The sequence below is a fragment of the Pseudomonas sp. NPDC087342 genome, from assembly GCF_044744265.1.
Classification (GTDB): Bacteria; Pseudomonadota; Gammaproteobacteria; order Pseudomonadales; family Pseudomonadaceae; genus Aquipseudomonas; species Aquipseudomonas nunensis.
Genome location: NZ_JBIUXZ010000016.1, coordinates 55,924 through 111,450, shown reverse-complemented (window position 1 = coordinate 111,450; position 55,527 = coordinate 55,924). Strand labels below are relative to the sequence as shown.

53 protein-coding genes and 1 riboswitch (2 of these 54 cut by a window edge) are annotated in these 55,527 nt (G+C 60.7%); of the genes, 25 read left to right on the top strand and 28 right to left on the bottom strand.

The genetic code is table 11. The annotated features are described in order from the left end of the window. Nucleotides 1-1,142, top strand: the 3' portion of a protein-coding gene (locus tag ACIOYV_RS24440) for a murein transglycosylase A (RefSeq protein WP_265041376.1). Its footprint begins 37 nt before the window's first position; the window shows 1,142 of its 1,179 coding nt (coding positions 38-1,179); its start codon lies beyond the left edge, outside the window; its stop codon occupies nucleotides 1,140-1,142. Between the two features lie 128 nt (nucleotides 1,143-1,270). On the opposite strand, the gene ACIOYV_RS24435 is transcribed toward ACIOYV_RS24440, so the two are convergent. After that, complete coding sequence (locus tag ACIOYV_RS24435) at nucleotides 1,271-1,654, bottom strand: MAPEG family protein (protein ID WP_054044268.1); 384 nt, start codon at nucleotides 1,652-1,654, stop codon at nucleotides 1,271-1,273. 40 nt (nucleotides 1,655-1,694) lie between these two features. Further along, complete coding sequence (locus tag ACIOYV_RS24430) at nucleotides 1,695-2,528, bottom strand: EamA family transporter (protein WP_401327728.1); 834 nt, start codon at nucleotides 2,526-2,528, stop codon at nucleotides 1,695-1,697. A 284-nt stretch (nucleotides 2,529-2,812) separates the two neighbouring features. Between ACIOYV_RS24430 and ACIOYV_RS24425 the strand changes: the two genes are divergently transcribed. Together ACIOYV_RS24425 and ACIOYV_RS24420 are read left to right on the top strand one after the other, a co-directional pair. After that, nucleotides 2,813-3,982, top strand: a complete 1,170-nt coding sequence (locus ACIOYV_RS24425) for an MFS transporter (protein WP_054044273.1) — start codon at nucleotides 2,813-2,815, stop codon at nucleotides 3,980-3,982. Between the two features lie 155 nt (nucleotides 3,983-4,137). Next, nucleotides 4,138-5,403, top strand: coding sequence for a sodium:proton antiporter (locus ACIOYV_RS24420; protein ID WP_054616902.1), 1,266 nt, complete (start codon nucleotides 4,138-4,140; stop codon nucleotides 5,401-5,403). On the opposite strand, the gene ACIOYV_RS24415 is transcribed toward ACIOYV_RS24420, so the two are convergent. Together ACIOYV_RS24415 and ACIOYV_RS24410 are read right to left on the bottom strand one after the other, a co-directional pair. Next, nucleotides 5,404-6,285: a formate/nitrite transporter family protein gene (locus ACIOYV_RS24415; protein WP_290029358.1), complete on the bottom strand. Its 882-nt coding sequence runs from the start codon at nucleotides 6,283-6,285 to the stop codon at nucleotides 5,404-5,406. 181 nt (nucleotides 6,286-6,466) lie between these two features. Further along, nucleotides 6,467-6,871 carry an acyl-CoA thioesterase gene (locus ACIOYV_RS24410; RefSeq protein ID WP_163911024.1) on the bottom strand — a complete coding sequence of 135 codons (405 nt, stop codon included), beginning with the start codon at nucleotides 6,869-6,871 and terminating at the stop codon, nucleotides 6,467-6,469. A gap of 198 nt (nucleotides 6,872-7,069) precedes the next feature. Beyond that, a riboswitch (S-adenosyl-L-homocysteine riboswitch) is annotated at nucleotides 7,070-7,171 on the top strand. Between the two features lie 23 nt (nucleotides 7,172-7,194). Here ACIOYV_RS24410 and ahcY point away from each other — a divergent pair. The 4 genes from ahcY (at nucleotide 7,195) to ACIOYV_RS24390 (ending at nucleotide 12,747) form a co-directional block, all read left to right on the top strand. Further along, entirely contained in the window at nucleotides 7,195-8,604 is a 1,410-nt protein-coding gene (ahcY, locus tag ACIOYV_RS24405) for an adenosylhomocysteinase (protein WP_401327723.1), read from the top strand. A 181-nt stretch (nucleotides 8,605-8,785) separates the two neighbouring features. Continuing rightward, nucleotides 8,786-9,631: a methylenetetrahydrofolate reductase [NAD(P)H] gene (metF, locus tag ACIOYV_RS24400; protein WP_054044345.1), complete on the top strand. Its 846-nt coding sequence runs from the start codon at nucleotides 8,786-8,788 to the stop codon at nucleotides 9,629-9,631. Nucleotides 9,632-9,824: 193 nt separating this feature from the next. Continuing rightward, entirely contained in the window at nucleotides 9,825-10,640 is an 816-nt protein-coding gene (locus ACIOYV_RS24395) for a substrate-binding periplasmic protein (protein ID WP_401327719.1), read from the top strand. A gap of 223 nt (nucleotides 10,641-10,863) precedes the next feature. Then, nucleotides 10,864-12,747, top strand: coding sequence for a DEAD/DEAH box helicase (locus ACIOYV_RS24390; RefSeq protein WP_054044347.1), 1,884 nt, complete (start codon nucleotides 10,864-10,866; stop codon nucleotides 12,745-12,747). Between the two features lie 377 nt (nucleotides 12,748-13,124). Here ACIOYV_RS24390 and ACIOYV_RS24385 read toward each other — a convergent pair whose 3' ends face one another. From ACIOYV_RS24385 to ACIOYV_RS24375, 3 genes are all read right to left on the bottom strand, one after another. Continuing rightward, on the bottom strand, nucleotides 13,125-13,718 hold the full coding sequence (locus ACIOYV_RS24385) for a YceI family protein (protein WP_401327716.1): 594 nt from the start codon (nucleotides 13,716-13,718) through the stop codon (nucleotides 13,125-13,127). Between the two features lie 32 nt (nucleotides 13,719-13,750). Then, nucleotides 13,751-14,302, bottom strand: a complete 552-nt coding sequence (locus tag ACIOYV_RS24380) for a cytochrome b (protein ID WP_054044351.1) — start codon at nucleotides 14,300-14,302, stop codon at nucleotides 13,751-13,753. 267 nt (nucleotides 14,303-14,569) lie between these two features. Further along, on the bottom strand, nucleotides 14,570-16,345 hold the full coding sequence (locus ACIOYV_RS24375) for a flavin monoamine oxidase family protein (protein WP_401327713.1): 1,776 nt from the start codon (nucleotides 16,343-16,345) through the stop codon (nucleotides 14,570-14,572). Between the two features lie 221 nt (nucleotides 16,346-16,566). Between ACIOYV_RS24375 and ACIOYV_RS24370 the strand changes: the two genes are divergently transcribed. Both ACIOYV_RS24370 and ACIOYV_RS24365 read left to right on the top strand, forming a co-directional pair. Continuing rightward, complete coding sequence (locus tag ACIOYV_RS24370; protein WP_163911012.1) at nucleotides 16,567-17,973, top strand: adenosylmethionine--8-amino-7-oxononanoate transaminase; 1,407 nt, start codon at nucleotides 16,567-16,569, stop codon at nucleotides 17,971-17,973. A gap of 202 nt (nucleotides 17,974-18,175) precedes the next feature. After that, nucleotides 18,176-18,895, top strand: a complete 720-nt coding sequence (locus ACIOYV_RS24365) for a 16S rRNA (uracil(1498)-N(3))-methyltransferase (RefSeq protein ID WP_054044356.1) — start codon at nucleotides 18,176-18,178, stop codon at nucleotides 18,893-18,895. A gap of 131 nt (nucleotides 18,896-19,026) precedes the next feature. Here ACIOYV_RS24365 and ACIOYV_RS24360 read toward each other — a convergent pair whose 3' ends face one another. From ACIOYV_RS24360 to ACIOYV_RS24350, 3 genes are read right to left on the bottom strand one after another with little or no spacing between them, the layout of a single operon-like run. Further along, a complete protein-coding gene (locus tag ACIOYV_RS24360; protein WP_401327710.1) occupies nucleotides 19,027-19,929 on the bottom strand; it encodes a transporter substrate-binding domain-containing protein in 903 nt (300 codons plus the stop codon). Nucleotides 19,930-19,956: 27 nt separating this feature from the next. Beyond that, nucleotides 19,957-20,307: a RidA family protein gene (locus tag ACIOYV_RS24355; protein WP_401327707.1), complete on the bottom strand. Its 351-nt coding sequence runs from the start codon at nucleotides 20,305-20,307 to the stop codon at nucleotides 19,957-19,959. Nucleotides 20,308-20,326: 19 nt separating this feature from the next. Continuing rightward, nucleotides 20,327-21,568, bottom strand: coding sequence for a D-amino acid dehydrogenase (locus tag ACIOYV_RS24350; protein ID WP_401327705.1), 1,242 nt, complete (start codon nucleotides 21,566-21,568; stop codon nucleotides 20,327-20,329). Nucleotides 21,569-21,675: 107 nt separating this feature from the next. Here ACIOYV_RS24350 and ACIOYV_RS24345 point away from each other — a divergent pair, with 107 nt between their 5' ends. Beyond that, nucleotides 21,676-22,629, top strand: coding sequence for a LysR family transcriptional regulator (locus tag ACIOYV_RS24345; RefSeq protein ID WP_401327702.1), 954 nt, complete (start codon nucleotides 21,676-21,678; stop codon nucleotides 22,627-22,629). Here ACIOYV_RS24345 and ACIOYV_RS24340 read toward each other — a convergent pair. Then, nucleotides 22,617-23,234, bottom strand: a complete 618-nt coding sequence (locus tag ACIOYV_RS24340) for a hemolysin III family protein (protein WP_054044362.1) — start codon at nucleotides 23,232-23,234, stop codon at nucleotides 22,617-22,619. The genes ACIOYV_RS24345 and ACIOYV_RS24340 overlap by 13 nt on opposite strands. 138 nt (nucleotides 23,235-23,372) lie before the next feature. Between ACIOYV_RS24340 and ACIOYV_RS24335 the strand changes: the two genes are divergently transcribed. Further along, a complete protein-coding gene (locus ACIOYV_RS24335; protein ID WP_401327699.1) occupies nucleotides 23,373-24,287 on the top strand; it encodes a LysR substrate-binding domain-containing protein in 915 nt (304 codons plus the stop codon). Between the two features lie 137 nt (nucleotides 24,288-24,424). Here the strand turns inward: ACIOYV_RS24335 and madM are convergent, their stop codons facing one another. The 9 genes from madM to mdcA all read right to left on the bottom strand — a co-directional run bounded on the left by madM (nucleotide 24,425) and on the right by mdcA (nucleotide 31,638). Then, nucleotides 24,425-25,189: a malonate transporter subunit MadM gene (gene madM, locus ACIOYV_RS24330; protein ID WP_054044366.1), complete on the bottom strand. Its 765-nt coding sequence runs from the start codon at nucleotides 25,187-25,189 to the stop codon at nucleotides 24,425-24,427. Nucleotide 25,190: 1 nt separating this feature from the next. After that, nucleotides 25,191-25,607, bottom strand: coding sequence for a malonate transporter subunit MadL (gene madL / locus ACIOYV_RS24325; protein WP_054044368.1), 417 nt, complete (start codon nucleotides 25,605-25,607; stop codon nucleotides 25,191-25,193). 67 nt (nucleotides 25,608-25,674) lie between these two features. Then, entirely contained in the window at nucleotides 25,675-26,586 is a 912-nt protein-coding gene (mdcH, locus tag ACIOYV_RS24320; RefSeq protein ID WP_401327696.1) for a malonate decarboxylase subunit epsilon, read from the bottom strand. After that, entirely contained in the window at nucleotides 26,583-27,203 is a 621-nt protein-coding gene (locus tag ACIOYV_RS24315; RefSeq protein ID WP_401327693.1) for a malonate decarboxylase holo-ACP synthase, read from the bottom strand. The genes mdcH and ACIOYV_RS24315 overlap by 4 nt, the downstream gene beginning before the upstream one ends. Then, nucleotides 27,197-27,985 (bottom strand): biotin-independent malonate decarboxylase subunit gamma, encoded by a 789-nt coding sequence (mdcE, locus tag ACIOYV_RS24310; protein ID WP_401327692.1) that lies wholly within the window; start codon nucleotides 27,983-27,985, stop codon nucleotides 27,197-27,199. The genes ACIOYV_RS24315 and mdcE overlap by 7 nt, the downstream gene beginning before the upstream one ends. Beyond that, on the bottom strand, nucleotides 27,982-28,824 hold the full coding sequence (locus ACIOYV_RS24305; protein WP_401327689.1) for a biotin-independent malonate decarboxylase subunit beta: 843 nt from the start codon (nucleotides 28,822-28,824) through the stop codon (nucleotides 27,982-27,984). The genes mdcE and ACIOYV_RS24305 overlap by 4 nt, the downstream gene beginning before the upstream one ends. Further along, nucleotides 28,817-29,116, bottom strand: a complete 300-nt coding sequence (locus ACIOYV_RS24300) for a malonate decarboxylase subunit delta (protein WP_054044377.1) — start codon at nucleotides 29,114-29,116, stop codon at nucleotides 28,817-28,819. Before ACIOYV_RS24300 ends, ACIOYV_RS24305 begins: the two co-directional genes overlap by 8 nt. Beyond that, nucleotides 29,116-29,967 (bottom strand): triphosphoribosyl-dephospho-CoA synthase, encoded by an 852-nt coding sequence (locus ACIOYV_RS24295; RefSeq protein ID WP_401327686.1) that lies wholly within the window; start codon nucleotides 29,965-29,967, stop codon nucleotides 29,116-29,118. The genes ACIOYV_RS24300 and ACIOYV_RS24295 overlap by 1 nt, the downstream gene beginning before the upstream one ends. Further along, nucleotides 29,968-31,638, bottom strand: coding sequence for a malonate decarboxylase subunit alpha (mdcA, locus tag ACIOYV_RS24290; RefSeq protein WP_401327684.1), 1,671 nt, complete (start codon nucleotides 31,636-31,638; stop codon nucleotides 29,968-29,970). A 684-nt stretch (nucleotides 31,639-32,322) separates the two neighbouring features. Here mdcA and ACIOYV_RS24285 point away from each other — a divergent pair. After that, the gene (locus ACIOYV_RS24285; RefSeq protein WP_401327681.1) at nucleotides 32,323-32,694 is read left to right on the top strand and encodes a DUF6124 family protein; all 372 of its coding nucleotides are present in this window, start codon (nucleotides 32,323-32,325) and stop codon (nucleotides 32,692-32,694) included. A 137-nt stretch (nucleotides 32,695-32,831) separates the two neighbouring features. Here the strand turns inward: ACIOYV_RS24285 and ACIOYV_RS24280 are convergent, their stop codons facing one another. From ACIOYV_RS24280 to pilG, 6 genes are all read right to left on the bottom strand, one after another. Next, entirely contained in the window at nucleotides 32,832-33,290 is a 459-nt protein-coding gene (locus ACIOYV_RS24280) for a chemotaxis protein CheW (RefSeq protein WP_401327679.1), read from the bottom strand. After that, complete coding sequence (locus ACIOYV_RS24275) at nucleotides 33,283-39,177, bottom strand: Hpt domain-containing protein (RefSeq protein ID WP_401327676.1); 5,895 nt, start codon at nucleotides 39,175-39,177, stop codon at nucleotides 33,283-33,285. Before ACIOYV_RS24275 ends, ACIOYV_RS24280 begins: the two co-directional genes overlap by 8 nt. Nucleotides 39,178-39,228: 51 nt before the next feature. Beyond that, nucleotides 39,229-41,286, bottom strand: a complete 2,058-nt coding sequence (locus tag ACIOYV_RS24270) for a methyl-accepting chemotaxis protein (protein WP_054044393.1) — start codon at nucleotides 41,284-41,286, stop codon at nucleotides 39,229-39,231. A gap of 138 nt (nucleotides 41,287-41,424) precedes the next feature. Next, nucleotides 41,425-41,979: a chemotaxis protein CheW gene (locus ACIOYV_RS24265; protein WP_401327672.1), complete on the bottom strand. Its 555-nt coding sequence runs from the start codon at nucleotides 41,977-41,979 to the stop codon at nucleotides 41,425-41,427. Between the two features lie 10 nt (nucleotides 41,980-41,989). Next, nucleotides 41,990-42,355: a twitching motility response regulator PilH gene (gene pilH, locus ACIOYV_RS24260; protein WP_007897961.1), complete on the bottom strand. Its 366-nt coding sequence runs from the start codon at nucleotides 42,353-42,355 to the stop codon at nucleotides 41,990-41,992. A gap of 57 nt (nucleotides 42,356-42,412) precedes the next feature. Further along, nucleotides 42,413-42,817 carry a twitching motility response regulator PilG gene (pilG, locus tag ACIOYV_RS24255; protein WP_008152601.1) on the bottom strand — a complete coding sequence of 135 codons (405 nt, stop codon included), beginning with the start codon at nucleotides 42,815-42,817 and terminating at the stop codon, nucleotides 42,413-42,415. Nucleotides 42,818-43,042: 225 nt separating this feature from the next. On the opposite strand from pilG, the gene gshB reads away from it, so the two are divergent. The 8 genes from gshB (at nucleotide 43,043) to ACIOYV_RS24215 (ending at nucleotide 49,964) form a co-directional block, all read left to right on the top strand. Beyond that, nucleotides 43,043-44,014, top strand: coding sequence for a glutathione synthase (gene gshB, locus ACIOYV_RS24250; protein ID WP_054616923.1), 972 nt, complete (start codon nucleotides 43,043-43,045; stop codon nucleotides 44,012-44,014). A 105-nt stretch (nucleotides 44,015-44,119) separates the two neighbouring features. Next, complete coding sequence (locus ACIOYV_RS24245) at nucleotides 44,120-45,019, top strand: energy transducer TonB (RefSeq protein WP_265041393.1); 900 nt, start codon at nucleotides 44,120-44,122, stop codon at nucleotides 45,017-45,019. Between the two features lie 197 nt (nucleotides 45,020-45,216). Beyond that, the gene (locus ACIOYV_RS24240; RefSeq protein WP_265041394.1) at nucleotides 45,217-45,789 is read left to right on the top strand and encodes a YqgE/AlgH family protein; all 573 of its coding nucleotides are present in this window, start codon (nucleotides 45,217-45,219) and stop codon (nucleotides 45,787-45,789) included. Further along, nucleotides 45,789-46,226 (top strand): Holliday junction resolvase RuvX, encoded by a 438-nt coding sequence (gene ruvX / locus ACIOYV_RS24235; RefSeq protein WP_005792259.1) that lies wholly within the window; start codon nucleotides 45,789-45,791, stop codon nucleotides 46,224-46,226. Before ACIOYV_RS24240 ends, ruvX begins: the two co-directional genes overlap by 1 nt. An 81-nt stretch (nucleotides 46,227-46,307) precedes the next feature. Continuing rightward, entirely contained in the window at nucleotides 46,308-46,814 is a 507-nt protein-coding gene (gene pyrR, locus ACIOYV_RS24230; protein ID WP_054044401.1) for a bifunctional pyr operon transcriptional regulator/uracil phosphoribosyltransferase PyrR, read from the top strand. 27 nt (nucleotides 46,815-46,841) lie between these two features. Further along, a complete protein-coding gene (locus ACIOYV_RS24225) occupies nucleotides 46,842-47,846 on the top strand; it encodes an aspartate carbamoyltransferase catalytic subunit (RefSeq protein ID WP_007897943.1) in 1,005 nt (334 codons plus the stop codon). Next, a complete protein-coding gene (locus tag ACIOYV_RS24220) occupies nucleotides 47,843-49,114 on the top strand; it encodes a dihydroorotase (RefSeq protein ID WP_401327666.1) in 1,272 nt (423 codons plus the stop codon). The genes ACIOYV_RS24225 and ACIOYV_RS24220 overlap by 4 nt, the downstream gene beginning before the upstream one ends. Before the next feature lie 445 nt (nucleotides 49,115-49,559). After that, complete coding sequence (locus tag ACIOYV_RS24215; protein ID WP_401327664.1) at nucleotides 49,560-49,964, top strand: hypothetical protein; 405 nt, start codon at nucleotides 49,560-49,562, stop codon at nucleotides 49,962-49,964. A 115-nt stretch (nucleotides 49,965-50,079) separates the two neighbouring features. Here the strand turns inward: ACIOYV_RS24215 and ACIOYV_RS24210 are convergent, their stop codons facing one another. Then, entirely contained in the window at nucleotides 50,080-50,514 is a 435-nt protein-coding gene (locus ACIOYV_RS24210; protein ID WP_163910960.1) for a TM2 domain-containing protein, read from the bottom strand. 250 nt (nucleotides 50,515-50,764) lie between these two features. On the opposite strand from ACIOYV_RS24210, the gene ACIOYV_RS24205 reads away from it, so the two are divergent. Beyond that, a complete protein-coding gene (locus ACIOYV_RS24205) occupies nucleotides 50,765-51,385 on the top strand; it encodes a C40 family peptidase (RefSeq protein ID WP_163910956.1) in 621 nt (206 codons plus the stop codon). Nucleotides 51,386-51,515: 130 nt separating this feature from the next. Here the strand turns inward: ACIOYV_RS24205 and ACIOYV_RS24200 are convergent, their stop codons facing one another. Further along, nucleotides 51,516-52,550 (bottom strand): type IV pilus twitching motility protein PilT, encoded by a 1,035-nt coding sequence (locus ACIOYV_RS24200; protein WP_201190041.1) that lies wholly within the window; start codon nucleotides 52,548-52,550, stop codon nucleotides 51,516-51,518. Between the two features lie 194 nt (nucleotides 52,551-52,744). Between ACIOYV_RS24200 and ACIOYV_RS24195 the strand changes: the two genes are divergently transcribed. The 4 genes from ACIOYV_RS24195 to ACIOYV_RS24180 all read left to right on the top strand — a co-directional run. Continuing rightward, nucleotides 52,745-53,443, top strand: coding sequence for a YggS family pyridoxal phosphate-dependent enzyme (locus ACIOYV_RS24195; protein ID WP_401327659.1), 699 nt, complete (start codon nucleotides 52,745-52,747; stop codon nucleotides 53,441-53,443). Between the two features lie 35 nt (nucleotides 53,444-53,478). Continuing rightward, nucleotides 53,479-54,297 carry a pyrroline-5-carboxylate reductase gene (gene proC / locus ACIOYV_RS24190; protein ID WP_401327657.1) on the top strand — a complete coding sequence of 273 codons (819 nt, stop codon included), beginning with the start codon at nucleotides 53,479-53,481 and terminating at the stop codon, nucleotides 54,295-54,297. A 24-nt stretch (nucleotides 54,298-54,321) separates the two neighbouring features. Further along, on the top strand, nucleotides 54,322-54,909 hold the full coding sequence (locus ACIOYV_RS24185; RefSeq protein ID WP_163910944.1) for a YggT family protein: 588 nt from the start codon (nucleotides 54,322-54,324) through the stop codon (nucleotides 54,907-54,909). 197 nt (nucleotides 54,910-55,106) lie between these two features. Next, nucleotides 55,107-55,527: the 5' portion of a homoserine O-acetyltransferase gene (locus ACIOYV_RS24180; RefSeq protein WP_054044416.1), read on the top strand. It continues 719 nt past the right edge of the window; 421 of the gene's 1,140 nt are visible here — the first part of the coding sequence; the start codon lies at nucleotides 55,107-55,109; its stop codon lies off the right edge, out of view.

Sequence of the window (55,527 nt, the reverse complement as noted above, 5' to 3'; positions counted from 1 at the left end):
CCTGGACCCTTCCGATGGTGGCCGTGCTCGCGGGCTGCACCGGTGGCGAAAACAACACCCCGAAAACCCACGCCCTGGCCACTTATTCCAGCGCAACCTGGGAAGCCTTGCCGGCCGTGTCCGATAGCGACCTTGTAGCGGGCTTCGGCTCCTGGCGCAGCGCTTGCACCCGACTCAAGGCCGACCCGGTCTGGGGCTCGACCTGCGCGGCGTCGGCGAATGTGCCGCAAACCGCCGGAGAGATTCGCGGCTTCCTCAAACAGAACCTGGACGTCTACGGCCTGCGCGCCGCCAACGACAATCCCAACGGCCTGATCACCGGTTACTACGAACCGGTGTACCCCGGCAGCCTGACCCAGACTGAAGTGGCAAACATCCCGGTTTACGGCGTACCCGAGGACATGATCATTGTGTCCCTGGACAGTATTTACCCGGAACTCAAGGGCAAGCGCCTGCGCGGCCGACTTGAAGGTCGCGTGCTCAAGCCATATGACGACGCCGCCACCATTGAGAGCAAAGGGGTCAAGGCACCGGTCGTTGCATGGCTGACAGATCCGATGAACCTGCAATTCCTGCAAATCCAGGGCTCCGGGCGTATCCAGCTCGACAGTGGTCGCCAGTTGCGTATCGCTTATGCCGACCAGAACGGCCACCCGTATCGGCCGATTGGCCGCTGGCTGGTGGATCAGGGTGAGCTGAAGAAAGAAGACGTGACCATGGGCGCGATCAGCGCCTGGGCCAAGGCGAATCCGTCGCGTATTCCGCAACTGCTCGGCAGCAACCCCAGCTACGTGTTTTTCACCCAAAACCCGGACAGCAACGAAGGGCCGCGCGGCTCGCTGAACGTTCCACTCACGGCTGGCTACAGCGCGGCGGTGGATCGCAAGGTGATTCCGTTGGGCAGTCTGTTGTGGCTATCGACCACCAAACCGGACGGCAGCGCACTGGTTCGCCCGGTAGCCGCTCAGGACACGGGCGGCGCGATTGCCGGCGAAGTCCGGGCGGACCTGTTCTGGGGCACCGGCGAAGCGGCCGGGCAACTGGCCGGGGACATGAAACAGCAGGGGCAAATCTGGATGTTGTGGCCTAAGGGTGCGGCGTTGCCGACAGTTCCTCAGGTGGCTGATGCGGTGAAGCCTTGAGCCCTTTATTGGCCGTTCGATAGCTTTCGCGAGCAGGCTCGCTCCCACAAAGGAATGCATTTCCCTTGTGGGAGCGAGCCTGCTCGCGAAGAGGACCTAACTACCACCAAAAATCCCGACAGCCAGCCTCAGACCGACACAAAAAAGAAACTAGCAATCAACCCCATCCCCACAAACCACACCAGCGACCGCAAGATCGCCCAGTCCGCCAGATAACAAATGATGTACAGCAACCGACTGGTGATAAACAGCACCGCCAGCACGTTGACCGTCACCAACTGCGCCGTGCCCACCAGATGCGCCACGATCACCGCAATCGCAAACGCCGGCATCACCTCAAAACTGTTCAACTGCGCCGCATGCGCCCGTCTGGCGAAACCATTCAGCGACTCAAGAAAGTCCCGGGGATCATGGTTGTCTTGCAACCGGTACCCGCCACTGGCCTTGGCAACGGCCGTGCAGATATACGGCAGGAAAATCGCGATCAAAACGCACCACAGAGCAACCGTCATAAAGCAGTCCCTTCTTCAATTTAAAAAATTCGGGGGCCAGTCAAAACTTCATCACCAGCATGCCGATCAGCACCAACCCACAGGCTAAGAGCCGTGGCCGGCCGAAAGGTTCTTTCAAGTAGCGCATGCCGAACAACACCACCAGGATCACGCTGATCTCGCGCAGCGCCGCCGCTTCGGCAATCGAGCCCAGTTGCATGGCCCACAGCACCAAAGCGTAGCTGAACAACACACAAAACCCGACCGCCAGCCCCAGTCGCCACTGCTCACGCCAAAACAGCATGAACGCCGGACGTTTGCGTACCAACGCCAGTAACGGGAAAGGCCAGGCACTGAGCAGCGTGACCCAGACCAGGTAGTCCAGCGGATGCGACCAGCGCCGCAAGGCCTGGCCATCGATGAAGGTGTAACAGCCGATGCACAGGCCGATCAGCGCCACCACCGGCAGCATCGACCACGGCAAGCGTGCACCGCCACCGCCCTGCCAGAGCAGGCACAGCATGCCGAACGGGATCAGCAAAATGCCGAAGATCTGCTGATGCGTCAGCACTTCCCCGGCGAAGATCAGCGTCAGCGCCAGCACCACCAGTGGCGACAACCCACGCATCAGCGGATAGACCAGCCCCAAGTCACCGACCCGATAGGCCTGAATAAGCAGATAGCGATACAGCAACTCGAACGCTGCCGATGCCAGAATCCATGGCCATATTTCCATGGGCGGCAGGTTCACGAACGGCAGCATCACGGCGACAAACAACATCGCCACGCTGTCCATGCAAGCCACTACCAGCAACCGCTCGGCGCTGAATTTGATCAGGGTATTCCACGCCGCATGCAACAGCGCCGCCACCAACACCAGTGCTGTTGCAAGCACGGCCCACTCCTTTTGTTGCCCGCCGCGCCCCCGTAGGAGCGAGGCTTGCCCGCGAAGGCAATCTCAAGAACACCTTCGCGGGCAAGCCTCGCTCCGACAAGAGGCAGGCAGATAATTGATTCGCCATATGTCCGCAGCTGTTTATACTGCAAGCGACCACGCCGCACTCAGTTGCGCACAGACTAATTCCAATAATTTCTGCCCCCGCCCGTCCTCCTCGAGAACGGTCGATGGCCTGCGTATGCCTGATCAGAGCGTCAAGACTACCGACAGAGACCTTGCGCATGCCACTCGCCTTGCTTGCCCTCGCTGTTGCCGCGTTCGGCATCGGCACCACTGAATTCGTCATCATGGGCTTACTGCCCGATGTTGCCCGCGACCTCGCCGTGAGCATTCCCCACGCCGGCCTGCTGATCACCGGTTACGCCCTGGGCGTAGTGTTCGGCGCGCCGATCCTGGCGATCGGCACCGCCAACATGCCACGCAAAGCCACGCTATTGGGGATGACGTTGATGTTTATCCTCGGCAACATTCTGTGTGCACTGGCGCCGAATTACGCGACGCTGATGGCCGCCCGGGTGGTCACCGCGCTGTGCCACGGCGCGTTCTTCGGTATCGGCTCAGTGGTCGCGGCAGGTTTGGTCGCTCCAAACAAACGCGCCCAGGCGATTGCCATGATGTTCACCGGCCTGACCCTGGCAAATGTGCTCGGCGTGCCACTGGGCACCGCACTCGGGCAGTACGCCGGTTGGCGCTCGACGTTCTGGGCCGTGTCAGTGATCGGTGTGATCGCGGCCATTGCCCAGTGGGTCTGGCTGCCGAAAGACATCGCCATGGACAAGGCCAACCTGGCCAGTGAGTTCAAGGTGCTGGGCAAGGTCAATGTGTTGTTGGCCTTGGGCATGAGCGTGCTGGCGTCCACCAGTCTGTTCAGCGTGTTCACCTACATCGCGCCGATCCTGCAAGACATCACCGGCGTCAGTCCCCACGGCGTGACCCTCATGTTGCTGTTGTTCGGCGTCGGCCTGACGGCGGGCAGCATGCTTGGCGGTCGGCTGGCAGACAGTCGCTTGCTGCCTTCGCTGGTCGGCATGGCGCTGGCGGTCATGGTGGTGTTGGCGGCGTTCAGCCAGACCAGCCATTCGGTGATTCCGGCGGCAATTACGCTGGTGTTGTGGGGGATTTTTGCGTTCGCCCTGTGCCCGATCCTGCAACTGCTGATCATCGATCAGGCGCATGAAGCGCCGAACCTGGGTTCGACGTTGAACCAGAGTGCATTCAATCTCGGCAATGCCGCCGGCGCGTGGATTGGCGGGCTGGTGGTTGCCAGCGGCGCGGACCTGGCCGACTTGCCATGGACCGGCGCGCTGGTCAGTGGCCTGACGGTGCTGACGGCGCTTTTCTATATCTACCTGCAACGTCGTGGCGCGACTGCGGTCAATGTGTCCGGCTGAATAATTGCGTTGCTCCTGAGATTGCTTTCGCGGGCAAGCCTCGCTCCTACAGGACTTACACAATCCCCTGTAGGAGCGAGGCTTGCCCGCGAAGAAGCCAACTCGATCCAACTGCCTCAACCCCGATTTCTCACCCCTCATCCAAAGGACCCCGGATGCTTGAACTTGTCGCTGCGTTTATCTGCCTCACCTCCCTCCTCACCTACGTGAATTTCCGTTTCATCGGCCTGCCGCCGACCATCGGCGTGATGGTCACCGCGCTGATGTTTTCCCTGCTGCTGCAAGGCCTGAGCTTCATCGGTTACCCAGGCCTGGAAGAACGTGTGCAGCAACTGATCGGCCAGATCGACTTCGGTGATCTGCTGATGAACTGGATGCTGTCGTTCCTGCTGTTCGCCGGCGCGTTGCACGTCAACCTGAACGACCTGCGCAGTTACCGTTGGCCCATCGGTCTACTGGCGACGTTCGGTGTGTTGATCGCCACGGCGGTGATCGGCAGCCTCGCCTATTACATTTTTGCCCTGTTCGGCTGGCACGTGAGCTTCCTCTATTGCCTGCTGTTCGGCGCGCTGATTTCCCCCACCGATCCGATCGCAGTACTCGGCGTGCTGCGGACTGCCAACGCGTCCAAGCCGCTGAAAACCACGATCGTCGGCGAGTCGCTGTTCAATGACGGCACGGCGGTGGTGGTGTTCACCGTGTTGCTCGGCATCGCGCAACTGGGTGAAACCCCGACCGTCGGCGCCACGGCCATGCTGTTCGTCCACGAGGCGATTGGCGGTGTGCTGTTCGGCGGGCTTATCGGTTATCTGGTGTACCTGATGATCAAGAGCATCGAGCAGCATCAGATCGAAGTGATGCTGACCCTGGCGCTGGTGATCGGCGGTTCGGCCATGGCCTCGGAACTGCACGTATCCGCACCGATTGCGATGGTGGTCGCCGGCCTGATCATCGGCAACCTGGGGCGCAACCTGGCGATGAACGACATGACCCGAAAGTACCTGGACGGTTTCTGGGAGTTGCTCGATGACATGCTCAATGCCTTGCTGTTCGCGCTGATCGGCATGGAGCTGTTGCTGCTGCCGTTCAACTGGCTGCACGTACTGGCCGCAAGTTTGCTGGCGCTGGCCATTCTGCTGTCGCGCCTGCTGACAGTGGCCCCGGCAATCCTGCTGCTGCGGCGCTGGCGCACGGTGCCGCGCGGGACGATCCGGATTCTGACGTGGGGTGGTTTGCGCGGCGGTGTTTCGGTGGCGCTGGCCCTGGCGTTGCCGCTGGGCCCGGAACGCGATCTGATCTTGAGCATCACCTACATTGTGGTGTTGTCGTCGATCCTGTTGCAGGGTTTGAGCATCGGCAAACTGGTCAAGCACGTGACCAAGGATGAGCCTGCGCCAACGGCACAGGCTGAGCATCACTGATTACTTCTTGAGCTTGCGCGGATCGGCCTGCTGATCCGTGCCCAGCTTCGGCGGCCCGCTTTCGCTGCGGATCTGCGCATGACTGATCAGCGCAAAGATGCAGCTGCCGCCGATGATGTTGCCGGCCAGCGTCGGCCCGGCGAACACCAGCCAGAAATCCTTCCACGGCAACTCGCCGGCAAACACCAGATACGACACTTCCGCCGAACCGACCACGATGTGGGTGAAATCCCCCAGCGCCATCAGGTAGGTGATGAGGATGATGATCCACATCTTGGCGCTCTCCATGGACGGAATCATCCAGACCATGGTGGCGATCATCCAGCCGGAGATGATGCCTTTGGCGAACATCTGGCTGGCGCTGTTTTCCATGATCTTGCGTCCGATCTCGAGGAAGGCCAGGTCGGTCTTGGTATCGAAAATCGGCAGGTGCAGCATCACGTAGGCCACCAGCAACGTGCCGCACAGGTTGCCAAACAGCACGACGCCCCATAGACGGATCAAACGACCGAAATTATTCAGCGTGGGCTTGGTCATGACCGGCAGCACGGCGGTCAGGGTGTTTTCGGTGAACAGTTGCTGGCGCGCCAGGATCACCGCGAGGAAACCCGCGCAGTAGCCGAAACTGGCAATAACCTTGAAACCTTCACCGTCCGGCAGCCGGGAGTTGAGCAACCCCATGGCCATCAGCGACAGGCCCATGGTCAGGCCCGCTGCGAGGGCCGACCACCAAAGGGCGGCGACGCTGCGCTCGAGTTCCTGATCACCCTGGGTGCGGATGATTTCATGCAGCACCGCCGCACGGGGCGGCTGGTTCTTTTCGACGTCATGCTGTTCTTCAGCCGAGAGGTTCGGGGTCTTGCCGTCTTTTTGAGTGTCCATGGAGCTCCGGAACCGGTGGCGTGTCATGTACGTACGACACGCGGGGTTCGGAGCTGTTCACTGAACGCCCAACGAAACCTTCTCTGTAGGAGCGAGGCTTGCCCGCGAAGGGCCCACCTCGGTTTTGGTGGTGAGGCAAATGACGCCTTCGCGAGCAAGCTTCGCTCCTACAGGGCTCGCATTACTCGCTGGCGACTTCATCCTTGAACTGGTCTTTGACGTACAGGATCTCGGTCCGCCCGTGCGGTGCCGGCAAGCCGTCCTCACCGAGGTTGACGAAGACCATGCGCTCTACCGTGAGGATGCTTTTGCGCGTGATCTTGTTGCGCACTTCGCAGGTCAGGGTGATGGAGGTGCGGCCGAACTCGGTGGCGGTGATGCCCAGTTCGATGATGTCGCCCTGGCGCGAGGCGCTGACGAAGTTGATTTCGGAAATGTACTTGGTGACCACGCGCTGGTTGCCCAGCTGGACGATCGCATAGATCGCCGCTTCTTCGTCGATCCAGCGCAACAGGCTGCCGCCGAATAGCGTGCCGTTGGGGTTCAAGTCTTCGGGTTTTACCCATTTGCGGGTGTGGAAATTCATATTCACTCCTGAGCGTCTTGCCGAATGATGGGCGCCATCATGGCAGAGCCCGACCTAGAGCTCTATTAAGCATCCACTATGGTCTCGATTACCGTTCAGACATTGACCAACAGAAACCCTTTAGAAGATGAGATTAGCCCGCTATAATCGCCACCGTTTCAGAACGGTAACTTTTCATTGATACCGTTTTCCCGCCACCTGTCCGAGGGGCGCTGCAGCAGGTCAAACCTGTCAGGCTCGGATGGGGCGTTGCCTGGTCTCATCGACCGGACACTAAACGCACAACGGCGCCCATTCGCATACATTACGAATGGAGGCTCATCATGAGCGCTGTTATCACGCCTGCAGATTTTACCGATTACAAAGTTGCCGACATGTCCCTGGCTGCCTGGGGTCGTCGCGAAACCATCATCGCCGAATCCGAAATGCCAGCCCTGATGGGTCTGCGCCGCAAATACGCCGGTGAGCAGCCACTCAAAGGCGCCAAGATTCTCGGCTGCATCCACATGACCATTCAGACTGCCGTGCTGATCGAAACCCTGGTTGCCCTGGGTGCCGAAGTTCGCTGGTCGTCCTGCAACATTTTCTCGACTCAAGACCAGGCCGCTGCTGCCATCGCCGCTGCCGGCATCGCTGTTTACGCCTGGAAAGGCGAAACCGAAGAAGAGTACGAGTGGTGCCTTGAGCAAACCATCCTGAAAGATGGCGCGCCTTGGGATGCCAACATGATCCTCGACGACGGCGGCGACCTGACCGAGCTGCTGCACAAGAAATATCCGGCGATCCTGGACCGCGTCCACGGCGTCACCGAAGAAACCACCACTGGCGTTCACCGCCTGCTGGACATGCTGGCCAAGGGCGAACTGAAAATCCCGGCCATCAACGTCAACGACTCGGTCACCAAGAGCAAGAACGACAACAAGTACGGCTGCCGTCACAGCCTGAACGATGCCATCAAGCGCGGTACCGACCACCTGCTGTCCGGCAAGCAAGCGCTGGTCATCGGTTACGGTGACGTGGGCAAGGGCTCGGCCCAGTCCCTGCGTCAGGAAGGCATGATCGTTAAAGTCTCCGAAGTCGACCCGATCTGCGCCATGCAAGCCTGCATGGACGGTTTCGAACTGGTTTCGCCGTTCATCGACGGGATCAACACCGGCACCGAAGAAAGCATCGACAAAGCACTGCTGGGCAAGATCGACCTGATCGTGACCACCACCGGCAACGTCAATGTTTGCGACTCGAACATGCTCAAAGCCCTGAAGAAGCGCGCTGTTGTCTGCAACATCGGCCACTTCGACAACGAAATCGACACCGCTTTCATGCGCAAGAACTGGGCATGGGAAGAAGTGAAGCCACAGGTTCACAAAATCCACCGTACCGGTCCTGGCGCATTCGATGCCCAGAACGACGACTACCTGATCCTGCTGGCCGAAGGCCGTCTGGTTAACCTGGGTAACGCCACCGGTCACCCGAGCCGCATCATGGACGGTTCGTTCGCCAACCAGGTTCTGGCTCAGATCTTCCTGTTCGGCCAGAAGTACGCCGACCTGTCGCCAGCCCAGAAAGCCGAGCGCCTGACGGTTGAAGTACTGCCGAAGAAACTCGACGAAGAAGTGGCCCTGGAAATGGTCCGCGGTTTCGGCGGCGTCGTGACTCAACTGACCAAGACCCAGGCCGACTACATCGGCGTGACCGTCGAAGGTCCGTTCAAGCCGCACGCATACCGCTACTGATCGGTCCTGATGTCCGCCCTGCATTGTGGGGCGGACTCATCGCTCTGTAGGAGCGAAGCTTGCTCGCGAACTCTTCACCACGGTGTTCCTGAAACACCGCGGTGCCAGAATTCGCGAGCAAGCTTCGCTCCTACAGTAAGCGCAGCGCCTGCAAGGCTTAAGCGTTTCCAAGGATATGACCATGTCCCAAGACCGTCGCTACAGCTTCGAGTTCTTCCCTACGAAGACCGACGCTGGGCATGAAAAGCTACTCGCCACTGCCCGTCAGCTGGCAACTTACAACCCCGATTTCTTCTCCTGCACCTATGGCGCTGGCGGTTCGACCCGTGATCGCACCATCAACACCGTGTTGCAGCTCGAAAGCGAAGTCAAAGTCCCTGCCGCACCGCATCTGTCTTGCGTGGGCGACAGCAAGGACGACCTGCGTGGCCTGCTGACGCAATACAAGGCCGCCGGCATTACTCGCATCGTTGCCCTGCGCGGTGACCTGCCTTCGGGCATGGGCATGGCCAGCGGTGAACTGCGCCACGCCAACGACCTGGTTGAATTCATCCGTGAAGAAACCGGCGATCATTTCCACATCGAAGTCGCCGCCTACCCGGAAATGCATCCGCAGGCGCGCAATTTCGAAGACGATCTGAACAACTTCGTGCGCAAGGCCAACGCTGGCGCCGACAGTGCAATCACCCAGTACTTCTTCAACGCCGACAGCTACTTCTACTTCGTCGAGCGTGTACGGGCGATGGGCGTGAACATCCCGATCGTGCCGGGGATCATGCCGATCACCAACTACAGCAAACTTGCGCGCTTCTCCGATGCCTGCGGTGCGGAAATCCCGCGCTGGATCCGCAAGCAACTGGAAGCCTACGGCGACGACACCCAGAGCATTCAAGGCTTTGGTGAGCAAGTCATCACCGAGATGTGCGAACGCCTGCTGCAAGGTGGCGCGCCAGGGTTGCACTTCTACACGTTGAACCAGGCTGAACCGAGTCTGGCGGTGTGGAATAACCTGAAGCTGCCGCGGTAAAAGTCGTACAAGCAAGATCAAAAGATCGCAGCCTTCGGCAGCGCTTACATTGGGTTTGTGTAATCCCTGTAGGCGCTGGCGAAGTCTGCGATCTTTTGCTTTCAACGCCCTTTTATTGTGCGGCAACACACTGAGGTAGAGCTTCTGCGGCCAGTTTCTGGCTCTTTACGGTTTCTCGTCGTAATCTCAAGCCATGCCTTTGATCTCGCAGCTCCTGACCGTGCTTCTTTTCACTTGCCTGAGCTTTGCCGCTCGGGGCGAGAAATTGCGCATTGTCACGGAGCCGTGGGCACCTTACGTGTACGAGGAAAACGGCAAATCCCTGGGCCTGGACTACGAAACCACGGCCATCGTTTTCAAACGCCTGGGGATTGAAGTGGAATGGCAGTTCCTGCCGTGGAAGCGTTGCCTGTCGATGCTCGACACCGGCCAGGCCGACGGTGCGCTGGATATTTTCCACAGCGATGAGCGTGACGCCACCCTGCTTTACCCCAGCGAACCGCTCTCTGAAGTCGAGTTCGTGATGTTCTACGCCAACGAGCGGCCGCATCCGTTCAGCACCCTTAATGACCTGAAAGGCCTGACCATCGGCACTTCGCCAGGTTATCTGTACAGCGAGGACTTCAGCGGCTCGACGCTGTTTACCCGCGAGCCTGCGCCGACCCACGAAGCCAACTTCGGCAAACTGCTGCGCGGACGGATCGACCTGCTGATCACTGATCGCCGGGTCGGCCAACATTTGCTGGATGAGCTGAAGATCCGCGATCAGATCACCGAAAACCCCACGATCATCAGCCACCAGAGCCAATTTCTGGCGGTTCGGCGCAACGCCGGCATGGATTTGCTGGTGCAGCGCTTTGGCGCCGAACTCAAGCGTTTCAAGCGCGAGCCCGCGTATGCGGAGCTGAGCGCCCGTTATGGCGCAAGTCCCGGCCCCGATATCAAAGCTACAACCGCCACCGCCGTCCGCGAGAAAACCGTTGAGCAGCAGGAAAGCGGCGCGCAGTGATTGCTCTGTTATACTCCGGCCTTCCCGCCAGGCTCACGCCCGGACGCTCGGAATCGTTCAAGGCATCTCGACCCCGCTACAGCGCAGCTTTTCAGCCCGCGCGAGCGCTCCAGACGAGCCTTCGAAACCCAGCAGGACCGGACGGGATTGCGTTCCTCTTAAACGCCATTCGCGCCAGGCAAGACTCCCATTGGGCCAAGCCCTAACTAAAACAGGATTACTCATGTCCTTTGCTTCCCTCGGTCTCTCCGAGGCTTTAGTCCGCGCCATCGAGGCAGCGGGCTATACCGAGCCTACTCCGGTGCAACAGCGGGCCATTCCCGCCGTGTTGCAAGGTCGCGACCTGATGGTCGCGGCTCAGACAGGTACTGGTAAAACCGGCGGCTTCGCCCTTCCGATTCTGGAGCGGTTGTTCCCCAACGGTCACCCGGACAAATCCCAGCGTCACGGCCCGCGCCAACCGCGCGTACTGGTCCTGACCCCTACCCGCGAACTCGCGGCTCAAGTACACGAGAGCTTCAAGGTCTATGCCCGTGACCTGAAGTTCGTCAGCGCCTGCATTTTCGGCGGCGTCGGCATGAACCCACAGGTTCAGGCCATGTCCCGCGGTGTTGACGTGCTGGTGGCCTGCCCTGGCCGCCTGCTCGACCTCGCCGGCCAAGGCAGCGTCGATTTGTCCCACGTGGAAATCCTCGTGCTGGACGAAGCCGACCGCATGCTCGACATGGGCTTCGTCCATGACGTGAAAAAGGTCCTCGCCCGTCTGCCGAGCAAACGCCAGAACCTGCTGTTCTCGGCGACGTTCTCCAAAGACATCACCGACCTCGCCGGCAAGCTGCTGCACAACCCGGAACGCATCGAAGTCACGCCGCCGAACACCACGGTCGAGCGTATCGAACAGCGTGTGTTCCGCCTGGCCGCCAGCCACAAGCGTTCGCTGCTGGCGCACCTGATTACCGCTGGCGCCTGGGAACAGGTTCTGGTCTTCACCCGCACCAAGCACGGCGCCAACCGCCTGGCCGAGTACCTGGACAAACACGGCCTGAGCGCCGTTGCCATCCACGGTAACAAGAGCCAGAACGCTCGCACCAAAGCCCTGGCCGACTTCAAGGCCGGCGAAGTGCGCATCCTGGTTGCCACCGACATCGCCGCTCGCGGCCTCGACATCGACCAGTTGCCACACGTGGTCAACTTCGAGCTGCCGAACGTCGACGAAGACTACGTGCACCGTATCGGCCGTACTGGCCGCGCCGGCCGCTCGGGCGAGGCGATCTCGCTGGTGGCCCCGGACGAAGAAAAACTGCTGAAAAGCATCGAACGCATGACCAAGCAGAAGATTGCCGACGGCAACCTGATGGGCTTCGACTCCAGCGCTGTAGAAGCCGAGAAACCAGAAGTCCGCGAGCGTCCGGATGTGCGTAACCCGCGCAACCCACGTGGCCCGCGCGGCGACGGTCCGACCGGCACTGGCGGTGGCGGCGGTCGTAAAGACAAAGGCAAGGACAAGGGCGGCAAGGAAAAACCTGCTGCCACTGGCCGTGGCGATCGCCCGGCCCGTGAACACAAACCACGCGAAGGCACCCCGGCGCGCGAGCAACAGCGTCCGGCGCCACGCGCTGCCGCCGCTGATCGTGCTCCGGACGAGTTCCTGGATGACGATGTGGATAACTTCGGTAACCGCGTTGACTACGTGCCTCAGGCCAAACCGGCCCAGGGTCGTGGTCGTCGCCCGGGTGCTCCGGCACAAGGTGCGGCAGCTGGCGCTGGTGCAGGTGCTCCGCGCACCGGCGGCAAGCCGCAGGGTCGCCAAAGCGGTCCACGCAGCAGCGACGGCGCCACCACCGGCACCCCGCCAGCCAAGCGCAGCGGCCCACGCAACGGCGCTCCACGTGACGGTCAGGCCCGTCGCGAAGAGTCCCGCAACCGCCGCCCGGCCCGTGACGACCAGCCTCGTTCGGAACCGGCCGTGCAGAACCCGCGTGGCCCGGCACCGAAGATCATCCATAAAGAGTCGAAAACCGATCGGTTCCCGACTCCTGAGCAACTGGATCAACTGCCAGGTCGCCCGCGCGGCGAAAAACCAGCCTTGCTGACCCGCAATCGCTGAGTTTTTGAAGTAAACAAAAATGCCCCGGATCGCGAGATCCGGGGCATTTTTTTGTGCACTCCACAAACCCGTAGGAGCGAGGCTTGCCCGCGAAGGAGGCGACTCAATTTTTGTGGCGTGTCTGATGGCGCCTTCGCGGGCAAGCCTCGCTCCTACAGGAAATTGGGTCATACACAAGCCGTGTGCACTGAAGACCATGTGGGAGCGAGCTTGCTCGCGATAGCGGTCTGTCAGTTAACTGAGATTTGTCTGATACAACGCCTTCGCGAGCAAGCCCGCTCCCACAGGGGATATGCGATGGTCATGCAAATTTTGGCAGGCATAAAAAAACGCCCCGGATCGCGAGATCGGGGGCGTTTTTGTTGAAGCGGCGAAAGTTACTTCGCTTTGACACCTTCAAAGGTGATGTACAGCTCGACCGCATCGGACGATGGGCCCAGGTCTTTCTGCTTGCCGAAGTCGGAACGCTTCAGGTTGGTAGTACCTTCGAAGCCTGCACGGTAGCCGCCCCATGGATCCTTGCCTTCACCCAGGAAAGTCGCCTTGACCACGATTGGCTTGGTCACACCAGCAATGGTCAGGTCGCCGGTCACGTCAGCAGTGTCTTTGCCAGCGGCGTTTTTGCCGGTGGATTTGACGCTGGTGGAAACGAAGGTGGCTTTAGCAAACTTGCTCGCGTTCAGGAAGTCACCGCTGGCGATGTGCTTGTCACGCTCAGCGTTGTTAGTGAACACGCTGGAAGTGTTCACATTGAACTCGATCTTGCTGTCTTCAGGCTTGGCAGCGTCGAAGCTGAACTTGCCGTCGATATCCTTGAAAGTACCGGTAATGAAGCTGTAGCCCAGGTGGCTGATCTTGAAGTCGACGAAGGCGTGCTGGCCTTCTTTGTCGACGGTGTAGTCAGCAGCCATCACGTTTGCCGACAGCAGAGCAGAACCGATTGCCAGAGCGGCGAGAGTCTTTTTCAACATGCTTTCTATTCCTTTGGAGTCGAGGTTGAACTTCAAGCTTTGCGGCCGAGCATTCGCATCAGCGTCGCATCACGGTCGATAAAGTGGTGCTTCAATGCTGCCAACGCATGGAGACCGGAAAAAATTACCAGTAGCCATGCCAGATACAGATGAATCACACCGGCGGTATCTGCCTGATCCGGTAGTCCGGACACCAGCGCAGGAATCTCAAACAGGCCAAACACCGGAATACCGACACCGTCTGCGGTGGAAATCAGGTAACCGGCAATCATCACAGCGAACAGACTGATGTACAGGAACGCATGGCCGAACTTGGCGCCAAGGCGCGTCATGCGGCTATAGCTCTGCAATGCTGGCGGCGGCGGACTGATGAAACGCCACAACACCCGCAGCAGCATGATGGCGAACAGCGTCAGGCCAATACTTTTGTGCAGGTCCGGCGCGTCTTTGCGCCAGGTGCTGTAGTAATCCAGGCCAACCATCCACAGGCCCAACGCGAACAGCCCGAAGACCACCAACGCCACGCCCCAGTGCAGTAAAACGCTGACCCAACCGTAGCGAGAAGAAGAGTTACGTAGCTGCATTGCCCATATCCCGTGAGAACTGCGACCAAGACTATCGAGTTATCTATCGATTTAAAGCGGAAAATTTCGCTTTGAAATATCGAGAAATACGATCAAGAGTCTGTAATGCATCAGTTAAGGAAAGATTAAAGACCCAATGTGTGAAAAGAAAAGACGTCCAATCAAAGAACACCTCCACCAGAAGGTTTATTCGATTCTTGATAACGGCTTTCTTCAGGCATAAAAAAAGCGCGGCATCGCTGCCGCGCTTTCTATCAACTCAAAGCCTTACTGCGCTTTGGTATCGGTCGCTGCCGGGGTCGTTGCAGCGGGCTTGGCCGCTGGCTTCTTCGCCGGTTCAGCTTTCTTCGCTGCAGGTTTGGCCGGAGCCTTTTTGGCCTCGGTTTTCGCCGCAGGTTTCTTCGCCGCAGGCTTGGTCGCTTTTTTCGCTGGCTCGGCTTTGACCGGTGCCGCAGGCTTCGGTGCTTCCACTGGCGCAGGGGCCGGGGTTGGCACTGGAGCAGGTGTCGGTGCAGGCGGAGCTACTGGTTCTGGCGCCTTGACCGGTTCTGGCTTCTTGTCGTCATCCGACGAGCCACCGAACAGGTTGGTGAAGAAGTTGCCTTTCTTCGCCGCGACTGCGCCGGCCGCTGCAGCGGTGGCTGCTGGAACAACTTTCACAGGCTCAAACGACTTGCCGGCCGCCAGGTCTTCAACCTGACCGGCTGCACGCTGGCCGGTGCGCAATGCGCCTTCCAGAGTGCCTGGGTACAAGGTGTCGGTGTGTTCGCCGGCAAACGCTACGCGTTGCAGCGGACGCTCCCACAGGCGCCAGTATTTGCTGATCTGGCCCGGGCCGAAGGCCAGGTAAGCGCCACCCATCGATGGGTCGGTGCTGTAGCGGCGGATTTCATAGCCGGTGAACGAACCACGGGCCTGTGGATAAAACGCGTGCAGACGGATCAGCACCTGATCGACCATCTGCTTGTCGCCGAAGGCCTGCATCACCCGGGCGTTGTCGCCGGACAGGTTGATCACCACGTTGGCGCCGCCCTTCAGCGCCGGCTCTACCCACAACATGCCGAGGCCGGCGTTGCTGTAGATCTCGCCGGACATCCGCGCCTTGCTTTCCCATACTGGCGTCTTGAACTTCAGCATGATCTGGTCGCGCCAGCCGTAGTTGGTACCCTTGATCGCGCCCATGTGCTGGGCATCCAGCGACGGGGTCATGACGATTTTGCTCAGAGCGCGCAATGGCACCGCAACCACCACGTAGTCAGCCTGGTAGCCCACGCTGCCGACTTTGACGGTCACGCCGTCCTTGTCTTGGGTGATGGCCGATACCGGGGAGCTGGTCTTGATGGTTTTCAGCTGTTTGACGAAGGCCTGAGCCAGTACAGGGCTGCCGCCGAGCAGGCGCGAAGCGCGCAGGTCACGGTCGGAAACACCCCGGTAAACCCGGTTCTGCTGAGCAAAGTACAGCAGCGACAGGCGCGAAGGTTCGTCGTAATGGGTCCGAATCTCCTGGTTGATCAATTGGCGAGCCGTGGCTGGCAATGCCAGACGGTCGAGCCAGTTGGAGACGTTGATCTGATCCAGGGCATGCAGCGTGTTGTTCGCTGCCGGGTTTTGCGGGTCTTCGATCGAACTTGCCAGGTCATCCACGGTTTTTTCGTAGCGCTTGAGCGCTTCGGCAGTCACCGGGTCCTTGGTAGCCAGGTCAGCAGCAGTGAAATACACGCCGTCGATCAGGTAGCCCGGCGTACGCACGAATTCAGGGGCTGGCGTGGTGCCGAGCTTGAACGTCGACACGTACTTGTTCAGTACCGGCTGGGCCTTGTCGTTGCCGATCCACTCGCTGGTGGCCATGCCGGAGCGACCGCCCAGGCTTGGCTTGGCTTCCAGCAGAGTCACCTGCCAGCCTTTGTTTTGCAGCTCGTAGGCCGCGGTGAGGCCCGAAAGCCCGCCGCCGATCACGATCGCCGTTTTATCCTTGGCCAGCGCCGAAACGCTGAACAGCCCCAACATCACCAGCGCACAGGCGCGCAGCCAACCAGCAGACATTCAGCGAACTCCGGAAATACACGAGAAAAAACGGTTTTGCGAGCCAGACGACTCAAAGAACCGCGAAGAATACGTCAGCCATCAAAACGCCGCCAGCGACGTCTATCGCCCCTTACAAAGTAGCTCAATCGACACAATGGGTTGTCCCCGCGCGATGCATTGCATAGGCTTGCGCGATTGTTTGCCCGCGCCCGCCGCGGACCGCCTCGAGGAGACTGTAAATGGGCCTGAATAATCAGTGGATGCAACGGGACCTGGCCGTGTTATGGCACCCCTGCACCCAGATGAAAGACCACGAACAGCTGCCGCTGATCCCGATCAAGCGCGGTGAAGGCATCTGGCTGGAAGACTTCGAAGGCAAGCGCTACCTCGACGCTGTCAGCTCCTGGTGGGTCAACGTGTTCGGCCACGCCAACCCGCGGATCAACCAGCGCATCAAGGATCAGGTCGATCAACTGGAACACGTGATCCTCGCCGGTTTCAGCCATCAGCCGGTGATCGAGCTGTCCGAACGCCTGGTAAAGATGACCCCGGAAGGCCTGACCCGATGCTTCTACGCCGATAACGGCTCATCCTGCATCGAAGTCGCGCTGAAAATGAGCTTTCACTACTGGCTCAATCGCGGCCAGCCGAACAAGAAACGCTTCGTCACCCTGACCAACGGCTACCACGGCGAAACCATGGCGGCGATGGCAGTCGGCGACGTGCCGTTGTTCACCGAAACCTACAAAGCCCTGCTGATGGACACCATCAAGGTGCCGAGCCCGGATTGCTACCTGCGCCCCGAAGGCATGAGCTGGGAAGAACACTCGCGCAACATGTTCGCCGCCATGGAACAGACCCTCGCCGAGAACCACGACACCGTCGCTGCGGTGATTCTGGAGCCATTGATCCAGGGCGCCGGCGGCATGCGCATGTATCACCCGGTGTACCTCAAGCTGTTACGCGAAGCGTGCGACCGTTATGGAGTGCACCTGATCCACGATGAAATCGCCGTCGGCTTCGGCCGCACCGGCACGATGTTCGCCTGTGAACAGGCCGGCATCCGCCCGGACTTCCTGTGCCTGTCCAAGGCCCTGACCGGCGGCTACCTGCCATTGGCGGCAGTGCTGACCACCGATGACGTCTACAGCGCCTTCTACGACGACTACCCGACCCTGCGCGCCTTCCTGCATTCCCACAGCTACACCGGCAATCCGCTGGCGTGCGCGGCGGCATTGGCGACTTTGGATATCTTCGAAGAAGACAACGTCATCGAGAACAACAAGGCCCTGGCCCAGCGCATGGCCACCTCCACCGCGCACCTGGTCGATCACCCGAACGTCGCGGAAGTGCGCCAGACCGGCATGGTCCTGGCCATCGAGATGGTCAAGGACAAAGCGACCAAGGAAGCCTATCCGTGGCAAGAGCGGCGTGGCTTGAAAGTGTTCAAGCATGCGTTGGAGCGAGGTGCTTTACTTCGTCCGTTGGGCAGCGTGGTGTACTTCCTGCCGCCTTACGTGATTACCCCGGAGCAGATTGATTTCCTGGCGGAAGTGGCCAGCGAAGGGATTGATATTGCGACCCGCAATAGCGTCAGCGTGTCGGTGCCTGAAGATTTTCACCCCGGTTTCCGTGATCCGGGTTAACAGTCACTGAATAACCCTGTCGCGAGGGGGCTTGCCCCCGTTCGGCTGCGAAGCAGTCGTAAACCCGGCTGATGCGTTTTAACTGGAGAAACGCGGCGGCAGGTTTTGGGGCCGCTTCGCGACCCAACGGGGGCAAGCCCCCTCGCCACAAATAGTCAGCAGCCACAAAAGCGATTTCGACCCAATTTTTTAGAGACCCAAGATGAGACTGTCCCGCTTCTTTATCGACGCCCCCCTGAGCACCGGCGAGCACGAACTGCCCGAGGCCCAGGCCCATTACATCAGCCGCGTGCTGCGCATGGCCGAGGGTGATGCGGTGCAACTGTTCGACGGCTCGGGCCACGAGTTTCGCGGTTCGCTGGTGGAAGTCGGCAAGAAACGCGTGGTGGTGCAGCTCGATGAAAGCTTCATCGGGCAGGTCGAGTCGCCGTTGCAGATCCATCTCGGCCAGGGCTTGTCCCGTGGCGAGCGGATGGACTGGGCGATTCAGAAAGCCACCGAACTGGGCGTCACGGAAATCACCCCGATCTTCACCGACCGTTGCGAAGTCCGCCTCAAGGACGAACGCGCCGACAAACGCCTGATGCACTGGCGCCAAGTGGCGATCAGCGCCTGCGAGCAATGCGGGCGTTCACGGGTGCCGGTGATTCATCCGCCGCTGCTGTTGGCGGATTGGCTGAAGCAGACCGAAGCGGAATTGAAACTGGTGCTGCATCCGGTGGCGGAGCCGTTGGTGAGTCATGCCAAGCCGCAGACTTTGGCGTTCCTGATTGGTCCAGAGGGTGGGTTGTCAGATGCTGAAGTGGATCAGGCCAAAGGGGCTGGATTCCATGCCGCCCGGCTTGGGCCTCGGGTGTTGCGCACCGAGACCGCACCGGTAGTCGCGTTGGCGGTTGCCCAACAGCTTTGGGGTGATTTCTAAAACATCATCCCCTGTAGGAGCGAGGCTTGCCCGCGAAGGCGTCATCAGCGACACCACAAAAACCGAGGTGAAGCCTTCGCGGGCAAGCCTCGCTCCTACAGGATGCATTATCGATTTTGATCGTTCCGGAGCTATTGCACCGGATCACTCACCGGTTTGGCGATAATCGCTTTCAACTCGCTGGTCATCGGAAACTCCAGGTTCAGCCCTTTAGGCGGAATCGGCTGCTGGAACCAGCGGTTGTAGATGCCGTTGATTTCCCCTGAGCTGTACAGATCGGCAAGCGTCGAGTTCACCAACTCGAGAAATTGCGGGTCGCCCTTGCGCACCATGCAGCTGTAGATTTCCCGCGATTGCTCTTCGCCGACCACGACCCAGTTATGCGGATCGCGAGCCTTGGCCCGCTCGCCGTAGAGCAGCGCATCGTCCATATAAAACGCCGCCGCCCTTCCCGACTGCAACATCTGGAACGCTTCGCCGTGATCCTTGGCGCTGATCACGAACATGTCGATCTTGTGATCGACGTTGTAGCTCTTCAAAAACCGCTCATTGGTGGTGCCGGCGGTGGTCACGACATTCTTGCCGCGCAGGTCGGCGAAGCTTTTGATGCCGCTGTCCCTGGCCGTGAGCAACTGCCCCTTCACATAAATAAACCCGTAGGAAAACGCCACTTGTTGCATGCGCTCGGCCGTCACCCCGGTGGAGCCGCACTCAAGATCGACCGTACCGTTCTGCACCAACGGAATACGGGTTTGCGAGGTCACCAGGTTGTACTTCACCTGCAAGTCAGGCTGATCAAGCTTTTGCTTGATGCGCTCGACAATCTTGCTCGCCAGATCCACCGAATAGCCCATCGGCTGCCCCGAGTGATCACCCACATACGAGAACGGCACCGACGCATCGCGATAGCCCAGCGTGATGCTCTTGGCATTGGCGACCTTGTTCAGCGTGCCGGTCAGCGGCGCTTCACTGGCGTGGGCCTGACTGGCGAGCAGCAAGCCGAGGGTGCAGCCGATCAACGTGATTTTTTGCATTGTTATTCTCCGTTGTGGGTGGGGCGATTAGCGGCGGGCAGCGATCACGGTGATTTCCACCAGAACTTCTGGGCGAGCCAGTTGCGCCTGCAATGTGGTGCGGGTCGGCGCCTTGTCCGGCGACAACCAGTGTGACCAGACCTCGTTCATGGCGGCGAAATCGCGGCCAATGTCGCTCAAGTAGATGGTCGCGCTGAGCAGGTGATCCTTGTCGCTGCCCGCCTCGGCCAGCAGCGTATCGATTTTCGCCAGCACCTCGGCGGTCTGGCCGCTGACGTCGCGGCTGTCGCCGGGCACCTGCCCCGAGAGAAACACCAGTTCGCCAAAGGTCAGGGCGGCAGAGAGTCGGCTGTTGCTGTTGATTCGGTTGATGCTCATCGTTTCTTCCTTATCAAGGTCAAGTCAGGCGAGGCGCGAGGCCGTGCATTTCAATCGAAGGTGCGCGCTGCATCATCAAATCGCTGAGCAGTCGCGCGCTGCCGCAGGCCAAGGTGAAACCCAGCGCGCCATGGCCGAGGTTGAGCCAAAGGTTGCGGTACGCCGTGGCGCCAATCAGCGGCACGCCACTGGGCGTGGCCGGGCGCATGCCGGCCCATTCGATGGCAGCGTCGTAGTCGCCGGCATTAGGCAAGGTGTCCTCGGCCTGACGTTTGATTAGCGCCAGGCGCTTGGGATCGAGCGCAGGATCGAAGCCGACAATGTCGACCATCGCGGCCACGCGCAGTTGAGCACCGATGCGCGCGTAGACGATCTTGCGGTTGTAATCGGTGATGCTCAGGTCCGGCGCGCGATGTTCGGCGCGAATCGGCGCGGTCAGGCTATAGCCCTTGAGCGGATACAGCGGCAGGTTCATACCGGGCAACGCCAGCGCCGGGCTGCGATGCCCGGCCGCGATCACCAGTTGCTCGACCGGCAGCACTTGCGAACCCATTTCGATGGCCTGCACCGCGCCGCCCGTTTGGCGAATGCCGGTGACCTGTTGACCCAGCAAAAACTCGCAACGCCCCGACGCCTTGAGCCGGGCCACCAATTGCTGGCAGAACGCGTGGCAGTCGGCGACTTCTTCATCGGGGGTGTAAATCGCGCCTACGAATGGCGCCTCGGCGAGTGCCGGTTCCAGTTGGGCGCATTCGGCCCGGGACAACACCTGTTGCTGTTGCGGATCAGCCAAACCGTGGCGCGCATGCTCGAAACTCGCGGCTTCACGAAACGTCACCAGTTTGCCGTTGCGCCGCCAGTCGAAACCGCCCAGGCGAGCTTCGTCGCGCCAGCCTTGCAGCGTGGCTTGGCTCAGCAGCGCCAGGCGCAGCAAATGCGCGCTGTTGCGCTGGTTAACCGAACGCCGGCAGGCCGCCAGAAAGGAGGCCATCCAGCGCCATTGCGCCGGGTCCAGCCGTGGACGCAGCTTCAGGGGCGAGTCACCGCGCAGCATCCAGCCAATGGCTTGCAGCGGCACGCCAGCATCGGCCAATGGCGCGACGTAACGGTAGGACAACTGGCCGCCGTTGGCGAAACTGGTTTCGCTGGCCAGCGAGTCCCGGGACTCGACCAGCGTCACGTCAATGCCGTCGCGAACCAGTGCGTAAGCCGTTGTCAGCCCGATGACGCCGCCGCCGATGATGCAAACCCGCTGAGCCATGTCTGTCCTTAACCGTTGTTGAATCAGGCCTCAGGTTAGGACCAGGTGACAGTCGTTGAACAATGCATAAAGATGGCTGACCCATAAACAAAGGTTATGGACTTGCCATGCGCCTGCGCCACATCGAGATTTTCCAAGCCATTCGCCAGACCGGGTCGGTCAGTGGCGCCGCACAGTTGCTGCACGTCTCGCAGCCGGCAGTGAGCAAAGTGCTGCAACACGCCGAACAGCAATTGGGCTTTGCGTTGTTTCTGCGGGTGCGCGGTAAATTGCAGGCCACGCCCGAAGCGCTGGAGCTTGAACGCGAGGTCGATAAGGTCACCGAAAGCCTGCAAGGCGTGCGGCGCCTGGCCCAGAGCCTGCGCCGTGAGCCGGGCCACAGCCTGCGGATCGGCGCGATCCCGGCGTTGGCACTGTCGCTGCTGCCACCGGCGATCAACGAGTGGACACAACGTTACCCGGACATTGTTTGCGAACTGTCCAGTGCCCATAGCCGTGAGCTGATGCAAAACCTGTTGATGCGCGAAGTGGATGTCGCCCTGACGTTGCAGCCGCCGGATCATCCGGGGTTGAAGGCGCAAACCCTGGCCAGTGGAATGCTGGTAGCGCTGGCGCCGCTGGGCTATTGGCCCGTCGCCAGCCATGGGCAACCGTTGCCATTGATCGAGTTGGCCGGTGCGCCGCTGATTGGCCTGTCCAGCGCCGACCCGCTGGCCGCCAGGCTCGACAGCTACCTTGAAGCGGTCGATCCGCCACCCCGGGTGCGCATCGCCGTGCAGACTTATTCGTTGGCGCGAGCGATGGTGGAGTCCGGTGCCGGGTTAGCCGTCATCGACCCGTTCACCGCGCTCGGGGCTTCCCCCGCCACCACCGCGATTCGCCCCCTGGCGCCGGCGCTGCCGATCACCCTGTACGCCGTGACCCGCGCCGACGAACCGCCGCCCCACACCTTGAGCGACTTGTTGCAGATCTTCAGCCGACGGGCGCAGGCGCAGCTGGATCGCTTGATTGTGGGAGCGGGCTTGCCCGCGAATGGCCACAACGCGGTCTACAAGACATAAAACAATATCGCGACAAAGTGCAGCAAACTCCCGGCAATCACGAACAAATGCCAGATCCCATGGGCATGCCGCAGGCGATGGTCCAGGGCAAAAAAGATAATCCCCACGGTGTACAACACCCCGCCCGACGCCAGCCACGCAAAACCTGTGCTGCCCAACGCCGCCAGCAGCGGCTTGACCGCCACCAACACGATCCAGCCCATCACCGCGTAGATCACGATCGACAAAATCCGCGCTTCCGAACGCGGCTTGATCTCTTGCAGGATGCCGATCAGCGCCAGCCCCCAGACAATCCCGAACAACGTCCAGCCCCACGGCCCACGCAGGGTCACAAGGCAGAACGGCGTGTAGCTGCCGGCGATCAGCAGGTAGATCGAAAAGTGATCAACCTTCTGCATGATCTCTTTCTTGCGCCCGCGCACGCTGTGGTACACGGTCGAGGCGCTGTAGAGCACCATCAAGGTAAATCCGTAAATCGCCACGCTGACGATCTTCCACGGGCTGCCGTCCATGCTGGCAATCACCAGCATCCACACCACCCCGACCGTCGCCGCCACCGCCCCGACCAAATGCGTCCAGGCGTTCAATCTTTCCCCGTGATACATGAATCGCTTTCCTCAAAATTCGTTACAACATGGCGCAAGGCTCAACCCTTGAGACTAAAAGCGCAATGTTTCAGGACACATATCCCCGTATTCCCAACATGCGTGCACAATCGAGCCATTCGAATAAGAGTGCGGCCCATGCTGATCGACGAAGAGTTGACCCTGAAAAAACTCGAGGTGTTCCTCGCCTTCATGCGCACCGGCAATCTGGCCCGTGCCGCCGCCGAGTTGCAGACCAGTAACGTCAGCGTGCACCGCGCCATCCATTCGCTGGAAAGTGCCCTGCGCTGCCCGCTGTTCAAGCACGAAGGCCGCAACCTGACGCCGCTGGAAAGCGCCTATGTGCTGGAAGAACGGGCGCAGAAGCTGATTCAGGACGTGGTCGAAAGCGTGCGCCTGACCCGCGAAGCCGCTGGGTTCTCGGCGGAACGCTTCAAGCTTGGCTCGCTGTATTCACTGACGGTGAAGACCGTGCCGCAGCTGATCATGGGCCTGAAAATCCGCCGCAGCGAACTCAACATCGACCTGATCCTCGGCTCGAACATCGACCTGCTCTACAAGCTGAAGAACATGGAAGTCGACGCGATCCTGGTGTCCCTCGACGACAGCATCAACGACCCGGATTGCGAGCATATCCAGCTGTTCTCCGACGACATTTTCCTCGCCACCCCGGCGGATTCGAAGTTTGCCCAACGCACCGAAGTCGACCTCGCGGAAGTGCGCGACGAAACCTTCATCACCCTGACCCAGGGCTTCGCCACGCACCAGGACGGGATCCGGGTGTTCAAGCAGGCGGGGTTCGAGCCGAAAGTGGCGATGCAGGTCAACGACATCTTCACCCTGCTGAGCATGGTCAGCTCGGGGGTGGGTTATGCGTTGCTGCCGGGGAGGATTGCGGTGGTGTATGAGAACCGGGTGAAGCTGATTCCGTTGCAGGAAAAGTACCGGTTGCAGCAGCACATTGGCGTGGTGTTCCTGAAAGCCAAGGAGCGCGATCCGAATTTGCTGGCGTTGTTGGCGGAGTGTCGGATGTATGCGAATCGCCAGGCTTGAAACTGCGTCGCGACATTCGCGGGCAAGCCTCGCTCCTACAGGATCGGGGTGTGCCATGGATTGGGCCACAACACACAACCTGTAGGAGCGAGGCTTGCCCGCGAAGGCGCCAGCACATTCAACAAAGAACCAAAGCCCTACCCCACAATCCCGCGAACAATGAAGTACAACAACGAAGGCCCCAACAAACACCCAAGCCCGGTATGGAACGTCGCCGTCAACGCCCCATAAGGCACCAACCGCCGATCCGTTGCCGCCAGCCCCGCCGTCACACCGCTCACCGTCCCGGCCAACCCACCAAACACCATCGCCGAACGCGGGTTATCCAGGCCCATCCATTTCGCCGCCATCGGCGTGCCGACCATCACCAGAATCGCCTTGATCAAACCCGTGGCAATCGACAACGCCACCACATCCGAACTGGCACCAATCGCCGCCCCGGTCACCGGCCCGACGATGTACGTCACCGCGCCCGCGCCGATGGTGGTCATGCTGATCGCATCGCGATAACCGAAGGCCCAGGCAATGCTCGCGCCGACAATGAACGGCAGCACCGTGCCCAACAGCAGCGCAATCGCGCCGACCAACCCGGCCTTTTTCGCTTCGGTGGCTTGCACTTCGAACGCCGTGGCGACGATGGCGAAGTCCCGCAGCATGGCGCCGCCCATCAAGCCGATGCCAGAGAACAGCGTCAGGTCTGCCAAACCTTTTTGCCCACCAGTCATGGTGCCGCCGACCCAGGCCAGCACCAGGCCAATGACGATGGCAATCGCCGAGCCGTGAATCCGCCCGTAAGTCAGGCGTTTGGACAACACCACCGACACCCACATGATGATGCCGACGAATGCGAATGCGGTGACCAGACCATTGGCGGTCAGGCCTTTATCAATGAGTTCCCACATATCAGCGACCTCCTACTGGGGTGCCGAGCGGGGTCACTTCCGCCGGTTCATCGGGCAAGGGTTCGCCTTTGTGAGTCCGGCTGATCAGCGCAATGGTGCAGCCGCAAATCACCACCGAACCGATGGCCGCCAACACCGCCACCGGACCACCGTGCAACGCGGTCACGACGTTCTGTTGCGCGGCCATCGCCACCACCACCGGAATGTACATCGCGCCCCAGAAGCCGACGCCCATCTCGCAATCCTTGGTCATGCCGCCACGTTTTTGCATGTACAACCGCGCGCAGATCAACAGGATCATCGCGATCCCGACCCCGCCGACGTTGGACTTCACGCCCAATAACATGCCCAGCGCATCGCCCATGATCACCCCTGCCAGCGTACAGATCGCCAACAGCGCCACACCGTAAATAATCATTGTTGTAGTCCTCAAAGTGCATCGTCGAAGTTGTTGTTTTTGTGCTTCGCAAGCCTGAGTCGGTGTTCTAAAGTTGGCGGCTTCCCTCCTCACGCAACAGCGCTTGCAAGGTATCCAGCCGAGCACCGTCGAAGGCAATCACGGTGCCCTGCTCGAACACCCGGCGCGCCAGCCCGGTCAACACCGCACCGGGCGGCAGTTCGATGTGTAAACGCACGCCACGCTCATAAGCGCTTTGCACCGTGCCGCGCCAATCGACGACGCGGCACATGTTGAAAGCGAGGTCATCGCGCAGGGCTTCGATATTGACGATGGGCCGGGCGCGACTGCCGCTCAGGTAACCCATCGTCGGTGTTTTGAGTGTCACTTTGGCGAAGGCTTCGGCCAGGGTTTTGGCCGGAGCGTCCAACAAAGGACAGTGCGACGGCACGCTGACCGCCAAGCGTTTGGCCAGCCCGGCACCGCGACTTTTCGCCAACAGCGCCACGGCTTTCATCCCTTCGTCACTGCCGGCAATCACCACCTGGTTATCGGCGTTGATATTGGCCAAGTACACCGGCATATCAGCGCTGTGAACCTGCGCCAGCAAGGTTTCCACTGTGGATAAATCCAGACCGATGATCGCGGTCATGCCGTAGCCCTGTGGATAAGCTTGCTGCATGAGTTCACCGCGCAGGCTGACCAGATGCAGCGCATCGATGAAGCTCAATGCGCCAGCGACCACCGCTGCCGGATACGCGCCGATGGACAATCCCGCCACGTAATCCGCTGGTGCCTGCAATTGCCGTGAAGCCGCGACGCCAGCGATCAACAGGCAAAGCTGAACCGCCCTCGTCGTCTTCAGCGCCTCGGCGGAATCCAGCAGCAACGCGTCTTCGCCCAGGACATCACTCGCCTCGTTCAGCGTTTCCCGAGGCAAACGCTGCAGCATGCCCGGCTGCTGCGCGCCCTGGCCGGGGAACACCAGCAGGCTGCTCATGCGGCTTGCTCCTGTGGGTTCCACGGGTCGATCACCAGACAGGCTTCGCGCGCATTTTTCAGCAGCACCCGACGTGCCGGGCCGGCCCATTCGCGCAAGGCGACGGCGCCCAACGGCGTTTGCAACTGCATGTCCACTTGGCAGGCGCAGGTGTCGAAAATCTTCACCCACTCCCGAGCCTGTTCACGGTCCAGCAGTTGCGGTGTGCGCAGGATCAAGTCGAGATCGCTGCGCTCATGCAAGGCCTCAACACCGCTGGCCAATTCAAACCCGGCGCTGCCGCTGATGCCCCAGACCCAACCGCTGGCATCCAGCATCGCCCGCAGTTGCGCCAGGGCACGCAAGGCCGGCAGATCCCGATCAATCGAGACATGGCAAAGCTCTTCCGGTTTGACCCGACGCTGAATCGAATCGACCGACATCACCGTCGCATAACGCTGCTCGCGCAATGGCCCACGCACCCCGACCGCGACCTGACCCGGCACGCCCAAGGCACGCCGAACCACTACAGGCTGACCGGCACCGAGGGGCTTAATCACCCACTCGGGCGCATCCGCAGGCAACTGCGCCGGGGTCATGCCCCAGAGCAAGTCGTGCGCGAGAAACGTGTTCACCACTGCGCTCTCAGCAGTTCGCGAACCTTGCTTGATGCCGCGCGGTTGCTGGCGCCCAAGCGACTGCTCAGGTCGCGGCCCTTCTCGGCGACATCGCTGATCGCCTGATTCAGGCATTCCGTCACGCGGGTCAGATCCTGCGCCGTCGGCTGTTCAATCTGTTCCACCGACAAGGTTTCCCAAAGCAAGCCGAGGCTTGCATAGCTGTCGATGTCATACGCCATCGGCGGCACACTGGCAGCCAGGGCTTCGAGTTCTTCAACACTGCGCAAGGTCACCCGCGCCGCAGACGCCTTGCCCATCGCGTGCACCATCACGCCCGGATCACGCAGAGCGATCAGGCGATTGGCTTGATACCCGTGAGCGAGAAACGCCCCAGACATCGCCTTGCCCACCAGCAGACCAATCACCGCGTGACCGGCCAAACGTGCGCGAGCGTAACTGTCCGCCGCACCGGCCAATGCCTGATGAATCCCGAGAGCTTCTTCGCGACGGCCGTAGGCTTGGCTCGGTACATCGACGATGGCGATCAAGGCGCGCTTGTTCGGCTTATCAACGTCAGCGGCGATCACTTCATCCACGGCTTTGGCCAAACCCCAACCTTCGAGCAATCCGACCTCGCCATTGCGAGCGCGGGCGAAGCGGTTGTCGGGGTCAGTCACCACGGCAATAAACCGCACCGATTGATCGCCCAACGAGCCGTCGGCAACCTTCAAAGAAGCCGGCAAACCCTCGACCGGTTTGGCGCCAGCACTCAAAGCATTGAACCAGTTCAAACCTCTCATGCGCCCTCTCCTTGATACAGATCGCGAACCACCGACGGCTCGATTTGCGGTTCGGCATCCAGTCGTGCCAAGCGTTGCAGGAACAGCTCGGATTGTTGGCTACGTTGCTGCGCCGGCAAACCTTGCTTGAGCAATTCACTGACCTGCTGCTGAATCTGCGCCACGTCATCGGCGGCATACCGATCCACCAAACCACTGGCGAACCGTTGCTCGCCACCAGTCAGGCTCCAGATGAAAGGACGATCCCGCGAGTCGTATTCCTCAATCCCGGCTTCCTGTTCGATCACCTGCGGGCCGTTCAACCCAAGCCGCGCTTCCTGAGTCACCAGCAAATAGCTGCACAACCCGGCGGCAATCGACATCCCGCCGAAACAACCGACGCTGCCCGCCACCACGCCAACAACGGGCTGGTACTGACGCAAATCGACAATCGCTGCATGAATATCCGCAATCGCCGCCAACCCAAGGTTGGCTTCCTGCAAGCGCACGCCACCGGTTTCCAGCAGCAACACGGCGCGGGTCGGAATGCCTTTGCGGTTGTCTTCAGCCGCCAATTCCAGCGCACCGGCCATCTTCGCCCCGCCGACTTCGCCGAGGCTGCCGCCCTGAAACGAACCTTCAATCGCTGCGATCACCACCGGCAATCCGCCGATGCTGCCCTTGGCGATCACTACGCCGTCATCGGCTTGCGGCACCACGCCTTGGCGCGACAGCCATGGCGACATGATGCGTTGAAACGGATCGAGCAATTCGCGGAAGGTGCCGGCGTCGAGCAAGGCTTTCGCCCGTTGCCGTGCACCGAGTTCGACGAAGCTGTGCTTGTTGAGGAGATCAGTCATGGCCAATCTCCTCAAAGCCTTGTTCCAGCCGCAAGCGCACCACGCCCGGCGTCGCGCCGAAGTCATGGATATCAATCGCCATCGCCGGCGGTGTCTGGCCGTCGAACATCCGCGCAAACAGATGCTGCCAGCGTTGTTCGGCACCATTCACCGAGGTCTGCACCTGGATGGTCAGCTTGCCGGCCTGACCCGGTTCGATCAGCACTTCCAGATCGCCCGAGCCGACACAGCCCACCAGCGTCCGGCCCCGGGGCGGCTGCCCGGCGGGGAATTCAAAGGATAAGGTTTCCATCAGAAAGCTCCGGATTCGATGCGGTCGATGAACAGGCAAGCGGCGAGCAAATCAGCAGCGCCGCCCGGCGAGGCGTTCAACGCGATTAGTTGTTCATCCAGTTCATGCAAGCGCCGACGACCGCCGAGGCTGGCACTGCCGCCCGCATCGAGCACGGCTTGGGCGCCGAGTTGCATGGTTTGCAGGCCTTGTTCGCCGGCGCGGTAGAGCACGCAGGTGTCGGCCAGTCGGGTCATGATCGCCAGCAAGGCGTCGAGGCGAGCGTTCTGTTCGCCGTGGCCCAAAGCGCGGCTGCGCTGGAGTTGGGGCAGTGCGCGTTGCAGCACCGAAGGGAAGCCAAGTTGAGCTTCTTCACGGGCACCGCGTGCGCCGTAGCGTTGGGCGACTTGGGCGCCGTGGCTTAGAGGACGTGGTGCATAGCGGTCATCGAGCAAGGCTAAACGTGCGGCGCACAGAGTGACGGCGCTGGCCTTTGTGTTTTCAAGTGCAGCGGCAGCGACCAACAGCCCCAAGGCCCAAATCGCCCCACGATGGGTATTCACACCGCTGGTGGTGGAGAGCATCGCTTGCTCCCCTTCCCGGCCGATCCGCCCAAGGGCTTCGCGCAACGGCAATCCGACTTCGCCAAATTCTATGGCAGCTTCCGCCATTTCCTTGAACGCCGGCCACAGAGACAACGCCGAAGCGTGCATCAGCCCGAGGTGCAAATCGGTGTGGGCGCCATTGCCGCGACGGTCCACCAGCGCCGGTTTCGGCGACAGGTCTGCTTCATCGATCAGCGCGTCCACCGCCAAATCCGCCAGCCGATCGGCCAGGGTCAGTGTTTTGGGTTGCAGGTTAAGTGCGTGCATTTACCAGCTCCTGAACTTGGCGGGCGGGTTGTAGAGGCCACCGGACCACTCCACCAGATCGGCCACGCTTTTCGCCGCGAGCAGTTCGCGGGTGGCGTCGGTGCGGCGGATGCCGAGGTCTTCGGGCAAGGCGATCAAGCCTTCGCGGCGCATGCGTGCGGTGTCTTTCGGGTTGTGGCGCATGCCGATCACCGTCACGCCTGCGACCGCAGCGATCATCGCCTGGCGTTCTTCCAGCGAGCGCGCCTTGTACAAATAGGCGATGCCTTCTTCGGTCAGCAGGTGCGTGACGTCGTCGCCGTAGATCATGATCGGCGCCAGGGGCATGCCGCTTTTGCGCGCCACTTCCACCGCGTCGAGGGTTTCGACGAAGGTCGGTTTGCCGCCCTCCTGGAACGTCTCGACCATTTGCACCACGAGTTTCTTGCCGCGTTCGAGCAAGGCTTCCGGCGCATCGTCGTGGCGCATGTCGAGCCAGGCCGGCGTGCCATGGCGGCGACCGCGCGGGTCGTGGCCCATGTTCGGCGCACCACCGAAACCGGCGAGGCGTCCACGGGTTACGGTGGAGGAATGGCCATCGCCATCGACTTGCAGGGTCGCGCCGATAAACAGGTCCACCGCGTATTGCCCGGCCAATTGGCAGAACATGCGGTTGGACCGCAGGGAGCCGTCGCGCCCGGTGAAGAACACGTCGGGCCGGGCGGCGATGTAGTTTTCCATCCCCAGTTCAGTGCCGAAACAATGCACACTTTCGACCCAACCGCTTTCAATCGCCGGGATCAGGGTTGGGTGCGGATTGAGCGTCCAGTTGCGGCAGATTTTGCCTTTGAGGCCGAGGGATTCGCCGTAGGTCGGCAGGATCAATTCGATCGCGGCGGTGTTGAAACCGATGCCGTGGTTCAGCGACTGAACGTTGTGTTTTTCGTAGATCCCGCGAATCGCCATCATCGCCATCAACACGTGCACAGGCTTGATGTGGCGCGGGTCGCGGGTGAACAGCGGTTCGATGTAGAACGGCTTGTCCGCCACCACGACGAAATCGACCCAGGACGCGGGGATATCGACGCGAGGCAGGTAGGTGACGTCGTCCACCAATTGGTTGACCTGGACGATGACGATGCCATCGCTGAAGGCTGCCGGTTCGATTAGCGCTGGAGTATCTTCAGTGCTCGGGCCGGTGTAGATGTTGCCGGCGCGGTCGGCCATGAAACCGGCCGAGAGCACGACGTTGGGGATCAGATCCACCACCAGCCGCGCATAGAGTTCGATGTAAGTGTGAATCGCGCCGATTTCCAGCAGGCCGTCTTCCAGCAACTGGCTGATGCGCAGGCTCTGGGTGCCGGCGAAGGAGAAATCGAGTTTGCGAGCGATGCCGCGTTCGAACAAATCGAGGTGCTCGGAGCGACCGACGCTGGGCATGATCATATGCAAGTCATGCAGCTTGGCCGGATCGGCCTTGGCCAGGGAGCGCGAAAGGAAATCCGCCTGCTTCTGGTTATTGCCCTCCAGCACCACACGGTCGCCGGGCAGAATCAACGCCTCCAGCGCCGCGACGATGTTCTCGGTAGGCAACACCACACCGTCGGCCAGGCCTTTGACCAACTCAAGACGCCGCTGCTTCTCGCTGCGCCGCCGCGTCCATCGCGCGTCGGGGGATATTGTTGTTGTCATGACCACTCCACGGGTTCGCTGTCGTGGGGTCACCTTAGGAGGGTTGGGTGTGGGGCATCAATCAAGCAGAGTGTTGGATTGTTACGGTTAGGGTAATGGTTGGCTGTACTGACGCCTTCGCGGGCAAGCCTCGCTCCTACAGGGTTTATGCCGTACACAAATTACGCGAACACCATAACCCCGTAGGAGCGAGGCTTGCCCGCGAAGAGGCCAGAACAATCACCGCAGTTCCCGATCGTTCCCATGCTCCGCGTGGGAACGATCAGTCCCAAAAAAGGACCGATCAGTCCCTTTTTGGGACTCTTCAACCCTTCCCAGCCAAATGGGGATTTGTGTTTAAAAGTTGCGTCGCAGGAGGGGTGAGCGGCTACGTGGTCTGGCGTTGTTGCCTACAGCAATGGGGGAACCCGCTGACTGGTGGGGTTTTGCGTTGATCGTTATCGTTTGGGGGTCGCTGCCAATTCAGCGACCGGGGCTGGAAACCCCATGAGTACGGGACGCAAAAGCGTCCTTCATAACGTATGCTTGCGCACCTTTAATGTGTGCACTCCGTTATGGCGGCTGTGCGCGGAAGACCTTAGGGTCTGCCGGGTCACCGTACCCCGGGTTTCCAACCGCGTACAGCTGCCACCCATTCGATTGGAAACCAAATGGGCCAGCTTCACCCCTGTACGGAGATTCACTATGTTCAAAGCTAACCCCAATCCCCCGGAATCCGGCACCGATTCCCAAGCATCCCTCGATGCAGAAAAAATGAAAGAAGCCGCCGACCGCGCCTTCGCCCATTACTTCCCCCCGGCTGAAGAAAAACGCTCCAGCCACCGTAAGTACCACCTCTTCGCCGTCGCCCAAGGTGTCAACGACCCTGAAGCCATGCTGGCCAATGCTTCCGAAGATTTGATGTCCATCAGCGCAATTGCGGCTGGCCTGGCGGACGATGTGGAAGGTTCACGCCGTTCGGTCGTCCTGGGGATCAGCCGTTTGAGTGATGGTGTGCAGTTATTGGTGGAGCGGGTGCTGAATTACCATGAGGCGATGGCTGAGGGTAAGGTTTAGCCGTTGATTTTGTGGTGAATTGAAGGCCGCCTTCGCGGGCAAGCCTCGCTCCTACAAGGTCATGTCGTACACAAATTCTGCGAACGACATAAACCCTGTAGGAGCGAGGCTTGCCCGCGAAGAGGCCCTTCAGACGATCAGTGGGCCAGGCCTGCTGCGATGAGCAACTCTTCCAGCGCAAGCAAATCCGGCACTTTGGCCACTTGCTCCCCCACCTGCACCGCCGCTTGCTCAAGCGGACACAACGGCACGTCCACATAACTCAACTGACTATCGAGCTTGTAAGACCGAGGAATCCCCTGCACCAGCAGCGCAATAAACTTCAACTCCGGCCGCCCGCCGAGGGCATTGAGGATGACGATGCGCACGCGCTCGCCAATCACCACTTTGTTGCCACACGCCGACTCGAAACTCAGCAACGGAATCTCCCGATCCCGCCACGTCACCAATCCCAGATACCACGGCGGCGTATCAAGATCGAAGGCCGCAGGCTGATAGTCGATCAACTCCGCGACGGCGACGTTGGGCAGGATCAAGTTGCGGTCCGCCAAGGGCAGCAACAGCCCGGTGAGGTTGCTGGTGCGGTGCTCAAGCATGGGTTTTGCTCCACAGGGCGATGCTTTCGAGCAGCACCGATTCCTGGTATGGCTTGCCGAGGTAGTCGTTGACGCCGATGGCCATGGCGCGGTCGCGGTGTTTCTGGCCGGTGCGCGAGGTGATCATGATGATCGGCAGGTGCTGCAAACGCTCATCGGCGCGCACTTGGGTCGCGACTTCGAAGCCGTCCATACGCGGCATTTCGATGTCCAGCAGCATCACGTCGGGCAGGTGATCTTCGAGCAGCAGCATGGCGTCGACCCCGTCCTTGGCGGTCAGCACGTTCATGCCGTGGCGTTCGAGCAAGCGGCTGGTGACCTTGCGCACGGTCACCGAGTCGTCCACCACCAACACCAAAAGTGGCTTGTGCGGTTCGGCCTCGACATCCTGGGTCACCGGCCGTTGCGGCACGCGGGTTTGCATGGCACGGATCGGCGCCAGCAAATCCAGAATCAGCACCACCCGGCCATCGCCGAGAATCGTCGCCCCGGACAAGCCCTGCACCGCCGCAAATTGTGGGCCGAGGCTTTTGACCACGATCTCGCGGGTGCCGGCCATCGAATCCACCTGCACGGCGATGTGCCGTTCGTTGCATTGCACCAGCAACACCGGCAACGGCAGGCTCTGGCCCAGCAGTTTCGGGCGGGTGCTGGTTTTCAGCAGTTCGCCGAGGTAGCACAGTTCATAGTGCTGACCGGCGTATTTGTAGGTCGGCGGATCGAGGCGGTAATGGCCTTCGAGTTCGTTGGGCAGCACGCGGACGATGCCGTCGATGGTGTTCAGCGGGATCGCGTATTGATCCTCACCGCACTGCACCATCAACGCACGATTGACCGACACGGTGAACGGCAAACGAATGCGGAAATGCACGCCCTGCCCCGGCACAGAATCGATAAACATGCTGCCGCCGAGTTGCCGCACTTCTTCATGCACCACGTCCATGCCGACGCCGCGCCCGGAAATCTGGGTGATTTTCTCGGCGGTGGAGAACCCCGGTTGCAGGATGAATTGCAGCACGTCGCGGTCGCTGATGTCGCTGTCCGGCGCCAGCATGCCGCGCTTGATTGCCTTGCGCCGCACCGCGTCCAGCGGCACACCGGCGCCGTCATCGCGGATGTCGAAAATGATGTCGCCGCCCTCGCGCGCGAGGTCCAGCGTGATACGACCCTGAGCCGGTTTCCCTGCCGCGATCCGCACTTCAGCGGATTCCAAACCGTGGTCCACAGCGTTGCGCAGCATGTGTTCCAGCGGCGCGGCCATGCGTTCCAGCACGTTGCGATCCATCTCGCCTTCGGCGTTGCCAACAACGAATTCCACGTCCTTGCCCAACTCGCTGGAGACCTGACGGACGATGCGTTTCAAGCGCGGCAGCATCCGTTCGAACGGCACCATGCGCGTGCGCATCAGGCCTTCCTGCAATTCGGTGTTGATGCGGCCCTGCTGTTGCAGCAGGTTTTCCGCGTCCTGATTGGTCCGGTCGAGGGTTTCCTTGAGGTCGAGCAGGTCGGAGGCGGATTCGAACAGCGCCCGGGACAGTTGCTGCAATTGCGAGTGGCGGTCCATTTCCAGCGGATCGAATTCTTCGTAGCCCAGGCGTTCGGCTTCGACTTGCTGACGGCTGAGAATGCGGCCCTGGGTCTCGGTGTCGAGGCGCCGCAGTTGATCGCGCATCCGCTCGATGGTGGTTTCCATCTCGCTCAGTGCCACGCGGGCGTCGTTGACCTGCTGTTCGATGCGGCCACGGAAGATCGAGGTTTCCCCGGCAAGGTTGACCAGATCGTCGAGCAACTCGGCCGAAACCTTGACCATGTCGGCGCCAGCATCAGGTGCCGGCACTTCAATTTTGGCAGCCACCGGCGCGACGACCGGGGCTTCGGGAACGACCGGATGGCTGAAATTCTTGATCGCATCAATCAGCCGATCCGCCGGCGGGCAAGGCTGGCCGGCGCGGGTGGCGTCGAGCATCTGCGCCAAGCGGTCGTGGCTGCTTTGCAACAACGTGAACAGCGCCGCCGTCGGTTGCAGCACGCCCGCCGACAGGCCTTCGTAGAGGAATTCCAGCTCATGAGCCAGATCGCCGATCGGGGCGATTTCCACCATTCGTGCACCGCCCTTCAGCGTGTGCAAATCCCGCAACAGGGTTTCGACTTCCTGACGGTTCGACGGCTCGGCCTGCCAGCGCACCAGCGCCGCGCCAGAGTTTTCGATGATGTCGAAACCTTCTTCGAGGAAGATTTCCAACAGTTCCGGGTCATGCCCCGGTGAATCATGTTCGTGGGCCGGTTCGACGGTTTCAGCGGTGACGGTGTTGCCCTGGCGGAACTCGCGAATCGCCGCGATCAGCTCGTCCGGATCACCCAGCGCTTTCTGGTTTTGCAGTTGCTCAAGCAGCACCGCCAAGCGGTCGTGACTGGTTTGCAGCAGCCGCGCCAGGGTTTCGCTGTGGCTATAGCGACGATCCACCAGACCTTCGTAAAGGTTTTCCAATTCATGAGCGAGGTCACCGACCGCCTCGACCTCGGCCATCCGCGCGCCGCCCTTGAGGGTGTGCAAATCCCGCTGCAAGGACGACAGCGGCGCGGCGTTGTCCGGGTCGCTCAACCAGCGCTGCAACGCCTGGCCGGCGCTTTCGAGGATGTCCACGGCTTCTTCGAGGAAGATCGAAACGATTTCGTCGTCGTGTTCAATCTGCGTCGCGGTGTGCGAAAGCTCAGCGGTGGCGCTACCGAGTTCGCGAATGCTCAGGGTGCGGCTGCCATCGCTGCGAATCAGGCCCATGGCCGACGGGTCGAGGCTGGTATCGAGCAACCCGCGCAAGGCCCGCACGCGTTCCGGTTGCGGGCTGACTTCCTGGCCGGCGGCCAGTTCGTCGAGCATGTTGATCAGCGCTTCGTGGGCACTTTGCGCTTCATGGAAAAAGGCGTCGCTGACCGCCAGGCTGCTCTCTTCCACCGCGCCATACAGGTCGAGCAAGGCTTCGCAGAGTTCATCTACCGGGTGCAGATCGGCGAGGTGCGCGCCTTCGCCGAGGGTGGTCAGTTCGTCGAGCAACGCGCTGAGTTCCTGGCGCTCGCCGGGGTGCTGCTGCCAACGCTGCAACAGGCTTTCGGCGTCGAGCAGGATGTCCATGCCCTGGGCCAGAAAGTTGTTGATCAGTTGCGGATCGCGCTTGACCCGTAACGCCCGGTTCGGCGCAGTGAGGATGGCTTGAAGGCGTTCGTCCAGCAGCGCGTGGGTGCGTTCGATCAGCGAGCGCGCGTCGGGAATCTCCGCCAGCGGATCAGTCTTGAGCTGACGCAAACCGAGGCGAAACAGCCCTTCGGCTTCCAGCAGCAATTCGACTTCATCCAGATCGAGGGCGATCAGGTGCGCCTTGTACTCGCGGGCCAGTTGATCCAGCGGCGCGGCCAGTTCGGCAATCGGCAATACGCCGGCCATCGACGCGCTGCCCTTGAGGGTGTGCAAGGCGCGCTGCAATTCGTCGCTGGCCTGCAGCGGCACGTGTTCGGCGGCTTGATCAAGGAAGCGATTGAGGCTGGCGAGGTGGGTTTCGGCCTCGTTGCGGAAGATCTCCAGCAACAACGGATCGAGGGCCGCGACGTCTTGCGTATCCTCGTCGAACAGCGATTCATCACCCTTGGCCAAGGCATGCGCCCGGGCGGCCAAGCGGTCCACGTCGTCGCGCTGGCGCTGGGCATTGGCGGCGAATTCGCTGATGAGTTCCGGCAACAGATTGAGTGCATCGGTCAGCAGTTGTTGCACCGCGAGCCCAGGTTTAACGCTGTGTTCCAGCACCCGGTTGAGCAGGTTTTCCATGGCCCAGGCGAGTTCGCCCAGCACTAATGCGCGAACCATCCGGCCGCTGCCTTTCAAGGTGTGAAAGGCGCGGCGCAGTTCGCTCAAGGCAGCGGCGTCGTCAGTGTTGGCCGACCAGCGCGGCAGGTATTCGTGCAGCACTTCCAAGACTTCGTCGGTTTCTTCGAGGAAGACTTCCCGCAGTTCATCGTCCACCGGTTCTTCGCCGAACGGCGGCGGCAACAGGCTGCCCGGCGTGTTCAGCGCGGGCGGGTTGACGGCGGACACCGGGCTGGCCAATACAGCCGCCAGGGATTGCACGGTTTCGGGATCGTCCAGTTCCTGAAGGTCCTGCATGACCTGGGCTTCATTGGGGCTGAGCACGTCTTCGAGCACCGGCACGAGTTTTTCGCTGGGGAAAAAACCGAGTGAGGCGAGGCTGTTTTCAGCGACGTCGAGCAGCTGTTCGTCCGCCTCTTGCGGGTCGTCGTTCAGGCGTTCCAGGTAATACTCGATGCTGGTGATGACGTCGGCCAGGTTGTCGAGTTGCTGCCAGCCGGGATGGTCAGTGTCCACCAGCAGGTGTTCGCGGATAAAGCCGTTGCAGGCTTCGATCAGGCTCGCGGCACGGGTCAGCGGAATCATCGCCAATGCGCCGCGCACTTGGGTCAGCAATGCTGGCAACGGTTGCAGTTGCTGGCGATCCCAATCGGCGTCGATGTAGTCGACGATCATGTCCTTGGCTTGTTGCAGGCAGATCCGAGCTTCGCGGATGACGATCTGGTGAATCTGGGTCAGGTCGGTGGTCGGCAGGCGGCTTTCTTCCTGGCTCTCAGGTTCCACGGTGCCGACCATTCCGGCCAGCGTGGCTTCGACGTAGAGCAAGGCGCCGGCCACGTCCATCAGGATTGCGTCGTTGGGTTCGCGCTGGCCCTGGGCGAGGCTTAGCACCACCGCCAGTTGATCGATGATCACCTTGCGCGGCTGGCCGAAACCGAGCACCGCCAACGTGTCGGCGATTTGCCGCAGGGGCGCGAGCAGGCTTTCGAGGTCCGAGGTGTGCTGGCGGTCGCTGCGCACGAACAGGTCCAGGCGTTCCTTGACCCGCACCAGTTCTTCGCACAGCGCGGCGAGCACCGAGCGCATGGCATCGCGGTCGGGGCCGGCGAGGCGTGCGCGTTCTTCGTCGACCATCGCGCTGTCGGGCAGCGCATCGTCCAGTCCGTAGCGATCTTTCATGGTCAGCATCTGCCCGGTGGGATGTTCGGCTTTGGCAATGTAGAACAACAAGCTTTTCAGCAGCTCGGGCGGCGGCGCCTGATTGACGCCGGCCATGCCCTGTTCCAGCAAGCGTTTGAGTTCCTTGTCGGCGTCCTTGAACAGGCTGCGCAGCGCCGGGCTGTTGGCTATCGCGCCTTTTTGCAGGCCTTCGACCAACGCCGAAGCGACCTGCCACAACGGGCTCAGCGGCGCGTTACCGCACAACGCTTCAAGCCTCGCGAAGACTTTGGTCAGGTAATCCAGATTGGTTTCGCCATCCTGCTCGCGAAGCAAACCGACCAAGGCCATCTGCAACATTTGCCGCAACTTGCGCAGCACATTGGGCAAGTCTGCCGGTTCGAGCCGCGCCAGTTCTGCGTCGTCCAGGGGCGACAACTCCGGCAATTGCGGGCTGAACAGACTGGTTTCCGACAACAGGCTTTCACCGCGCGCACTGCGCAGATCATTGATCAGCGGCAGCACCACCAGCGGCAAGTCGCGGCGCGCGCCTTGCACCCGGTCGAGGTAGATCGGCAGTTGCCCCAGCGCCTGTCTTAACAGATGAATGGCTTCATCGCGATGACTGACGCGGTTTTGTTGCAGGGCAGCGGTCAGTTGCTCCATTTCCTCGGCGAGCAGGGCCGCGCCGTAGAACTCGACCATCTGCAAACTGCCGTGAACCTGATGGATGCACGTCAGGCACTCGCCCAGCGCGTGCGTCGCCTGCGGGTCATCCAGCAGTTGTTCCAACGCTTGATGAGCCTGCTTCAGCGTTTCGGCAATCTCGCCTTTGACCCATTCGAGGGCCACATAGTCGTGCCGATCACCCATAACCACTCCGCTCTCTATTCCTACAACAGCAATTCATACGCCCGCAGGCGTTCACGCATTGTCCGTGGCCTGCTTGGGCTCGGTCGGCAAGGTGAAACCCGAAACCGAGCGCCGCAACTGGCTGGCCATTTTCGCCAGGTTGCCGATGCTTTCGGCGGTCGCCGTCGAGCCGGACGACGTCTGCGTGGTGATCTGCTGGATCACGTTCATGGTCAGGGAAATCTGCCCGGCCGACGACGTCTGTTGCTGCGCCGCGTTGGAAATGCTCTGGATCAGCGCCGCGAGGGTCTTCGACACGCCTTCGATTTCTTCCAGGGCCACACCGGCATCCTGCGCCAGCCGCGCGCCGCGCACCACTTCGGTGGTGGTCTGCTCCATGGAGATCACCGCTTCATTGGTATCAGTCTGGATCGCCCGGACCAGGGTTTCAATTTGTCGGGTCGCGGCGGACGAACGCTCGGCCAGCCGCTGCACTTCGTCGGCCACCACGGCAAACCCGCGCCCGGCGTCACCGGCCATGGACGCCTGGATTGCCGCGTTGAGCGCGAGGATGTTGGTCTGGTCGGCAATGTCGTCGATCAGGCTGACGATGTCGCCGATTTCCTGGGAAGACTCGCCCAAACGCTTGATGCGCTTGGCGGTGTCCTGGATCTGCTCGCGAATGTTGTCCATGCCGTGGATGGTGTTGTGCACAACCTCGTTGCCCTTGTTGGCGATTTCCACCGAACGCTCGGCCACCGCAGAGGATTCGGCGGCGTTGGCCGAAACCTGATCGATGGACTGCGCCATGTCGTTGATTGCCGTCGAGGCTTCGCTGATCTGTTGAGCCTGATGTTCCGAGGCCTGGGCCAGATGCATCGCAGTGGCTTGGGTTTCCTGCACGGCGGCGGCAACTTGCCCGGCAGTGAGGTTGATGGTCGCCACCAGATCGCGCAGTTGATCGACGGAATAGTTGATCGAGTCGGCGATGGTGCCGGTGAAGTCTTCGGTCACCGACGCGGTCACGGTCAGGTCGCCGTCGGCGAGGTCTTCGATCTCATCCAGCAAACGCATGATCGCGTTCTGGTTGCGCTCGTTCTTCTCGGCGGTTTCCTGGAGCTGACGGTTGGTTTCGCGCACCATCACCAGACCGATCAGGATGATCGACATCAGCGCCAGCAAGCCCAGCACGTAGCCGCCGATGGTGTCGGTGTTGCGCCCGCCGGCCAGGTTTTCGAAACCGGTGGCCAGGTGCGAGGCTTCATCGAGCAGGGTTTGCGACAGGGTGAAGATGCTGGTCGCCGACTCGCGGACCTTGAACAGTTCGGGCGAGGTTTCGAGGATTTCATCCACCGAGCCGGAGACAAATTCGAACAGTTCGGAGATTTCGGTCAAACGGGCGCGGGCGTCCTTGTCTTCGACCTGGCTGACTTTCAGCGCGGGATTGCCCTGGAGCATGCCGGTTAACACTTGGCCGAAACGTGCGGCATCGCGGCCGAAGGCGTCGGCGGCTTGCTGGGAGTTTTCGTCGCCGGACAACACGGTGTTCACCGCGCCGAGAATACGTTCCGCCAGCAACGACTGACGCTGGGCCATCGCCACTTGGGCCGCCGGAGCGCCACGTTGAAGGAGGATTTCGACGACTTTTTCGTACTCGACCTGCAACTGCGGCACGGTTTCGGCCAGGGTTGCTGCGACCTGATGCAGGGACAGCACGGTTTGTTCGCTGGAGAGAATGGCGTCGGTGTTTTTCAGCAGGCGTTCCCAGTCCAGCTGCACGGCGCGCATTTCCGGGCGCACGGTGGACGGCGCGGGCGGCAGGCCGGTGCTCGGGTCGCCCTTCTTCAGGTAACCCCAGCGCTGGGCAAAGTCGTTGCGCGCATCGCTCAACAGCTTGAACGCGGCAGCCTTGCCGGCGGCGGCTTCGGTGGCGTTCTTGGCGATACGCTGGGACAACACGCGCAGCTCACCGGCGTGGCCGATGTACTGTTTGTCGTAGGTGGCCTGAGTATTGAGGTAAGCGAAGTTGGCGAACAGCAGCATGATGAAGATGATCAGCGCGATAAACAGCACGATGATCTGCGAACGGCTGCGCGACCCTTCTGGCTTGCCTGTTTTTGCTTTTGTCATCGGTCCTCGCCTGTCCTGCCCAATTCAACCTATCCCCTGTAGGAGCGAGGCTTGCCCGCGAAGGCGTCGTGTCAGTCGACATTAATGTTGAATGAATAACCGCTTTCGCGGGCAAGCCTCGCTCCTACAGGATTGGGATTACACCGCGACATGCATGAAGTCCTGGGACTGCGCCAACGCAAACGGGCTGAACACTTGCCAGCTCTGCTCGCGCTGGAACCGGCCCTGGACGAACGCGCCAATCGCGCCATTCAACTCGTTCGACGGCACCGCTTCCAGGCTGTCCTGGGCAAAGTGCTGCAAACCGTAGACTTCATCGACCATCAACCCGGCAAACACGTCTTTGTATTCCACCACCAGCACCCGCCGCTGCTTGCGCCCCCCCGACAACTCATGCCCAAGCTCTTTTTCCGAAAAGAAGGCACAAATATCCATGATCGGCAGCAGCCGTCCGCGCAAATTGGCCACGCCCTTGACCCAGGGTTTGACGCCGGGCAGTTGGGTGCAGCGCGGTTCATGCAGGACTTCGCTGACTTCGCCCATCGGCGCGACGTACCAGTGCTCGCCCAGGCGAAAACCGATGCCGCTCCAGCTGTCCTGGCGTGTTGGCTGGGACGGCAAGTCCGCCGCCAGCACGCGACAACGCTGGTCGATCTGCAGCAGCAGTTCGAAAGCCGTCAGCGACTCGGTCATGGCCGGGGGATCAACCGGCCAACACGTTGTTCAGGGTTTTGATCAGGGTGTCTTCGTCGACCGGTTTGGTCAGGTAGTCCTTGGCGCCCTGGCGCGTGCCCCAGACCTTGTCGGTTTCCTGATCCTTGGTGGTGATGATGATCACCGGGATGTGCCCGGTTTCCGGGTCTTTGGTCAACTGGCGGGTGGCCTGGAAACCGTTGAGGCCGGGCATGACGATGTCCATCAGCACGGCGTCGGGTTTTTCCTGGCGGGCCAGGGCCACGCCGTCGGCGCCGTTTTCGGCTTTCAACACTTCATGACCGTGCTTTTCCAGCATGCCGGTCAGTTTGTACATTTCAGTCGGCGAATCATCGACGATCAGAATACGTGCCATGGTCTTCCCCATTCTTGTCAACGCCGGGCCCGCTGGCCGAGCGTCACTGTGCGTGTCCTACTGCGGCAAAACGGCGGCGAAGCCCGGAACATGGGCCTGGATCGCGTTCAGCAGTTCTTCCTTGCTGAAAGGCTTGGTCAAAAACTGGTCGGAGCCGACGATGCGCCCCTTGGCCTTGTCGAACAGCCCGTCCTTGGACGACAGCATAATCACTGGCGTGGACTTGAACGCACTGTTGTTCTTGATTAAAGCGCAGGTCTGATAACCATCCAGACGCGGCATCATGATGTCGACAAAGATAATGCCCGGGTGATTGTCGGCAATCTTGGCCAGCGCATCGAAACCATCGATGGCCGTGATGACTTCACAGCCTACGTTTTTCAACAGCGTTTCGGCGGTGCGGCGGATCGTCTTCGAATCATCGATCACCATGACCTTCAAGGCGCTGGAATGCTGTTCCATAAATGCTCTACCGTCGCCTTTGAGAAACAATTTGTCCGTTTGACGGCTCGAAACCCTTGATACTGAAGGGCCAGCGCGACATGGCGACCTTTTTAGCACAGTCTCAATAACCAATCTATCGGCCGACCCGCGCAGAGGTTTTTCCTTGACCGGGAACACACTCAGCGCCACTCTGACGCCACTTTTTCGTGTCCATTCGGACCACCCCATTTCGAGGAAAAACCCATGAGCGTTCGCGTCGGGATTGTCATGGACCCTATCGCCAGCATTTCCTATAAAAAGGATAGCTCGCTGGCCATGCTGCTGGCTGCGCAGAAGCGCGGCTGGGAACTGTTCTATATGGAACAGAAGGATTTGTACCAGGGCGAAGGTGAAGCACGGGCGCGGATGCGGCCGCTGAAAGTCTTCGCCAACCCTGAGAAGTGGTTCGAACTGGAAGCCGAGACCGACGCGCTGCTGAGCGATCTGGACGTGATCCTGATGCGCAAGGATCCGCCGTTCGACATGGAATTCGTCTACTCCACTTACTTGCTGGAGCAAGCCGAGCGCGCCGGCGTACTGGTGGTCAACAAGCCGCAGAGCCTGCGCGACTGCAACGAAAAACTGTTCGCTACGCTGTTCCCGCAGTGCACGCCGCCGACCGTGGTCAGCCGCCGCGCCGACGTGTTGCGTGAATTCGCCGCCAAGCACGGCGATGTGATCCTCAAGCCGCTGGATGGCATGGGCGGCACGTCGATCTTCCGTCACCGCGCGGGCGATCCGAACCTGTCGGTGATTCTGGAAACCCTGACCGCGCTGGGCACCCAGCAGATCATGGGCCAGGCCTACTTGCCGGCGATCAAGGATGGCGACAAGCGCATCCTGATGATCGACGGCGAACCAGTGGATTACTGCCTGGCGCGGATTCCGGCGGCTGGCGAAACCCGTGGCAACCTCGCCGCCGGTGGTCGTGGCGAAGCGCGTCCGCTGAGCGACAAGGATCGCTGGATCGCCGCACAAGTCGGCCCGACCCTGCGTGAGAAAGGCCTGCTGTTCGTTGGCCTGGACGTAATCGGCGAGCACCTGACCGAAATCAACGTCACCAGCCCGACTTGCATTCGCGAGATTGATAACGCGTTTGGCACCGACATTGGTGGCCTTTTGATGGATGCCATAGAGAAGAAGCTGCAAGCTGCAAGCCTCAAGCCGCAAGCTTGAAGCGCGCGACAGACAGCTTGTCGCTTGCTGCTTGAAGCCTGAAGCTAAAAACCAACATTGCGTTATCATGCCGAGCCCGGAAAAACGTGATGTTGGTTTTTTGTTATGACGCTCCCGTCCGATCTGCCCGCTGAACTCGCCCATACTGGCGTGCGCCCGGCCGATCGCCTCGGTTTTACCCTGTTTCTCGCGGCGTTGATTCACCTGGCCTTGCTGTTGGGCGTCGGCTTTTCGATGGTCGAGCCCAAGCAGATCAGCAAAACCCTGGAAATCACCCTCGCCACTTTCAAAAGCGAAACCAAGCCCAAAAAAGCCGATTTTCTTGCTCAAGAGAATCAGGAAGGCAGCGGCACCCTGGATAAAAAGGCGATCCCCAAGACCACCGAGGTCGCGCCGTTCCAGGACAACAAGGTGCAGAAAGTCACCCCGCCGCCGGCCGCCAAGCCTGAAGTGCAGGAAGCCGCGCCCAAGGCCGCCGTGACCACCGTCGCGCCGAAGCCGAAAAAAGCCGCCGCCAAAAACGAAGAACCCAAGACCCCGCCCAAGCCCGCCGTGGCCGCGCCGACGTTCGACAGCTCGCAACTGTCCAGCGACATCGCCAGCCTGGAAGCGGAACTGGCCAACGAACAACAGCTGTACGCCAAGCGCCCGCGGATTCACCGTTTGAGTGCGGCTTCGACCATGCGCGACAAGGGCGCCTGGTATAAGGACGAATGGCGCAAGAAGGTCGAGCGCATCGGCAACCTCAATTACCCCGACGAAGCACGGCGCAAGCAGATCTACGGCAATTTGCGTTTGATGGTCTCGATCAACCGCGACGGTTCGCTGTATGAAGTGCTGGTGCTGGAGTCCTCCGGGCAACCGTTGCTGGATCAGGCAGCCCAGCGGATTGTGCGGCTGGCGGCACCGTTTTCGCCGTTTACCGGGGATTTGTCGGACATCGACCGCCTGGAAATCATCCGCACCTGGAAATTCGCTCGCGGCGACAAGCTCTCCAGTAACTGATCGATGGATTTGTGGTGTTCGGGCCGACGCCTTCGCGGGCAAGCCTCGCTCCTACAAAGTAATCACCGTCCCTGTAGGAGCGAGGCTTGCCCGCGAAGAGGCCCTCAAGCAAACCCGAATCAAAAAGACACTCACGCAAGCATTTCCTGTGCATCCCCAGCTTGTCAGTTCGCCCCTCCAACGCCACACTAGCGCTCATGAAGAACGTCAGCCCCAGCTACCTCAAGCATCACTTCCTGATCGCCATGCCGCACATGGCCGACCCGAACTTTGCGCACACCTTGACCTACATCGTCGAGCACACGGCCAATGGCGCCATGGGGCTGGTGGTCAACCGTCCGCAAGACCTGAACCTGGCCGATATCCTCGAACAATTGCGTCCTGACATCGAGCCCCCGGTGCTCTGCCAGCACGTGCCGATCTTTATCGGCGGCCCGGTGCAGACTGATCGCGGCTTTGTCCTGCACCCGTCGGGGAAAACCTTCCAGGCGACCGTTGATCTGGAAGGCGAGCTGTCCTTATCGACTTCCCAAGACGTGCTGTTCGCCATCGCTGACGGCGTCGGCCCGGCGAAAAGCGTGATCACCCTCGGTTACGCAGGCTGGGAAGCCGGGCAACTGGAGGCCGAACTGGCCGACAACGCCTGGCTGACCTGCCCGTACGACGCCGACATCCTGTTCAACACCAGCAGCGAGTCGCGCCTCGAAGCGGCGGCCCGGCACCTGGGGATCAACCTCAGCCTGCTGACCAGCCAGGCGGGCCACGCCTGATGGCCCTGCGACTGATTCTGGGTTTTGACTACGGCACCAAACAGATCGGCGTAGCGGTCGGCCAGGTGATTACCGGTCAGGCCCGCGAGCTGTGCACCTTGAAGGCACAAAACGGTATTCCCGACTGGAATCAGGTCGAAGCCCTGATCAAGGAATGGAAACCCGACGCCGTGGTGGTTGGCCTGCCGCTGAACATGGACGGCACGCCCAGCGACATGTGCCTGCGGGCCGAGAAGTTCGCCCGCCGCCTCAACGGCCGCTACAACCTGCCCTTCTATACCCACGACGAACGCCTGACCACTTTTGAGGCCAAAGGCGAGCGGCGTGATCGTGGCGGGCAAAAAGGCAGTTACCGCGACAACCCGGTCGATGCCATCGCCGCCGCCCTGCTGTTGCAAGGCTGGCTCGACGAAAACACCGCATTGTTCGAATCCTGAAGAGTCGTCACCACGCCTCTCTATAGCGACAACCCGAGCCAAACCCCGCACGCACCGGCTCGGGCCCAAGAAGGAGCAACCATGAGCCTGCCCAATCCCGCCGAACTGATCAGCCAGATGGCGATCCGTCTCAAGGCACACCTGGAACACCGTGGCATCAGCGAACCGCGCTACATCGGTATCCGTACCGGCGGCGTCTGGGTCGCCCAGGCGTTGCTCGATGAACTGGGCAGCGACTCGCCGCTCGGCACCCTCGATGTCTCCTTCTACCGCGACGATTTCAGCCAGAACGGCCTGCACCCGCAAGTGCGCCCGTCGGCCCTGCCGTTCGAGATCGAAGGCCAGGACCTGGTGCTGATCGACGACGTGCTTATGAGTGGCCGGACCATCCGCGCCGCCATGAACGAATTGTTCGACTACGGCCGCCCGGCCAGTGTGACGCTGGTGTGCCTGCTGGACCTGGACGCCGGCGAGCTGCCGATCCGTCCGAACGTGGTCGGCGCGACGCTGGAGCTGGCCGCCCACGAACGGGTGAAGCTGTCCGGCCCCTCGCCGCTCGTACTCGAACTGCAAGACCTCGCCCTTTAATTCGCCCTATTGAGAGTCCCCCTCGCGATGACGCCTCTAGAAACCAAGCGCCCGCTGCAGCTCAATGATCAGGGCCAGCTGCGCCACTTCCTCTCGCTCGACGGTTTGCGCCGCGAGTTGCTGACGGAAATCCTCGACACCGCTGACTCGTTTCTCGAAGTCGGCGCCCGGGCGGTGAAGAAAGTCCCGTTGCTGCGCGGCAAGACCGTGTGCAACGTGTTCTTCGAGAACTCCACCCGCACTCGCACCACCTTCGAACTGGCGGCCCAGCGCCTGTCGGCGGACGTGATCACCCTGAACGTGTCGACGTCCTCGGCGAGCAAGGGCGAAACCCTGCTCGACACGTTGCGCAACCTGGAAGCCATGGCCGCCGACATGTTCGTCGTGCGCCACGGTGATTCCGGTGCGGCACACTTCATCGCCGAACACGTGTGCCCGCAAGTGGCGATCATCAACGGCGGCGACGGCCGTCACGCGCACCCGACCCAAGGCATGCTCGACATGCTGACGATTCGTCGGCACAAGGGCGGCTTCGAAAACCTCTCGGTGGCCATCGTCGGCGACATCCTGCATTCGCGGGTCGCGCGCTCGAACATGCTCGCGCTGAAAACCCTCGGCTGCCCGGACATCCGCGTGATCGCGCCGAAAACCCTGCTGCCGATCGGCATCGAGCAATACGGCGTGAAGGTTTACACCGACATGACCGAAGGCCTGAAAGACGTCGACGTAGTGATCATGCTGCGCCTGCAGCGTGAACGCATGACCGGCGGCCTGCTGCCGAGCGAAGGCGAGTTCTACCGCCTCTTCGGCCTGACCACCGCGCGCCTGGCCGGGGCCAAGCCGGATTGCATCGTCATGCACCCGGGGCCGATCAACCGTGGGGTGGAGATTGAGTCGGCGGTGGCCGACGGCCCGCACTCGGTGATCCTCAATCAGGTCACCTACGGTATTGCGATTCGTATGGCCGTGTTGTCCATGGCCATGAGCGGGCAGACTGCCCAGCGCCAATTCGAGCAGGAGAACGCCCAGTGAAGCTCAGCATTCTCGGCGCCCGCGTCATCGATCCAACCTCGGGTCTGGATCAAGTTACCGATATTCATGTTGAAGCCTGCAAGATTGTCGCCTTCGGTGCCGCTCCAGCCGGTTTTGTTCCGGTCGAGACCATTGATGCCAAAGGTCTGGTCGCCGCGCCCGGCCTGGTTGACCTGAACGTCGCCCTGCGCGAACCGGGTTACAGCCGCAAAGGTTCGATTGCCAGCGAAACTCGCGCCGCTGCCGCCGGTGGCGTCACCAGCCTGTGCTGCCCGCCGAAAACCAAACCGGTGCTGGACACCTCGGCCGTGGCCGAACTGATCCTCGACCGCGCCCGCGAGGCCGGTAACACCAAAGTCTTCCCGATTGGCGCCCTGAGCAAAGGCCTGGACGGCGAGCAGCTTGCAGAGCTCGTTGCCCTGCGCGATGCCGGCTGCGTAGCGTTCGGCAATGGTCTGGAGAGCTTCCGCAACACCCGCACCCTGTGCCGGGCGCTGGAATACGCGGCGACCTTCGACCTGACGGTGATTTTCAACTCACAGGACCATGACCTCGCCGAAGGTGGCCTGGCCCATGAAGGCCCGACCGCGAGTTTCCTTGGCTTGCCAGGCATCCCGGAAACCGCCGAAACCGTGGCCCTGGCCCGGGACCTGCTGCTGGTCGAGCAAAGCGGCGTGCGTGCGCACTTCAGCCAACTCACCAGCGCTCGCGGAGTGGCCCTGATCGCCCAGGCCCAAGCCCGTGGATTGCCGGTGACTGCCGATGTGGCGCTGTATCAGCTGATCCTGACCGATGAAGCCCTGATCGACTTCAGCAGCCTCTACCACGTCCAGCCGCCGCTGCGCACCCGCGCCGACCGCGATGGCTTGCGTGCAGCGGTGAAGTCCGGTGTGGTTTCGGCCATTTCCAGCCATCACCAACCCCACGAACGGGACGCCAAACTGGCACCGTTCGGCGCGACTGAACCGGGGATCAGCAGCGTTGAACTGCTGCTGCCACTGGCGATGACGCTGGTTGAGGATGGTCTACTCGATCTGCCGACCCTGCTGTCGCGCCTGAGCGCCGGCCCTGCCGAGGCTTTACGCCTGCCGGCGGGCAAGTTGGCGGTGGGTGGCGCGGCGGATATCGTGCTGTTCGACCCAGCGGCCTCGACCGTAGCCGGGGAAACCTGGCTATCCAAAGGCGAAAACTGCCCGTTCATTGGCCACAGCTTGCCGAGTGTGGTGCGGTATACGTTGGTGGATGGGCGGATTAGCCACCAGGCTTAAGACCGCGTCGCCTGTATTCACGAGCAAGCCCACTCCCACAAGGACTGTATTAATCCTGTGGGAGCGGGCTTGCTCGCGAAGGCTTACTCGAAGGCGCCTTGGTCCTTAGGTCATTCAGCGTTCTCATTACCAACTAGCTCTCATCTACGGGCTGACATCCTCGCGTCACATCGTCATCAACTCATCCGTAACAAGAACATCCCTTCAAGCCGTAAAGAAAACAGCCACTTATCAGTACGAAAGTTCTGACGTCTCACAATCCAAATGAAAAGAGCCTCATAACAATAAGAAACACCCTACAAGTTATCAGATGAAAATATTCAGCCGACCATCTAGCATTCAAACAACCCAAGGAGAACCACACAACCAACTCTCTATATACAGAGACGCAATACAAAGGAGCAGCACATGAAAAATGGACTTACATTGCCAGGCAGCCCTGAAAATGAAAAAGCTCAGTAACCAAATGCATTACGCCTATCCAGTGCTTCTCTTGATCACCTCCGCCATAGGCATATTCACCGTAGTGAATAACCTTACCGCGGGGTTATACGGAATTGGCAAGGACTCGATCGGTCTGCCAATAGGTGCGATGTTTATTATTTGCATAACGCTATTGGCCATGCATTTACTGCAGGTTTTCAGTAGTAAAAAAGCCAAAGTCCATTTTCCGGGAAAGATTCTGCTTACTGCATTATCACTGATCGCTGCGATACTATCGTCGGCAATTCTCGCCGGCTGTATAACTTACTGGTTCATTCCTGACCATATCATTATTGCAATCTCTTATAGTTTCACTGCGCTCGCATTTGGTGCATTTCAAATCCAACTATTAAAAACAGCCAAATAGTTTTGGCGGATGGACTGGTCAACAGACTTAAGTCCGTGCCACCTGCATTCGCGAGCAGGCTCGCTCCCACAAGTACCGCATCAATCCTGTGGGAGCGGGCTTGCTCGCGAAGGGCTTAACGCGAAGCTGCCCGGTTACTGATGGTGTTCACTACGGACACCTGGGTATTGAGCGTCCAGAAGTCAAACAACACCCCCAGGAAGAACACTCCGCCCGTCACCAGGTACAGCAAGCCGCTGAGCCATTTCCCCTGATACATCCGGTGTACGCCGAATACCCCTAGGAACGTCAGCAGAATCCACGCCACGCTGTATTCGATCGGCCCGGCCTCAAAGCGCAGGTCGGCCTCACGGTCCATGGACGGGATCAGGAACAGGTCGATCAGCCAGCCGATGCCCAGCAAACCGAAAGTGAAGAACCAGATCGTCCCGGTCACCGGCTTGCCGTAATAGAAGCGGTGAGCCCCGGTAAAACCGAAAATCCACAGCAGGTAACCGATCAGTTTGCTGTGGGTGTCTTGATAGGCCACGGGGTGTTGATAGGTGTTCATGAGGGTCCTCGATTCACACGATAGATAAATATTGTTGAATTCTTTGTGACTTTTTTACAGGCGTCCGACGTATGGCAAATGCTACCTTCACTCCCGCCAAAGCCTTGTAGTACAAGCACTCTGTCCGACAATTGCGTCAACTCGCTGCTTATTTGGTTCCGTTGACCCCAAGGTCCAATCGACCAACGGCCTCGGAAGGGTCAAAAAAGCTGTTATAAAGTTGCGCGCTAACCCATATGAGCCTTGCCTAATGCGTCCATTTTTCAAGACATGGCTAACCATTTGCCTTTTGATGCCACTGGCCGCCCACGCCACCAATCGTGAGCAACGTCTTCCTAACGTTAATGGTTACACCCCGAAATCCCATGTTTCTGCTCCTTCGAGCAAAAACAAGCAAACCGCGAAACGCTCCACCACGCTGGCCACCGCCAACGCCAAGCTGGTGCCGCCGATGGCGACCAAGCAAAGCAGCAACGTGTTGAGTCGTGCAGTCAACGTCCTCGGTACTCCATACCGTTGGGGCGGCAGCAGCCCAAGTAAAGGGTTCGATTGCAGTGGCCTGGTGAAATACGCGTTTAACGACGCGACTTTCGATCTGCCACGCACCTCGAACGCTATGGCCAGCGGTCATGGCCAGAAAGTCGATCGCGCGGATCTGAAGCCGGGCGATCTGATTTTCTTCAACATCAAGAGCCGTCGGGTCAATCACGTTGCCATTTACCTGGGTAACGATCGCTTCATCCACGCGCCACGCCGTGGCAAAGCGGTGTCCATCGATACGCTGAAGAAGCCGTATTGGGAAAGCCACTATGTGGTGGCCAAGCGGGTTCTGCCGAAAGAACCGAACCAGATGCGCGTCGTTCAGCGCTGATTAACGGCTTTCATCGTTCTTGAGACCCCCTTCGCGGGCAAGCCTCGCTCCTACAGGTCATGCGCCATTTTCGCGGCACATAACCATCCTGTAGGAGCGAGGCTTGCCCGCGAAGGCGTTTCTGGGCCAATCAAAAGTTATCCGGTGACCGCGCCTTCTCCCGCGCATGCTCGCGGCTGATCAAGCCCTTGGTCACCAATTCCTTCAAGCACATATCCAGCGTCTGCATCCCCAGATTGCCCCCGGTCTGAATTGACGAGTACATCTGCGCCACCTTGTCCTCGCGGATCAGGTTACGGATCGCTGACGTACCGAGCATGATCTCGTGCGCCGCAATCCGTCCGCCACCAATCTTCTTGACCAGCGTCTGCGACACCACCGCCAGCAACGACTCGGACAGCATCGAGCGCACCATCGACTTCTCATCCCCCGGAAATACATCCACCACCCGGTCGATAGTCTTCGCCGCCGACGTGGTGTGCAGCGTGCCGAACACCAGGTGACCGGTTTCAGCGGCGGTCAACGCCAGGCGAATGGTTTCCAGATCGCGCATCTCCCCCACCAGAATCACATCCGGGTCTTCGCGCAACGCCGAGCGCAGCGCGGTAGCGAAACTGCGGGTATCGCGGTGGACTTCGCGCTGATTGATCAGGCATTTGCGCGATTCGTGCACAAACTCGATCGGGTCTTCGATGGTGAGGATGTGGTGATGGCGATGGTTGTTCAGGTAATCGATCATTGCTGCCAGGGTGGTGGACTTGCCGGAACCGGTCGGGCCCGTCACCAGCACCAGGCCACGGGGGGCTTCGGTAATCTTGCGAAACACATCGCCCATGCCGAGGTCGTCCATGCTCAGGACCTTCGACGGAATGGTCCGGAACACCGCGCCGGCGCCACGATTCTGGTTGAACGCGTTGACCCGGAAACGCGCCACGCCCGGCACTTCGAAGGAGAAGTCGGTTTCCAGGTGTTTCTCGAAGTCCACCCGCTGGGTGTCGTTCATGATGTCGTAGATCAGCTCGTGCACCTGTTTATGGTCCAGGGCCGGCAGGTTGATGCGCCGCACATCGCCATCGACGCGAATCATCGGTGGCAGGCCGGCAGACAGGTGCAAGTCGGACGCGCCCTGTTTGGCGCTGAATGCCAGCAGCTCAGTGATATCCATAGCGCTCCTCAATTCCAGTAGAATGCCGCGAACCTTCAGACCGCCGGCGCCGAATCCTCGCCTGAAAAGTCGCCGAGCGATGATCAGGCAAGGCAAAAGTTGGCGAAGACGCGGAGTTGACGTCAGTCAATGAGCATCTGAGTCGACTTTTAACGCCGCATGATCGAGTGCAGGCACTTTTCAGGCAGGATTTGATGTCCACGATAGCAGACAACATCCTTCAGGTTAGTTCGCGTATCCAGGCAGCGACCCAAGCTGCCAATCGCGACGAGCACAGCGTCCAGCTGCTGGCCGTGAGCAAGACCAAGCCCGCCGAAGCCCTGCGTGAAGCCTACGCCGCCGGGCTGCGGGACTTTGGTGAGAACTATCTGCAGGAAGCCTTGGGCAAACAGCTCGAATTGGCCGACCTGCCCTTGATCTGGCACTTCATCGGCCCCATTCAATCGAACAAGACTCGCGCTATCGCCGAGCACTTCGCTTGGGTGCATTCCGTGGATCGTTTGAAAATCGCACAACGCCTGTCCGAACAACGTCCTGCCGATCTGCCGCCGCTGAACATCTGCATCCAGGTCAACGTCAGCGGCGAGGACAGCAAGTCCGGCTGCACCCCGGCCGACCTGCCAGCCCTGGCCAAGGCCATCAGCGAATTGCCGCGCCTGAAGTTGCGCGGGTTGATGGCGATCCCCGAGCCGACTGACGATCGCGCCGCCCAGGACGCCGCTTTCGCTGCCGTGCAGCACCTTCAAGCCAGCCTCGAACTGCCGCTCGACACGCTTTCCATGGGCATGAGCCACGACCTCGAGTCGGCCATCGCCATGGGCGCCACGTGGGTCCGCATCGGTACAGCCCTGTTTGGCGCTCGCAGCTCTCAACAAATGCATGGCCAGCCTTGAACAATGGCTGACTCCTCTCTTTATAAGGACCTGACATGAGCAAGACTCGTATTGCCTTTATCGGTGCCGGCAACATGGCCGCCAGCCTGATCGGTGGCCTGCGCGCCAAAGGTCTGGACGCGGCCCACATCCGCGCCAGCGATCCCGGCGCTGACACCCGCGCTCGTGTGAGCGCCGAACACGGCATCGAAGTATTCGCCGACAACGCCGACGCCATCCAGGACGCCGATGTAGTCGTGCTGGCGGTCAAACCGCAGGCGATGAAAGCCGTGTGCGAAGCCATTCGCCCCAGCCTCAAGCCGCATCAACTGGTGGTATCCATCGCGGCGGGCATCACCTGCGCCAGCATGAACAACTGGCTCGGCGCTCAGCCAATCGTGCGCTGCATGCCCAACACCCCGGCGCTGCTGCGTCAGGGCGTGAGCGGTTTGTTCGCCACGGCTGAAGTGACGGCCGAGCAACGCCAACAGGCTCAAGATTTGTTGTCCGCCGTCGGTATCGCACTGTGGCTGGACGAAGAACAGCAACTGGACGCGGTCACCGCCGTTTCCGGCAGTGGCCCGGCGTACTTCTTCCTGTTGATCGAAGCGATGACTGCGGCGGGCGTGAAACTCGGCCTGCCGGCGGACGTCGCCGCGCAACTGACCGTGCAAACCGCCCTCGGCGCCGCACACATGGCGGTTGCCAGTGACGTGGATGCCGCGGAACTGCGTCGCCGCGTGACCTCGCCTGCGGGCACCACGGAAGCAGCGATCAAGTCGTTCCAGGCCGGGGGCTTCGAAGCCCTGGTCGAAACGGCACTCGGCGCCGCCGCACATCGCTCGGCCGAGATGGCCGAACAACTGGGTCGCTAATCAGCTCTTACAAAGGAATCAATGATGCTCGGACTCAATGACGCTGCCGTTTTTATCATCAAGACGCTGGGCAGCCTGTACCTGCTGATCGTGCTGTTGCGCTTCATCCTGCAATTGGTTCGGGCGAACTTCTACAACCCGCTCTGCCAGTTCATCGTCAAAGCCACTCAACCGCTGCTCAAGCCGCTGCGCCGGGTCATCCCGAGCATGTTCGGGCTCGACATGTCGTCGCTGGTGCTGGCGCTGATCATTCAAATGCTGCTGATCGCGGTGATCCTGCTGCTCAAAGGCTTCATGGTCGACTGGTTGCTGTTGGTGCCTTGGGCGCTGATCGCGCTGTTCTCGCTGTTCTTGAACATCATTTTCTACGCGATGATCATCAGCGTGATCCTGTCCTGGGTCGCCCCGGGCAGCCACAATCCGGGCGCCGAACTGGTGGCTCAGATTACTGAACCGGTACTCGCCCCGTTCCGTCGGATCATTCCGAACCTGGGCGGCCTGGATATCTCGCCGATCTTCGCGTTTATCGTGATCCAGTTGCTGCAGAGCTGGCTGATCCCGCGCCTGGCGTACTTTGCGTTCATGCCGCAGGGTTTGCTTGGGCTGATCTGATCCAGAGCGCTGACCGCGTTATCGCTCTTCGCGGGCAAGCCTCGCTCCTACAGGACCTATGCGATTCCCTGTAGGAGCGAGGCTTGCCCGCGAATGCCGCACCTCGGTCCAACTGAATGAAATCAGGCCTGCCGTTCGCTTGCTGCTAAGGGCAGCGGTCTTTAGACTTACGCCTCATTTCAACGAGAGCAGGGTCGATGCCAACTGCCTTTCCCGCCGATTCTGTTGGTCTGGTGACGCCGCAAGTGGCGCACTTCAGTGAACCCCTGGCCCTGGCCTGCGGCCGTTCGCTCCCAGCTTATGACCTGATATACGAAACCTACGGCACGCTGAACGCCACGGCGAGCAACGCCGTGCTGATCTGCCACGCCTTGTCCGGCCACCATCACGCTGCCGGTTTCCACAGCCCCGACGACCGCAAACCCGGTTGGTGGGACAGCTGCATCGGCCCCGGCAAACCGATCGACACCAGCAAGTTCTTCGTGGTCAGCCTGAACAACCTCGGTGGCTGCAACGGCTCCACCGGCCCGAGCAGTATCAACCCGGAGACCGGCAAGCCATTCGGCGCCGACTTCCCGGTGCTGACCGTGGAAGACTGGGTGCACAGCCAGGCGCGCC

Excerpts from the sequence above, each read along its gene's own strand:
- ACIOYV_RS24435 (WP_054044268.1), bottom strand. The coding sequence starts at position 1,654 with ATGACGGTTGCTCTGTGGTGCGTTTTGATCGCGATTTTCCTGCCGTAT.
- ACIOYV_RS24425 (WP_054044273.1), top strand. The coding sequence starts at position 2,813 with ATGCCACTCGCCTTGCTTGCCCTCGCTGTTGCCGCGTTCGGCATCGGC.
- ACIOYV_RS24420 (WP_054616902.1), top strand. The coding sequence starts at position 4,138 with ATGCTTGAACTTGTCGCTGCGTTTATCTGCCTCACCTCCCTCCTCACC.
- ACIOYV_RS24415 (WP_290029358.1), bottom strand. The coding sequence starts at position 6,285 with ATGGACACTCAAAAAGACGGCAAGACCCCGAACCTCTCGGCTGAAGAA.
- ACIOYV_RS24410 (WP_163911024.1), bottom strand. The coding sequence starts at position 6,871 with ATGAATTTCCACACCCGCAAATGGGTAAAACCCGAAGACTTGAACCCC.
- ahcY (WP_401327723.1), top strand. The coding sequence starts at position 7,195 with ATGAGCGCTGTTATCACGCCTGCAGATTTTACCGATTACAAAGTTGCC.
- metF (WP_054044345.1), top strand. The coding sequence starts at position 8,786 with ATGTCCCAAGACCGTCGCTACAGCTTCGAGTTCTTCCCTACGAAGACC.
- ACIOYV_RS24395 (WP_401327719.1), top strand. The coding sequence starts at position 9,825 with ATGCCTTTGATCTCGCAGCTCCTGACCGTGCTTCTTTTCACTTGCCTG.
- ACIOYV_RS24390 (WP_054044347.1), top strand. The coding sequence starts at position 10,864 with ATGTCCTTTGCTTCCCTCGGTCTCTCCGAGGCTTTAGTCCGCGCCATC.
- ACIOYV_RS24385 (WP_401327716.1), bottom strand. The coding sequence starts at position 13,718 with ATGTTGAAAAAGACTCTCGCCGCTCTGGCAATCGGTTCTGCTCTGCTG.
- ACIOYV_RS24380 (WP_054044351.1), bottom strand. The coding sequence starts at position 14,302 with ATGCAGCTACGTAACTCTTCTTCTCGCTACGGTTGGGTCAGCGTTTTA.
- ACIOYV_RS24375 (WP_401327713.1), bottom strand. The coding sequence starts at position 16,345 with ATGTCTGCTGGTTGGCTGCGCGCCTGTGCGCTGGTGATGTTGGGGCTG.
- ACIOYV_RS24370 (WP_163911012.1), top strand. The coding sequence starts at position 16,567 with ATGGGCCTGAATAATCAGTGGATGCAACGGGACCTGGCCGTGTTATGG.
- ACIOYV_RS24365 (WP_054044356.1), top strand. The coding sequence starts at position 18,176 with ATGAGACTGTCCCGCTTCTTTATCGACGCCCCCCTGAGCACCGGCGAG.
- ACIOYV_RS24360 (WP_401327710.1), bottom strand. The coding sequence starts at position 19,929 with ATGCAAAAAATCACGTTGATCGGCTGCACCCTCGGCTTGCTGCTCGCC.
- ACIOYV_RS24355 (WP_401327707.1), bottom strand. The coding sequence starts at position 20,307 with ATGAGCATCAACCGAATCAACAGCAACAGCCGACTCTCTGCCGCCCTG.
- ACIOYV_RS24350 (WP_401327705.1), bottom strand. The coding sequence starts at position 21,568 with ATGGCTCAGCGGGTTTGCATCATCGGCGGCGGCGTCATCGGGCTGACA.
- ACIOYV_RS24345 (WP_401327702.1), top strand. The coding sequence starts at position 21,676 with ATGCGCCTGCGCCACATCGAGATTTTCCAAGCCATTCGCCAGACCGGG.
- ACIOYV_RS24340 (WP_054044362.1), bottom strand. The coding sequence starts at position 23,234 with ATGTATCACGGGGAAAGATTGAACGCCTGGACGCATTTGGTCGGGGCG.
- ACIOYV_RS24335 (WP_401327699.1), top strand. The coding sequence starts at position 23,373 with ATGCTGATCGACGAAGAGTTGACCCTGAAAAAACTCGAGGTGTTCCTC.
- madM (WP_054044366.1), bottom strand. The coding sequence starts at position 25,189 with ATGTGGGAACTCATTGATAAAGGCCTGACCGCCAATGGTCTGGTCACC.
- madL (WP_054044368.1), bottom strand. The coding sequence starts at position 25,607 with ATGATTATTTACGGTGTGGCGCTGTTGGCGATCTGTACGCTGGCAGGG.
- mdcH (WP_401327696.1), bottom strand. The coding sequence starts at position 26,586 with ATGAGCAGCCTGCTGGTGTTCCCCGGCCAGGGCGCGCAGCAGCCGGGC.
- mdcE (WP_401327692.1), bottom strand. The coding sequence starts at position 27,985 with ATGAGAGGTTTGAACTGGTTCAATGCTTTGAGTGCTGGCGCCAAACCG.
- ACIOYV_RS24305 (WP_401327689.1), bottom strand. The coding sequence starts at position 28,824 with ATGACTGATCTCCTCAACAAGCACAGCTTCGTCGAACTCGGTGCACGG.
- ACIOYV_RS24300 (WP_054044377.1), bottom strand. The coding sequence starts at position 29,116 with ATGGAAACCTTATCCTTTGAATTCCCCGCCGGGCAGCCGCCCCGGGGC.
- ACIOYV_RS24295 (WP_401327686.1), bottom strand. The coding sequence starts at position 29,967 with ATGCACGCACTTAACCTGCAACCCAAAACACTGACCCTGGCCGATCGG.
- mdcA (WP_401327684.1), bottom strand. The coding sequence starts at position 31,638 with ATGACAACAACAATATCCCCCGACGCGCGATGGACGCGGCGGCGCAGC.
- ACIOYV_RS24285 (WP_401327681.1), top strand. The coding sequence starts at position 32,323 with ATGTTCAAAGCTAACCCCAATCCCCCGGAATCCGGCACCGATTCCCAA.
- ACIOYV_RS24280 (WP_401327679.1), bottom strand. The coding sequence starts at position 33,290 with ATGCTTGAGCACCGCACCAGCAACCTCACCGGGCTGTTGCTGCCCTTG.
- ACIOYV_RS24275 (WP_401327676.1), bottom strand. The coding sequence starts at position 39,177 with ATGGGTGATCGGCACGACTATGTGGCCCTCGAATGGGTCAAAGGCGAG.
- ACIOYV_RS24270 (WP_054044393.1), bottom strand. The coding sequence starts at position 41,286 with ATGACAAAAGCAAAAACAGGCAAGCCAGAAGGGTCGCGCAGCCGTTCG.
- ACIOYV_RS24265 (WP_401327672.1), bottom strand. The coding sequence starts at position 41,979 with ATGACCGAGTCGCTGACGGCTTTCGAACTGCTGCTGCAGATCGACCAG.
- pilH (WP_007897961.1), bottom strand. The coding sequence starts at position 42,355 with ATGGCACGTATTCTGATCGTCGATGATTCGCCGACTGAAATGTACAAA.
- pilG (WP_008152601.1), bottom strand. The coding sequence starts at position 42,817 with ATGGAACAGCATTCCAGCGCCTTGAAGGTCATGGTGATCGATGATTCG.
- gshB (WP_054616923.1), top strand. The coding sequence starts at position 43,043 with ATGAGCGTTCGCGTCGGGATTGTCATGGACCCTATCGCCAGCATTTCC.
- ACIOYV_RS24245 (WP_265041393.1), top strand. The coding sequence starts at position 44,120 with ATGACGCTCCCGTCCGATCTGCCCGCTGAACTCGCCCATACTGGCGTG.
- ACIOYV_RS24240 (WP_265041394.1), top strand. The coding sequence starts at position 45,217 with ATGAAGAACGTCAGCCCCAGCTACCTCAAGCATCACTTCCTGATCGCC.
- ruvX (WP_005792259.1), top strand. The coding sequence starts at position 45,789 with ATGGCCCTGCGACTGATTCTGGGTTTTGACTACGGCACCAAACAGATC.
- pyrR (WP_054044401.1), top strand. The coding sequence starts at position 46,308 with ATGAGCCTGCCCAATCCCGCCGAACTGATCAGCCAGATGGCGATCCGT.
- ACIOYV_RS24225 (WP_007897943.1), top strand. The coding sequence starts at position 46,842 with ATGACGCCTCTAGAAACCAAGCGCCCGCTGCAGCTCAATGATCAGGGC.
- ACIOYV_RS24215 (WP_401327664.1), top strand. The coding sequence starts at position 49,560 with ATGAAAAAGCTCAGTAACCAAATGCATTACGCCTATCCAGTGCTTCTC.
- ACIOYV_RS24210 (WP_163910960.1), bottom strand. The coding sequence starts at position 50,514 with ATGAACACCTATCAACACCCCGTGGCCTATCAAGACACCCACAGCAAA.
- ACIOYV_RS24205 (WP_163910956.1), top strand. The coding sequence starts at position 50,765 with ATGCGTCCATTTTTCAAGACATGGCTAACCATTTGCCTTTTGATGCCA.
- ACIOYV_RS24200 (WP_201190041.1), bottom strand. The coding sequence starts at position 52,550 with ATGGATATCACTGAGCTGCTGGCATTCAGCGCCAAACAGGGCGCGTCC.
- ACIOYV_RS24195 (WP_401327659.1), top strand. The coding sequence starts at position 52,745 with ATGTCCACGATAGCAGACAACATCCTTCAGGTTAGTTCGCGTATCCAG.
- proC (WP_401327657.1), top strand. The coding sequence starts at position 53,479 with ATGAGCAAGACTCGTATTGCCTTTATCGGTGCCGGCAACATGGCCGCC.
- ACIOYV_RS24185 (WP_163910944.1), top strand. The coding sequence starts at position 54,322 with ATGCTCGGACTCAATGACGCTGCCGTTTTTATCATCAAGACGCTGGGC.